General features: G+C 72.1%; 54 protein-coding genes and 1 riboswitch (1 of these 55 cut by a window edge). Of the genes, 26 read left to right on the top strand and 28 right to left on the bottom strand.

Annotation, left to right across the window (positions count from 1 at the left end):
- The 3 genes in view from ACLQ2R_RS05615 to ACLQ2R_RS05605 are tightly spaced (at most 2 nt apart) and all read right to left on the bottom strand, a layout consistent with a single transcriptional unit that may run on beyond the window.
- Window positions 1–439, bottom strand: the beginning of a protein-coding gene (locus tag ACLQ2R_RS05615) for an MMPL family transporter (RefSeq protein WP_425958229.1). It extends 1,973 nt beyond the left edge of the window; 439 of the gene's 2,412 nt are visible here — the first part of the coding sequence; the start codon lies at window positions 437–439; the stop codon falls past the left edge of the window.
- On the bottom strand, window positions 436–702 hold the full coding sequence (locus ACLQ2R_RS05610) for an acyl carrier protein (RefSeq protein WP_425958228.1): 267 nt from the start codon (window positions 700–702) through the stop codon (window positions 436–438). The genes ACLQ2R_RS05615 and ACLQ2R_RS05610 overlap by 4 nt, the downstream gene beginning before the upstream one ends.
- A gap of 2 nt (window positions 703–704) precedes the next feature.
- The gene (locus ACLQ2R_RS05605) at window positions 705–2,660 is read right to left on the bottom strand and encodes a fatty acyl-AMP ligase (RefSeq protein ID WP_425958227.1); all 1,956 of its coding nucleotides are present in this window, start codon (window positions 2,658–2,660) and stop codon (window positions 705–707) included.
- 353 nt (window positions 2,661–3,013) lie between these two features.
- Here ACLQ2R_RS05605 and ACLQ2R_RS05600 point away from each other — a divergent pair, with 353 nt between their 5' ends.
- Window positions 3,014–3,922: a cation diffusion facilitator family transporter gene (locus ACLQ2R_RS05600; protein ID WP_425958226.1), complete on the top strand. Its 909-nt coding sequence runs from the start codon at window positions 3,014–3,016 to the stop codon at window positions 3,920–3,922.
- A gap of 24 nt (window positions 3,923–3,946) precedes the next feature.
- Here the strand turns inward: ACLQ2R_RS05600 and ACLQ2R_RS05595 are convergent, their stop codons facing one another.
- A complete protein-coding gene (locus tag ACLQ2R_RS05595; protein WP_425958225.1) occupies window positions 3,947–4,522 on the bottom strand; it encodes a TetR family transcriptional regulator in 576 nt (191 codons plus the stop codon).
- A gap of 81 nt (window positions 4,523–4,603) precedes the next feature.
- Here ACLQ2R_RS05595 and ACLQ2R_RS05590 point away from each other — a divergent pair, with 81 nt between their 5' ends.
- Window positions 4,604–6,190, top strand: a complete 1,587-nt coding sequence (locus tag ACLQ2R_RS05590; RefSeq protein WP_425958224.1) for an MDR family MFS transporter — start codon at window positions 4,604–4,606, stop codon at window positions 6,188–6,190.
- Between the two features lie 99 nt (window positions 6,191–6,289).
- On the opposite strand, the gene ACLQ2R_RS05585 is transcribed toward ACLQ2R_RS05590, so the two are convergent.
- From ACLQ2R_RS05585 to ACLQ2R_RS05575, 3 genes are all read right to left on the bottom strand, one after another.
- Window positions 6,290–6,790, bottom strand: coding sequence for an RICIN domain-containing protein (locus tag ACLQ2R_RS05585; protein ID WP_425958223.1), 501 nt, complete (start codon window positions 6,788–6,790; stop codon window positions 6,290–6,292).
- A gap of 410 nt (window positions 6,791–7,200) precedes the next feature.
- Window positions 7,201–8,208: a bifunctional 5,10-methylenetetrahydrofolate dehydrogenase/5,10-methenyltetrahydrofolate cyclohydrolase gene (locus ACLQ2R_RS05580; protein ID WP_425958222.1), complete on the bottom strand. Its 1,008-nt coding sequence runs from the start codon at window positions 8,206–8,208 to the stop codon at window positions 7,201–7,203.
- Window positions 8,181–8,263, bottom strand: a riboswitch (ZMP/ZTP riboswitch). Its footprint overlaps the gene before it by 28 nt.
- 85 nt (window positions 8,264–8,348) lie before the next feature.
- Window positions 8,349–9,512 carry a pyridoxal phosphate-dependent aminotransferase gene (locus tag ACLQ2R_RS05575; RefSeq protein ID WP_425958221.1) on the bottom strand — a complete coding sequence of 388 codons (1,164 nt, stop codon included), beginning with the start codon at window positions 9,510–9,512 and terminating at the stop codon, window positions 8,349–8,351.
- A gap of 296 nt (window positions 9,513–9,808) precedes the next feature.
- On the opposite strand from ACLQ2R_RS05575, the gene ACLQ2R_RS05570 reads away from it, so the two are divergent.
- The 3 genes from ACLQ2R_RS05570 (at window position 9,809) to ACLQ2R_RS05560 (ending at window position 13,640) form a co-directional block, all read left to right on the top strand.
- Entirely contained in the window at window positions 9,809–10,048 is a 240-nt protein-coding gene (locus ACLQ2R_RS05570; RefSeq protein ID WP_425958220.1) for a hypothetical protein, read from the top strand.
- 251 nt (window positions 10,049–10,299) lie between these two features.
- Window positions 10,300–12,288 (top strand): VWA domain-containing protein, encoded by a 1,989-nt coding sequence (locus ACLQ2R_RS05565; protein ID WP_425958219.1) that lies wholly within the window; start codon window positions 10,300–10,302, stop codon window positions 12,286–12,288.
- Entirely contained in the window at window positions 12,285–13,640 is a 1,356-nt protein-coding gene (locus tag ACLQ2R_RS05560) for an extracellular solute-binding protein (RefSeq protein WP_425958218.1), read from the top strand. The genes ACLQ2R_RS05565 and ACLQ2R_RS05560 overlap by 4 nt, the downstream gene beginning before the upstream one ends.
- A 12-nt stretch (window positions 13,641–13,652) precedes the next feature.
- On the opposite strand, the gene ACLQ2R_RS05555 is transcribed toward ACLQ2R_RS05560, so the two are convergent.
- The gene (locus ACLQ2R_RS05555; RefSeq protein ID WP_425958217.1) at window positions 13,653–14,033 is read right to left on the bottom strand and encodes a type II toxin-antitoxin system death-on-curing family toxin; all 381 of its coding nucleotides are present in this window, start codon (window positions 14,031–14,033) and stop codon (window positions 13,653–13,655) included.
- Window positions 14,030–14,233 (bottom strand): FitA-like ribbon-helix-helix domain-containing protein, encoded by a 204-nt coding sequence (locus ACLQ2R_RS05550; RefSeq protein ID WP_425958216.1) that lies wholly within the window; start codon window positions 14,231–14,233, stop codon window positions 14,030–14,032. The genes ACLQ2R_RS05555 and ACLQ2R_RS05550 overlap by 4 nt, the downstream gene beginning before the upstream one ends.
- Window positions 14,234–14,430: 197 nt before the next feature.
- Here ACLQ2R_RS05550 and ACLQ2R_RS05545 point away from each other — a divergent pair, with 197 nt between their 5' ends.
- Window positions 14,431–15,693: an MFS transporter gene (locus tag ACLQ2R_RS05545; protein ID WP_425958215.1), complete on the top strand. Its 1,263-nt coding sequence runs from the start codon at window positions 14,431–14,433 to the stop codon at window positions 15,691–15,693.
- Complete coding sequence (locus ACLQ2R_RS05540; RefSeq protein ID WP_425958214.1) at window positions 15,683–16,447, top strand: MerR family transcriptional regulator; 765 nt, start codon at window positions 15,683–15,685, stop codon at window positions 16,445–16,447. The genes ACLQ2R_RS05545 and ACLQ2R_RS05540 overlap by 11 nt, the downstream gene beginning before the upstream one ends.
- On the opposite strand, the gene ACLQ2R_RS05535 is transcribed toward ACLQ2R_RS05540, so the two are convergent.
- Entirely contained in the window at window positions 16,413–17,807 is a 1,395-nt protein-coding gene (locus ACLQ2R_RS05535) for a GH1 family beta-glucosidase (RefSeq protein WP_425958213.1), read from the bottom strand. The genes ACLQ2R_RS05540 and ACLQ2R_RS05535 overlap by 35 nt on opposite strands.
- An 18-nt stretch (window positions 17,808–17,825) precedes the next feature.
- Between ACLQ2R_RS05535 and ACLQ2R_RS05530 the strand changes: the two genes are divergently transcribed.
- The 4 genes from ACLQ2R_RS05530 to ACLQ2R_RS05515 are packed head-to-tail and all read left to right on the top strand — an operon-like array spanning window position 17,826 to window position 20,671.
- Window positions 17,826–18,980, top strand: a complete 1,155-nt coding sequence (locus ACLQ2R_RS05530; protein WP_425958212.1) for a DUF418 domain-containing protein — start codon at window positions 17,826–17,828, stop codon at window positions 18,978–18,980.
- Window positions 18,977–19,771, top strand: a complete 795-nt coding sequence (locus ACLQ2R_RS05525) for a carbon-nitrogen hydrolase family protein (RefSeq protein WP_425958211.1) — start codon at window positions 18,977–18,979, stop codon at window positions 19,769–19,771. The genes ACLQ2R_RS05530 and ACLQ2R_RS05525 overlap by 4 nt, the downstream gene beginning before the upstream one ends.
- A gap of 40 nt (window positions 19,772–19,811) precedes the next feature.
- Window positions 19,812–20,243 (top strand): hypothetical protein, encoded by a 432-nt coding sequence (locus ACLQ2R_RS05520; protein ID WP_425958210.1) that lies wholly within the window; start codon window positions 19,812–19,814, stop codon window positions 20,241–20,243.
- Window positions 20,240–20,671 carry a hypothetical protein gene (locus tag ACLQ2R_RS05515; RefSeq protein WP_386244647.1) on the top strand — a complete coding sequence of 144 codons (432 nt, stop codon included), beginning with the start codon at window positions 20,240–20,242 and terminating at the stop codon, window positions 20,669–20,671. The genes ACLQ2R_RS05520 and ACLQ2R_RS05515 overlap by 4 nt, the downstream gene beginning before the upstream one ends.
- 60 nt (window positions 20,672–20,731) lie before the next feature.
- Here the strand turns inward: ACLQ2R_RS05515 and ACLQ2R_RS05510 are convergent, their stop codons facing one another.
- Window positions 20,732–21,124, bottom strand: a complete 393-nt coding sequence (locus ACLQ2R_RS05510; protein WP_425958209.1) for a nuclear transport factor 2 family protein — start codon at window positions 21,122–21,124, stop codon at window positions 20,732–20,734.
- 56 nt (window positions 21,125–21,180) lie between these two features.
- Here ACLQ2R_RS05510 and ACLQ2R_RS05505 point away from each other — a divergent pair, with 56 nt between their 5' ends.
- Window positions 21,181–21,777, top strand: coding sequence for a TetR/AcrR family transcriptional regulator (locus ACLQ2R_RS05505; RefSeq protein ID WP_425958208.1), 597 nt, complete (start codon window positions 21,181–21,183; stop codon window positions 21,775–21,777).
- A 29-nt stretch (window positions 21,778–21,806) separates the two neighbouring features.
- Here the strand turns inward: ACLQ2R_RS05505 and ACLQ2R_RS05500 are convergent, their stop codons facing one another.
- The 6 genes from ACLQ2R_RS05500 to ACLQ2R_RS05475 form a co-directional block, all read right to left on the bottom strand.
- Window positions 21,807–23,333 (bottom strand): carboxyl transferase domain-containing protein, encoded by a 1,527-nt coding sequence (locus ACLQ2R_RS05500; protein ID WP_425958660.1) that lies wholly within the window; start codon window positions 23,331–23,333, stop codon window positions 21,807–21,809.
- A 64-nt stretch (window positions 23,334–23,397) separates the two neighbouring features.
- Window positions 23,398–24,555, bottom strand: a complete 1,158-nt coding sequence (locus ACLQ2R_RS05495) for a CaiB/BaiF CoA transferase family protein (RefSeq protein ID WP_425958207.1) — start codon at window positions 24,553–24,555, stop codon at window positions 23,398–23,400.
- A gap of 369 nt (window positions 24,556–24,924) precedes the next feature.
- Window positions 24,925–25,128, bottom strand: coding sequence for a cold-shock protein (locus tag ACLQ2R_RS05490; RefSeq protein ID WP_049562746.1), 204 nt, complete (start codon window positions 25,126–25,128; stop codon window positions 24,925–24,927).
- A gap of 249 nt (window positions 25,129–25,377) precedes the next feature.
- Window positions 25,378–27,489 carry a hydantoinase B/oxoprolinase family protein gene (locus ACLQ2R_RS05485; protein WP_425958206.1) on the bottom strand — a complete coding sequence of 704 codons (2,112 nt, stop codon included), beginning with the start codon at window positions 27,487–27,489 and terminating at the stop codon, window positions 25,378–25,380.
- Window positions 27,479–29,773: a hydantoinase/oxoprolinase family protein gene (locus ACLQ2R_RS05480; protein ID WP_425958205.1), complete on the bottom strand. Its 2,295-nt coding sequence runs from the start codon at window positions 29,771–29,773 to the stop codon at window positions 27,479–27,481. Before ACLQ2R_RS05480 ends, ACLQ2R_RS05485 begins: the two co-directional genes overlap by 11 nt.
- 89 nt (window positions 29,774–29,862) lie before the next feature.
- A complete protein-coding gene (locus ACLQ2R_RS05475) occupies window positions 29,863–30,327 on the bottom strand; it encodes a hypothetical protein (protein WP_425958204.1) in 465 nt (154 codons plus the stop codon).
- Window positions 30,328–30,586: 259 nt separating this feature from the next.
- Between ACLQ2R_RS05475 and ACLQ2R_RS05470 the strand changes: the two genes are divergently transcribed.
- Entirely contained in the window at window positions 30,587–31,237 is a 651-nt protein-coding gene (locus tag ACLQ2R_RS05470; protein ID WP_425958203.1) for an SRPBCC family protein, read from the top strand.
- A gap of 49 nt (window positions 31,238–31,286) precedes the next feature.
- The gene (locus tag ACLQ2R_RS05465) at window positions 31,287–31,997 is read left to right on the top strand and encodes a thymidine kinase (protein WP_425958202.1); all 711 of its coding nucleotides are present in this window, start codon (window positions 31,287–31,289) and stop codon (window positions 31,995–31,997) included.
- 657 nt (window positions 31,998–32,654) lie between these two features.
- Here the strand turns inward: ACLQ2R_RS05465 and ACLQ2R_RS05460 are convergent.
- From ACLQ2R_RS05460 to ACLQ2R_RS05445, 4 genes are all read right to left on the bottom strand, one after another.
- Complete coding sequence (locus ACLQ2R_RS05460; RefSeq protein WP_425958200.1) at window positions 32,655–33,230, bottom strand: MarR family winged helix-turn-helix transcriptional regulator; 576 nt, start codon at window positions 33,228–33,230, stop codon at window positions 32,655–32,657.
- Window positions 33,231–33,399: 169 nt separating this feature from the next.
- A complete protein-coding gene (locus ACLQ2R_RS05455) occupies window positions 33,400–34,299 on the bottom strand; it encodes a hypothetical protein (RefSeq protein ID WP_425958199.1) in 900 nt (299 codons plus the stop codon).
- 25 nt (window positions 34,300–34,324) lie between these two features.
- Entirely contained in the window at window positions 34,325–35,119 is a 795-nt protein-coding gene (locus ACLQ2R_RS05450) for an SRPBCC family protein (RefSeq protein WP_425958198.1), read from the bottom strand.
- Window positions 35,120–35,211: 92 nt separating this feature from the next.
- Entirely contained in the window at window positions 35,212–36,282 is a 1,071-nt protein-coding gene (locus ACLQ2R_RS05445; RefSeq protein ID WP_425958196.1) for a fatty acid desaturase family protein, read from the bottom strand.
- Between the two features lie 261 nt (window positions 36,283–36,543).
- Here ACLQ2R_RS05445 and ACLQ2R_RS05440 point away from each other — a divergent pair, with 261 nt between their 5' ends.
- Window positions 36,544–37,467, top strand: a complete 924-nt coding sequence (locus ACLQ2R_RS05440; RefSeq protein ID WP_425958195.1) for a polysaccharide deacetylase family protein — start codon at window positions 36,544–36,546, stop codon at window positions 37,465–37,467.
- 45 nt (window positions 37,468–37,512) lie between these two features.
- On the opposite strand, the gene ACLQ2R_RS05435 is transcribed toward ACLQ2R_RS05440, so the two are convergent.
- Entirely contained in the window at window positions 37,513–38,034 is a 522-nt protein-coding gene (locus tag ACLQ2R_RS05435; RefSeq protein WP_425958194.1) for a hypothetical protein, read from the bottom strand.
- A gap of 655 nt (window positions 38,035–38,689) precedes the next feature.
- On the opposite strand from ACLQ2R_RS05435, the gene ACLQ2R_RS05430 reads away from it, so the two are divergent.
- Window positions 38,690–40,189, top strand: coding sequence for a cytochrome ubiquinol oxidase subunit I (locus tag ACLQ2R_RS05430; RefSeq protein WP_425958193.1), 1,500 nt, complete (start codon window positions 38,690–38,692; stop codon window positions 40,187–40,189).
- A gap of 40 nt (window positions 40,190–40,229) precedes the next feature.
- On the top strand, window positions 40,230–41,171 hold the full coding sequence (gene cydB, locus ACLQ2R_RS05425; RefSeq protein ID WP_425958192.1) for a cytochrome d ubiquinol oxidase subunit II: 942 nt from the start codon (window positions 40,230–40,232) through the stop codon (window positions 41,169–41,171).
- 135 nt (window positions 41,172–41,306) lie between these two features.
- Here the strand turns inward: cydB and ACLQ2R_RS05420 are convergent, their stop codons facing one another.
- Complete coding sequence (locus tag ACLQ2R_RS05420) at window positions 41,307–42,977, bottom strand: LLM class flavin-dependent oxidoreductase (RefSeq protein ID WP_425958191.1); 1,671 nt, start codon at window positions 42,975–42,977, stop codon at window positions 41,307–41,309.
- Window positions 42,978–43,101: 124 nt separating this feature from the next.
- Between ACLQ2R_RS05420 and ACLQ2R_RS05415 the strand changes: the two genes are divergently transcribed.
- The gene (locus ACLQ2R_RS05415) at window positions 43,102–43,719 is read left to right on the top strand and encodes a MarR family winged helix-turn-helix transcriptional regulator (protein ID WP_425958190.1); all 618 of its coding nucleotides are present in this window, start codon (window positions 43,102–43,104) and stop codon (window positions 43,717–43,719) included.
- 282 nt (window positions 43,720–44,001) lie between these two features.
- Window positions 44,002–44,721: a spermidine synthase gene (locus ACLQ2R_RS05410; protein WP_425958189.1), complete on the top strand. Its 720-nt coding sequence runs from the start codon at window positions 44,002–44,004 to the stop codon at window positions 44,719–44,721.
- 78 nt (window positions 44,722–44,799) lie between these two features.
- On the opposite strand, the gene ACLQ2R_RS05405 is transcribed toward ACLQ2R_RS05410, so the two are convergent.
- Complete coding sequence (locus tag ACLQ2R_RS05405) at window positions 44,800–46,095, bottom strand: DUF2079 domain-containing protein (protein WP_425958187.1); 1,296 nt, start codon at window positions 46,093–46,095, stop codon at window positions 44,800–44,802.
- 479 nt (window positions 46,096–46,574) lie between these two features.
- Between ACLQ2R_RS05405 and ACLQ2R_RS05400 the strand changes: the two genes are divergently transcribed.
- A complete protein-coding gene (locus tag ACLQ2R_RS05400; protein ID WP_425958186.1) occupies window positions 46,575–47,537 on the top strand; it encodes an RNA ligase family protein in 963 nt (320 codons plus the stop codon).
- Window positions 47,538–47,601: 64 nt separating this feature from the next.
- Here the strand turns inward: ACLQ2R_RS05400 and ACLQ2R_RS05395 are convergent, their stop codons facing one another.
- Window positions 47,602–48,456, bottom strand: coding sequence for an SAM-dependent methyltransferase (locus tag ACLQ2R_RS05395; RefSeq protein WP_425958184.1), 855 nt, complete (start codon window positions 48,454–48,456; stop codon window positions 47,602–47,604).
- Window positions 48,457–48,791: 335 nt separating this feature from the next.
- Window positions 48,792–49,211: a PPOX class F420-dependent oxidoreductase gene (locus tag ACLQ2R_RS05390; RefSeq protein ID WP_425958183.1), complete on the bottom strand. Its 420-nt coding sequence runs from the start codon at window positions 49,209–49,211 to the stop codon at window positions 48,792–48,794.
- Window positions 49,212–49,350: 139 nt separating this feature from the next.
- Between ACLQ2R_RS05390 and ACLQ2R_RS05385 the strand changes: the two genes are divergently transcribed.
- The 3 genes from ACLQ2R_RS05385 (at window position 49,351) to ACLQ2R_RS05375 (ending at window position 50,976) form a co-directional block, all read left to right on the top strand.
- Window positions 49,351–50,064, top strand: coding sequence for an HAD family hydrolase (locus ACLQ2R_RS05385; RefSeq protein ID WP_425958182.1), 714 nt, complete (start codon window positions 49,351–49,353; stop codon window positions 50,062–50,064).
- Between the two features lie 241 nt (window positions 50,065–50,305).
- Window positions 50,306–50,581, top strand: coding sequence for a ribbon-helix-helix domain-containing protein (locus ACLQ2R_RS05380; protein ID WP_425958181.1), 276 nt, complete (start codon window positions 50,306–50,308; stop codon window positions 50,579–50,581).
- Window positions 50,578–50,976: a hypothetical protein gene (locus ACLQ2R_RS05375; RefSeq protein WP_425958180.1), complete on the top strand. Its 399-nt coding sequence runs from the start codon at window positions 50,578–50,580 to the stop codon at window positions 50,974–50,976. The genes ACLQ2R_RS05380 and ACLQ2R_RS05375 overlap by 4 nt, the downstream gene beginning before the upstream one ends.
- 44 nt (window positions 50,977–51,020) lie before the next feature.
- Here ACLQ2R_RS05375 and ACLQ2R_RS05370 read toward each other — a convergent pair whose 3' ends face one another.
- Window positions 51,021–51,632, bottom strand: a complete 612-nt coding sequence (locus tag ACLQ2R_RS05370; RefSeq protein ID WP_425958179.1) for an ATP-binding protein — start codon at window positions 51,630–51,632, stop codon at window positions 51,021–51,023.
- A gap of 250 nt (window positions 51,633–51,882) precedes the next feature.
- Between ACLQ2R_RS05370 and ACLQ2R_RS05365 the strand changes: the two genes are divergently transcribed.
- The 3 genes from ACLQ2R_RS05365 to ACLQ2R_RS05355 all read left to right on the top strand — a co-directional run bounded on the left by ACLQ2R_RS05365 (window position 51,883) and on the right by ACLQ2R_RS05355 (window position 54,529).
- The gene (locus ACLQ2R_RS05365; protein WP_425958178.1) at window positions 51,883–53,259 is read left to right on the top strand and encodes a helix-turn-helix transcriptional regulator; all 1,377 of its coding nucleotides are present in this window, start codon (window positions 51,883–51,885) and stop codon (window positions 53,257–53,259) included.
- Window positions 53,260–53,445: 186 nt separating this feature from the next.
- A complete protein-coding gene (locus ACLQ2R_RS05360) occupies window positions 53,446–54,099 on the top strand; it encodes a DUF433 domain-containing protein (RefSeq protein WP_425958177.1) in 654 nt (217 codons plus the stop codon).
- Window positions 54,080–54,529 (top strand): hypothetical protein, encoded by a 450-nt coding sequence (locus ACLQ2R_RS05355; protein WP_425958176.1) that lies wholly within the window; start codon window positions 54,080–54,082, stop codon window positions 54,527–54,529. Before ACLQ2R_RS05360 ends, ACLQ2R_RS05355 begins: the two co-directional genes overlap by 20 nt.
- Before the next feature lie 189 nt (window positions 54,530–54,718).
- Here ACLQ2R_RS05355 and ACLQ2R_RS05350 read toward each other — a convergent pair whose 3' ends face one another.
- Window positions 54,719–55,255, bottom strand: coding sequence for a histidine phosphatase family protein (locus tag ACLQ2R_RS05350; RefSeq protein WP_425958175.1), 537 nt, complete (start codon window positions 55,253–55,255; stop codon window positions 54,719–54,721).
- Window positions 55,256–55,342 lie beyond the last annotated feature (87 nt).

Below are 55,342 nucleotides of genomic sequence, written 5' to 3'. Positions count from 1 at the left end.
GCTCCGGCAGCCGTCCCTCCGCGTCCCGGTAGGGGGCGAGCTCCCTCTCGAACTCCTCGCGGGAGAAGGTCCTGCCGCCGGTGGGGGTGGCCATCTCGGCCACCACGCCGGGCACCCCGGCGAGGGCCCTCACGTCCCTGGCGATCTCGGCGTCGTCGGCCGCGCCGAGGCCGCCGGGCCGCTCGTAGACGATCGTCGCCGGGGAGAGGTTCTCCCCCTGCATGCCCAGGACGCGCCTGACGGCCTGCGCGGAGTCGGCGCCGGCGGGCAGGTAGGCGGCGATGTCGTCCTTCTGCACCGACTCCAGCCGCCCGGCCAGGGGGCCGGCCAGCGCGACGACGCCCGCCCAGACGAGCAGCACCGCCCACTTCGTGCGCCGCCCGCAGACCAGCCCGGCCAGGACGGCCCCGGCCGCCGAGAACCTTTCCGCTCCCCTCACCGGCTCGCGCTCAGCCGTACCAGCAGGTGGCCGGCGATGGCGGCGACGGTCGGGTGCTCCCAGGTGAGGGTCGGCTCGACCTCCAGCCCGTACTCGGCCTCGATGTCGCCGCAGAGGCCGAGCGAGTAGACCGAGTCCATGCCGTAGCGGGCGATGGGCACCAGCGGGTCGATCTCCTCGGGCGGGCGCGCGACGTAGGAGGCGACCCTGGCCGTCAGCCAGCCGCGGACGGCCTCCGGGTCGGCGCCGGGGTCGGCGGACATGGTCAGGCTCCTTCGGACGAGACGCGGGCGTCGGCCCAGGAGGGCACGCGCGCGGCCGTTCCCAGCCGCACGCGCGCGGCGACGGCCGCGGTGAACTCGGCGTGCACGACGGGCAGCGCCCCGCCCAGCAGCAGGTCCCGGGTACGGGAACGCTGGATCTTGCCGCTGGTGGTCTTGCCGACCCCGCCGCGCTCGACCAGCGCCACGCTCATCGACGGCAGCCCGAAGGCACCGGCGAGCGTGCCCTGCACGCCACGGGCGAGCTCCCCGGCCGGGACGTCGAGCCCCCGCCCGCGGACCTCCTGGACGAGCACCACGTGCTCGTCCCCGGCCCGCACCCCGAAGGCCGCCGCGGCGCCCAGCGAGGGGTGCACCCGCCGGGCGGCCTCCTCCAGGTCCTGGGGGTAGAGGTTGCGGCCGTTGACGATGACCACGTCCTTGATGCGGCCGGTGACGTACAGCTCGCCGTCCAGCAGGAAGCCCAGGTCCCCGGTCCGCAGGAACGGCCCGTCGCCGGAGGCGGTGTGCCCGCCGAAGGCGTCGCGGGTGGCCTCCTCGCACCGCCAGTACCCCTGGGCGACGCTCTCGCCGCGCACCCAGAGCTCGCCGACCCGGCCGTCCGGCAGTTCGGCGCCGCTGCCGGGATCGACGACGCGGACCGACATGCTGATCGGCCGCCCGCAGCCGACCAGCTCCACCCCCCGGCCTCCGTGCGGCTCCGGATCGATCCCGGGGGCCTGCGGGGAAGCCACCCCGGAGCCGAGCCGGGGATCCGGCACGGAGTCCCCGCTGGGGACCGGCCCCGGATCCGTCACGGAGACCGGCTCGGGACCCGGTCCGGGACCCGGTTCCGGACCTGGTTCAGCACCTGGTTCAGCACCCGGTTCGGGACCCGTGACGGGGACCGCCTCGTGCCGTTCCAGGGCGGCGGCGTCGAAGCGGCGCACCAGCGGCCCGTGTCCCAGCGGGGTGGCGGTGATCACCAGGGTCGCCTCGGCCATGCCGTAGGCCGGGGCCCACGCCTTCTCGCTGAATCCTGCCGCCCCGAAACGACGCACCATCGCCCGCAGCGTGCCGGTACGCACCGGTTCGGCCCCGTTGAGCGCGAAGCGCAGGCCGGACAGGTCGAGCCCGGCCACCTGGGCGTCGGTGACGCGGGTCGCGCACCAGTCGTAGGCGAAATCGGGCGCGACGGTGTACTCGGCCCGGTAGCGGTCGATCATCTCCAGCCAGAGCGCGGGGCGCATCACGAAGGCGATCGGCGAGGCGAAGTAGAGGTCGCCCCCGGCGTAGACGGGCTGGAGCAGCATGCCGACCAGGCCCATGTCGTGGTAGTGCGGCAGCCAGCCCGCCCCGACGCCCTCCCGGGGGGAGCCGATCGCCCGCCAGATCTCCCGTTCGTTGTGCAGCAGGTTGGCGTGCGTGATCATGACACCCCGGGGCTCGCTGGTGGAGCCGGAGGTGTACTGCAGGTAGGCGAGGGTGCCCGGCCCGATCTCCGGCTGCCTCCAGTCGCCCGGGTCGGGCAGGTCGAGGGCGTCGGTGGCCACGCACTCGACCGTGCCGTCCAGGCCGGCCTCGCGCAGCCACGCGCCGAGCATGGCCAGGTCGGCCGAGCCGGTGAGCACCAGCCGTACCCCGGCGTCCCTGATGATCTTCTCGGCGCGTTCCAGCGCGCGGGGGTCGGTCCGCGGCAGCGGCGAGGGCACCGCGACCACCCGCGCGTACAGGCAGCCGAGGAAGGCGCCCAGGAACTCCAGCCCGGCCGGGTGGAGCAGCAGCGCCGTCCGGTCCGCCATCCCCCGGTCCGCCAGCCACGCGCCGATCGACCTGGCCCGCGCGTCCAGCTCGGCGAAGGTCAGGCGCCCGGACTCGACGAGCTCGCCCCTGCGGTCCGTGACGAACGTGTACGACCGCCCGTGCCCGTGCCGGTCCACCTGCGCACGAACCCTCTGCACGAAGGACATCGGATCATCTCCCGGGACGGCGAGAGACCCCAAGATAGGAGGAAAGACCAGGCAGGCACAGGTCCGGGCCGCACAAGCTCCCCCGCGCTTTTACGCCGAAAGTTAGTATCTTCCCGCCGCCCACCCCACGCCCGGCCATCACCCGGCCCGTGCCCGCCACCACCTCGCCACCACCCGGCCGACGCCCGACCACCACCCAGCCACCACCCGGCCGAGGCGCGACCGCCACCCCGCCCCCGTCCGGCCGATGCCCGGCCTCCGGGCGGGCACGTCCGGAAGGCCGGATCTTGTCGTGTTAGGCTGACCTTGCTTAACATATGAGCATCTGTTCAGGTATTGGCGAAATGGATCTTGCGATGGGTCACGGGCACGGGCACGGGCACGGCGCGAACACCGACCGCCGCCATCTCGCGGCGGCGCTCGTGCTGCTGCTCGCCTTCATGGCGGCCGAGGTGGTCATCGGCATCGCCGCCAACTCCATCGCGCTGATCTCCGACGCCGGGCACATGCTCACCGACGCCGCGGCGATCGCGCTCGCGCTGGTCGCGATGCGGATGGCCGCCCGCCCGGCCCGCGGCGCCTACACCTTCGGCTGGAAGCGCGCCGAGATCATCTCCGCGGCGGTCAACGGGCTGACCTTCGTGGCGCTCGTCGTCTACTTCGTCTACGAGGGCGTACGGCGCCTCGTCGAGCCCCCCGAGGTCCAGGGGGCGCTGGTCCTCTTCACCGCGCTGGCCGGGATCGCGGTCAACGCCGCCGCCGCCTGGCTCATCGCCAGGGCCGACCGGAGCAGCCTCAACGTGGAGGGCGCGTTCCAGCACATCCTCAACGACATGTACGCCTTCGTGGCCACCGCGATCTCGGGCGCGGTCGTCTGGCTGACCGGCTGGGGACGGGCCGACGCGATCGCCGCCCTGGTCGTCGCCGCCCTGATGGCCAAGGCCGCCTACAGCCTGCTGCGCGACTCCGGGCGCATCCTGTTCGAGGCCGCGCCCGAGGGGGTCAACCCGGCCGAGGTGAGCGCCGCGCTCAGCGCCCACCCGGCCGTGACGGGCGTGGAGGACCTGCACGTCTGGACGGTGACCAGTGGATTCCCCGCGCTGTCGGCGCACGTGACCGTCGTCGCGGGCGGCCACTGCCACCTGGTCCGCCGCGAGCTGGCCGCGCTGCTGCACGAACGCTTCAACATCGACCACACCACCTTGCAGGTCGACCACGTCCCCGGCACCACCTGCCGGCTCACCACCGGCTGACCCCCAGGCCACCGCCGCGAACCCTCAGGTCACCGGCGCCGGGACCGCCAGGCAGGCCTCGAAGACGACGGCGAGCCGGGCGATCACGGCCTGCCGGTCGGGGGTTCCCACGACGTCGGGGCCGTAGAGCTGGCGCATCGTGCCGGTCCCGGTGATCAGGGCGGTGGCGATCGTCGCCCGGAACACCGCGTCCGGCCCGGGGAGCAGCGCGGCCAGGGGCTGGAGGATCGCCGAGCCGACCCGGTCGCGGATGATCTCGTGGATCTCCGGGCAGCCGGACGACCGGATGAGCGCGGCCACCACCGGGCTCCCCTGGTCGGAGAAGAGCCGCTCGGCCACGTACTCGGCCAGGCGTCGGGGAAGCTCCTCCTGCGGGCCGTCCAGGATGCCGGGGAAGCGCCCCTGCATCGCGAGCACCTCGGCGAAGAGCTCCCGCTTGCTCCCGAAGTAGCGGTTGATCAGGGCGATGTTGGCGCCCGCCTCGGCGGAGATCAGCCGCATCGTCACCTGGTCGTAGCCCAGGTCGGCGAAGAGGCGGCGGGCGGCCTCCAGGATGCGGCGCCTGGTGCCCTCCCTGTCGCGTTGCCGTGTCTCGTCCACCTGACCGATCCTTCCAGATTTGACGAGTAAACAAGCGTCTACTAACTTCATGTGTACTGTACATGCATTGGGGGAAGGTTCATGCTGACCGAACAACAGATCCAGGCCGAGGCGGCACCACGCTTCACGCACAGGCAGGTGCTGGAGATCCTGGCCGGACTGATGCTCGCCATGCTGACGTCGATGATCTCGACGTCCGTGGTGGGAACCGCGCTGCCGACCATCGTCGGCACGCTCGGCGGTCAGGAGCAGCTGGCCTGGGTGGCCAGCGCGACCCTGCTGACCATGACGGCCTCCACGCCGATCTGGGGCAAGCTCTCCGACCTCTACGGCCGCAAGCTCATGTTCCAGGTCTCCCTGGTCGTCTTCGTGCTCTCCTCCATCGCGGCGGGCTTCTCCCAGGACATGGCCCAGCTCATCGCGGCCCGCGCGGTGCAGGGCATCGGCGCCGGCGGCCTGGCCGCGCTGCCGCAGATCATCCTCGGCGACGTGGTGGAACCCCGCGAGCGGGGCCGCTACTCCGGCTACATCGGCGCGGTCTTCGGCGTCTCGACCGTGGCCGGGCCGCTGCTCGGCGGCTTCATCGTGGACAACATGTCCTGGCGCTGGACGTTCTGGATCTGCGTGCCGCTGGCCGTGGTGGCGTTCGTCGTCATCCAGAAGGTGCTGAAGCTGCCGTTCACCCGTACCGACACGAAGGTCGACTGGTGGGGCGCGACCTTCATCACCGGCGGCACCACCGCGCTGATGCTCCTGCTCTCCCTGGGCGGCAAGGAGTTCGGCTGGAACTCCCCCTGGACCTACGCCCTGGGCGCGCTCAGCGTGGCGATGTTCGGTCTCGCGGTCGCCGCCGAGCGCAGGGCCGCCGACCCGATCCTGCCGCCGCACATGTTCCGCGACCGCACGTTCGTGCTCACCTCCGCCGCGTCCCTGCTGGTCGGCGCGTCGATGTTCGGCGCGCTGATGTTCCTGCCGCAGTACCTGCAGATCGTCAAGGGCATGAGCCCCACCGGCTCGGGCCTGATGACCCTGCCCCTGGTGCTCGGCCTGCTCGTCTCCTCGATCATGGTCGGACGGTTCGTCACCAGGACCGGCCGGTGGAAGATCTTCCCCGTCGTCGGCATGGTGCTGGTCGCGCTCGGCCTGTTCCTGCTCTCCCGGCTGCACGTCGACAGCTCGCTGGTGATGGTCGGCGTCGACAACGTGGTGCTGGGCGTCGGGCTCGGCGCCTCCATGCAGATCCTGATCCTGGCCGCGCAGAACGCCGCGAGCCGGGGCGACCTGGCCTCGACCACCTCCGGCGTGTCGTTCTTCCGCTCCCTGGGCGGCGCGGTGGGCGTCGCGGCGTTCGGCGCGATCCTGTCCAACCGGCTCACCGCCGAGCTGATCTCCCTCGCCAGGGAGGCGAAGCTGCCGCTGGCCGGCGGGGCCGTTCCCAGCCTCGGTTCCCCCGACGCCATCCACGCCCTCCCTGCCCCGGTCCTGGAGATCATCCTGGAGGCCTTCACCCGGGCCATGAGCGCGGTCTTCCTGGTCGGCGTGCCGATCGCCCTGCTCGCCGCGGTGGCCGCCCTGATGGTCAAGGAGATCCCGCTGCGCTCGGCCAGGACCGCCGCGCCGGCGCCGGGCACCGACCCGTCCGCCCCGGCGGTCCCCTCCGGCGTCTGACCACCGGGCGGCCCACCGTCCGCCCGGGGCCGGCCGCTCTCCGGCCGGCCCCGGGCCTTCTCACGCGCTCGCCCCCCGCCGGGCGCGGCGGCACGGCCGTCAGAGCGTCCATTTCTGGTTGGCCCAGCCGTTGCAGTTCCACAGCTGCACCTTGGTGCCGTTGGCGTTGACCGTCGTGAGATCCGCGTCCAGGCACTTGCCGTTGTGCATGCTGTAGATCGTGTGACTGACCGCGTCGTAGATCCACTTCTGGTTGGTCCAGCCGTTGCAGTCCCACAGCTGCACCTTGGTGCCGTTGGCGTTGACCGTCCCGAGATCCGCGTCCAGGCACCGGCCGTTCTCCCGGCTGTGGATCGTGTGGCTGGAGACGTCGTAGCTCCAGGACTGGTTGTCCCAGCCGTTGCAGCCCCACAGCTGCACCTTGGTGCCGTTCGGCCCGATGGTCCCCAGGTCGGCGTCCAGGCAGCGCCAGTTCTGGTGACTGCGAATCGGCCCCCAGGGCGCACCGGAGTCCACGGCGGGCGCCGAGCCGGAGACGAACGCCGCGCACCCCAGCACGATCGCCGCCACCACCCCCGCCACCTTCACTCTCCGTCGCATCGCCGCTGCTCCCCCTTCTTCGAGTACGGATCCCCGCGGGCTCCCGCGAACTCCTTCGCGGTACGAGGCGGAGAGCGGCGGGGGGGGGGGGGGGCCCCCCCCCCCCCCCCCCCCACGCCCGGCACCGCGCGTCCCGCTCACGCGGGCACGCGCGTCCGTCACTCTCCGGAGCAGAAGGTACACGCACCGGCATCGGTTCCGGGGCGACGACACGGGGCCGTGACACGCGGGTGACCCCGGAGCGGTCCCCGAGCATCCCCGAAGCATCCCCGAAGCAGCCCTGAGGCGTCCTCGGGACGCCCGGCGACCGGTCCGCCGAAGACCCCCGCCCGGTCTCGGCGGACCTGCGGACGGTGGGCCGGTGCGGCCCGCCACAGCCGTCGAACGGACGGCGGACGGCCGGCGGACGTCTAGCGGACGCCGCCCGGAGAACCCCCGGACAGGCCCGCGGCCCGCTCGGCCGCCGTGATCGCGTTGCGGAACAGCATCGCGACCGTGGTGGGACCGACCCCGCCGACCCTGGGGGTGATGGCCCCGGCGACCCGGGCGCAGGACTCGTCGACGTCCGGCAGCAGCCGCCTGCCCTCGTAGCGCACACCGCCGCCGACGACCACGGCTCCGGGCTTGACGTGCTCGGGCCGGACGATGCCGGGAACCCCGGCGGCGGCCACCAGGACGTCGGCCCGGAGCGTGTAGCGGGGCCAGTCGCTCACCCCGGTGTGCACGACGGTGACGGCCGCGTTCGCCGTCGGGCGCTTCTGCGCCAGGAGGATCGAGAGCGGACGGCCGAGCGTGGCACCGCGCCCGAGGACGACCACCTCCCTCCCGGCGACCGGCACGCAGTGGAAGTCCAGCAGCGCCTCGATCCCGGCGGGGGTGCACGGCAGCGGACCCGGCAGTTCCAGCGCCAGGCGCCCGATGTTGAGCGGGTGCATGCCGTCGACGTCCTTGTCCGGGTCCATCACCTGCAGTGCCCGGTCGTAGTCGAGGTGGCGGGGGACGGGGTGCTGCACGAGCAGGCCGTGCACCGCGGGATCGTCGTTGAAGGCGGCGATGACCGCGTGCAGGTCGGCCTGCGTGGCGTCGGCGGGCAGGTGCTCGTGCGGCGAGGCGAAGCCGAGTTCGGCGGCCTGCCGCTGCTTGATCCGGATGTACCCGGCGCTGGCGTCGTCGTCGCCGACCAGGACCGTGGCCAGGCTCGGGACGACGCCCGCGCCGGTCAGGGCGGCCACCCGCGCGGCCACGTCGGCGAGGATCCGCTCCGCGACCGGGCCGCCGGGAAGCAGCCGGGCCTGGTGCCCGCCCTGCCCGCCCTGCTCGGGGTGCTCGGCGGGCTCGCGGCTGGGCGTGGGAACGTTCGATGCGGACTGGGACATGCGTGTCCTCTCGGCGTGGGCGCCCAGGCGGTCGACTCCCACGACGAGCTCCCCGATGGTTGATGCCATCCTCTTGCCGCCAGTCGCGTCCCTCCCAGGATGCCCGATCGGCGTTCCCCGGGTCGAACCCTCCCCCGGCACCGGCGGCGCCGAGCCTGCCGAGCCGAGCCTGCCGAGCCTGGTCAGCCGAGCCTGGCCAGGCGGCTCACCGCCTCGTCGATGACCTCGTCCTTCTTGCAGAAGGCGAACCGCACGAAGTGGCTGCCGCGCTCGGGGCGGGCGTAGAAGACCTGGGTCGGGATGGCGACCACCCCGGCCAGGGACGGCAGCTCCCTGGTCAGGGCGAGACCGTCGGTGAAGCCGAGGGGGCGGATGTCGGTCTGCACGAAGTAGGTCCCCGCCGGGCGGTACACCTCGAAGCCCGCGGCCGACAGCCCGGCGGTCAGCCGGTCGCGCTTGGACTCCAGGTCGGCCCGGAGCGAGGCGACCCACCCGAGCTCGTGGCGCAGGGCGTGGGCCGCGGCGAGCTGCCAGGGCGCGGCGGCGGTGAAGGTGAGGAACTGCTTGACCGTCTGCACGGCCCGGACGAGCTCGGCCGGGCCGCAGATCCAGCCGGTCTTCCAGCCGGTGACCGAGAACGTCTTGCCCGCGGAGGAGATCATCACGGTGCGCTCGCGCATGCCCGGCAGGGTGGCCGGCGGGATGTGCTCGACGCCGTCGAAGGTGAGGTGCTCGTAGACCTCGTCGGTGACGGCCGTCAGGTCGTGCTCGCGGCACAGCGCCGCGATCTCCTCCAGCTCGGCGCGGGTGAAGACCGTCCCGGTGGGGTTGTGCGGGGAGTTGATCAGGACGAGCCGGGTACGCGGCCCCACGGCGGCCCGCAGCTCGGCCGGGTCGAAGGTGAAGCGGCCCCGCACCGGGCGCAGGGTGACCGGCCGGAGCACCGCCCCGGCGAGGGCGACGGAGGCGGCGTAGGAGTCGTAGTACGGCTCGAAGGCGATCACCTCGTCGCCGGGCTCGCAGAGCGCCAGGATCGTCGCGGCGACGGCCTCGGTGGCGCCGACCGTGACGAGGATCTCCCCGTCGGGGTCGTAGCCGAGGCCGTAGTGGTCCTTGCGGTGCTCGGAGACGGCCTGGCGCAGCTCGGGGACGCCCGGCCCCGGAGGGTACTGGTTGGCGCCCTCGCGGATCGCCGACACCGCGCGCTCCAGCATGGAGGCCGGTCCGTCGGTGTCGGGGAACCCCTGTCCCAGGTTGATCGATCCCGTCCGCGCGGCCAGTGCCGACATCTCGGCGAAGATGGTCGTGCCGAACCCGCGCATCCGCGTCACCAGAGGGTCATTCACGCGCTCCAGCGTAGCCCCCGCCCCGGCCCGCCCTCGAGTCTCGGGCGGGGAGGATTCCCACCCGGGCGGGAAGGGCTCACGACCCGGCGGGGGTCACGAGAAGGTCGCATCGAGGCGGCCGAGACCACCCCTCCCCGGGGGCGGGAATCTCGGGACGAGATTCCCCGGCGTCCGCGGGACACGGCGTCTCCCGCGGGCAGGCACCGGTGGACACGGAGAGGAGAAAGGCCATGCGAACACGTGGTGAGCCTTCGGTCGCGGCTTCGGGCGAGTGGAGGGACGAGGAGGGTACGCGGATGCCGGCGGGCGATGCCCACGCCTGGCGGCCGGGAACGAACCAGACACTGTGCGGCCTGGCACTGAGCCGGTCCCGGCTGCTGCGCTTCCACCACGTCCCGTGGCCGGACGTGTTCCCGGAGTCGGGAGGCGCCGCCGAGGAGATACGGCGAGTCTGCCCGAAGTGCCGGGCGGCGGCCGGAGGCCGTTCCGAGCGCGGCTGGAGCAAGGGCTGGCATCGGGACTCCCCACGGCCCTGACGTACGCCGTCCTGCCGCCGGAGACGGAGGGCCGTCCGGTGAATAGCCGATTCTTCGGACGGCCTCCGAGTATCCGCCGAATATCCGGTCCGATACGCCCGCGTTTCCGCGTCCGCGAATACGGCCGGCCGGAAATTACCGGCGAGAGCCGTCTCTTTTCGTAGATCACAGGAATTCGGTCGTCGCGGTGATGAAGCGACATAGGGTGAACGCGAAGGAACGGGGAGACCACCTGCGGAGACGACACAGAGATGGCGCAGAGCGAGAGGACGACGGAGTCCCGCCCTCCGGCGGACGGCACCGGGCCGACGGAGCGCGCCTGGCAATTGGTGACGGCCTTCTCCAACGCCCTCGTCCAGACGCTTCTCGTGCTTCTCGCCCTTTCCGTCTCCACCTCCTCGAAGCTGGCTCTCGTCGGCGCGATCCTCGGATTGACGGCACTGACCATTTTCCCCGGCCTGCTGCTGAGGAACGCCGTCTGGTTGCGGCGCGCCTTTCCCGGATGGATCGGCGGTCTGCTGGAGTCCCTCTTCCGCGGCGCGCAGAGGAACGTCTGGCGGCTTCTCGCCACCGGTGTCCTGGTCACCGTCCTCGTCGTGCTGGCCGTGGTCCCCAAGGACGAGCCGTGGCGGACCTGCCAGATCCCCGACGAGATCACCCTGCTGGCCTCCGGCGAGACCGCCCCGGTCATCCGGCGGGCGGCCGGGGAGTTCATGGCGAGGAAGGTCGACTGGTGGGGGTGCCGCCAGGTGAACCTCACCGTCAGCGGCCTGCGGGCCGGTGACGCACGGGAACGGCTCAGGGACTGGACCTTCCCCGTCCAGCCGTCGGCGGGACGGACCTCGGGTGAGGCTCCGGGCGCCCGGCCCGACGGGTGGATCTCCGACTTCGTCGAGGAGATCGACTACGTGCGCAGGGGCGAGAGCCCCGCCCAGGGGCGGACGTTCGGCGAGCGGACGGTCGTGGCGACCTCCCCGCTGGTCGTCGCCGCCTCCCCCTCCCTCGCCGACGACCTCACCCAGGGCGACTGGCGTCCGGGCGTGCGCGCGTGGGCCTCGCTGCTGCGCGGGAAGAGCGGCAGCCGCCTGCAGGTGCTGCGCACCCACCCCCGCGCCTCCAACGTGGGCCTGATGGCCGCCGCCGCCGCGCCCCTCCCCGAGGAGGACCTGTCCGCGAAGGTGCGGCTGAGCGACGACGCCCGCGACGTGATGTGCCGGTACGCCGGGTCCCGCGAGGCGTCCCCGATGCTGCTGACCGAGCAGCAGCTCCACGAGCTCAACCTCGGCCTGTCGGGCGCGGGACCGGCGCCGGGAGGCTGCGCGGCCCCCGCCGTGCCCGGCGGGCCGCCGTCGCCGGTCACCTGGCGGGCGTCCGTGCCGGACGAACCCCCGCTGACGGCCGTCTACCCCGCGGGCGGCCACGCCATGCGGTACGCCTGCGTCTCCAAGAGGTGGCTCGACCTGAGACGGCCCGCCGTGATCAAGCGGACCGTCGAGGAGTTCTGCGACGCGCTGCGGGAGATCCTGCCCCGCTACGGCTTCCGGGACGAGCGTGGCCGCCTGGCCCTCGACAGGTTGCCCAAGCGGACGTCATGGCTGAGGCCCGAGGCGCCGGTGGCGGACTGGAGGCCGGACGTGCTGGCGCTGCTGCACGGGCTGGGGGCCCCGCTCGGCGAGCGCGTGCTCGTCGTGGTCGACGTCTCGGGCTCGATGGCGCGCACCAAGGTGAACGACGGCCGCTCGCGGCTGGAGGCCGCGATCCAGCTGGCCCAGCTCGTCGTCACGTCCCGGGGCGGCGACCGGACCACCGGGATCGCGACGTTCTTCCCCGGCGACGGCCACGACGTCGGTCTCGCCCCGGTCCGCGACGGCGGGAAGGCCCTCGCCGGCAAGCTCGGCGCGATCCTGGAGGACTACCGCTCCGGTTCGCGTCCCGACCCCGCGATGCGTCCCGTCCTCAGGCAGGCCCTCACCCGGATGAAGAGGACCGGCGACCCGCAGGAGCGGCGGATCGTCCTCGTGCTCACCGACGGCGGCAACCCCGGCGGGCTGACCGCGGACGACCTCAAGGGGAACGACGGCGTCCGGCTGGTGATGCTCTCCTTCGACCTGCACGGCTGCGACACGCCCCCGCTGCCGCGACTGCGCGACAGGGAGCTGATGTCCTGCCACGACGTGAGCACCGATCCCGAGCAGACGCTGGACGACGCCTTCAACGAGCTCCGGGCGGCCACCGGATGAGCCGCCTGCTGGTCCTGGTCGCGTGCCTGCTCTGCCTGGTGGCGAGCGGCGCGCCCGTGCCGCCTCCCGGCCCCTCGGCGGGCGGCTGCGTGCTGCGCATCGCCACCGGCGCCGACGTCTCGGGCGGCGTCCGCGAACGGGCCCTGAACGCCGTGTGGAACGGCGTCCCCGGCAGGCCCCTCGCGTGTTTCGTGGCGATCTCCTCGGTCGCCGACGAGCAGCGCAGCGCGATGATCTCGGCCGCCCAGGCCAGGGCGGGTCACTACGACGTGTTCAACCTCGACATCCAGTGGATCCCGGAGTTCGCCGACGCCGGGTACCTGCGCCCGATCGACACCGGCGCGCACGGCGAGACCAACGACTTCCTGTCCCAGGTCTGGTCCGCGGGCACCTGGGACGGCGTCCGGTACGCGGTGCCGTTCAACACCGACGCCGGCCTGCTCTACCGCCGCTCCGACGTGCGCAGGCCGACGAGCTGGCAGGACATGACCATCCTCGTCAGGGCCCGGCAGTTCGGCTCCTCCGGTGCCGGTCTCGGCCTGGCCGGGCAGTTCGCCTCCTACGAGGGCCTGACGGTCAACGCGCTGGAGGCGATCTGGGCGGGCGGCGGGGAGGTGGTCGACGCCGCCGGGCGGGTCGTGATCGCCGACAGGGCGGGGGTGGCGGCCGTCGACGGGCTCATCAAGGCGGTCACCACCGGCGTGATCTCCGGCGCGGCCCTGGACGGCAAGGAGGCGGAGACGCTGAACACCTTCCGCGAGGGGCGCGCGCTGTTCCTGCGGCACTGGCCGTCGGCCCACGAGGTGCTGTCCGGGGAGCGGGGCTCCGGCGGGATCGGCTTCGAGGCGAGCCCGCTGCCCTGGCAGAGCGTGCTGGGCGGGCAGTACCTCGCCGTCTCCCGGCACTCCCCCCGGCGCGCGCTCGCCCAGCACCTGGTGGCGGCGCTCACCGGCCGCGAGGCGGCCGTGCTGCTCTACCAGTGCGGCGGGTTCGCCCCGGCCAGGGTGTCGGCGCTGTACGAGGAGACGAAGGCCGGCTGCGACGGCCGGACACCCACGACCGCGTCCGTCTCCCGGTCCCCGTCCCCGTCCCCGTCTCCGCCCGGGACCGGACCCGAGGCCACCCCCGAGCCCGAGGCCGAGGGCGTGCCGCCCGACACGCTGCTGCGCGCCCTGACACGGGCCAGGCCCCGGCCGCCCTCCCCGTACTACAGCCAGTTCAGCCGGGTCTTCCGCACCGAGGTCCACGAACTGCTGAGCTGCTGGGCACTGGGCCGCAAGGGATGCCAGGACGCGAGGACGTTCACGGCCGCCCTCGCCCCCAAACTGAGAAAGGCACTCGCCGGAGGCTGACCCGCCCCCGCCTCAGGTGAGCAGGGCGAAACTCCGGAGCACGTCGGCGATCTCGTCGATCTCGGTGAGTTTGCCCGACGCGACGGCGATGACGAAGTCGTACGCCCTGTCGTCGCCGGTGTCGATCGTCGTCCCGTTCCATGACAGGAAGACGATCGTCACCACCCACGCCACACGCTTGTTCCCGTCCACGAACGGGTGATTGGTGGCCATCGAATGAAGCAGGGCCGCGGCCTTGGTGAACAGGTCCGGATACGCCTCCTGCCCGAACATCGAGGCCCGAGGCCTGTGCACAGCGGAGTCGAGTAACCCCAGGTCACGTAGTTCCGGTGTGGCCCCGACGGCGAGTTCCGCGAGATCGAGAACCTGCTCCAGCGTGAGATGGCGGATCATTCGGCGAGCCGATCGAGAACGGGCTTCCACCGGCGCACGGCTTCCAGCCCGAGTCGGTGGACCTCCTCATCATCGGAATGACGTGTCAGGTACTCGTCCACGGCGGACAGCACCACCTGCTGCATGCTTCGCCCTTCTCTCTCCGCGCGTCGCCTGAGGGCATCGGTCTGCTCGTCGGAAAGCCGCAACGTCATAGCCATACCTCCGATCGTATGCCGAAGCTGGTATCACCGCGATACCACAGCCAAGAGTACACGTACCATCACTCAGAGTTGCCTTTTTCTTGCCGTCTGCCCCACAAGGAGAAGAAGGGGCCGCGCCGACGATCCGCGTGGGTGCCGGTCGTCCCGGTCACGGGGTTTGCCCCGGACGTAAGGTCATGGTTTTCACTGGGCGCATGAGACGCGTCCCCCTGATCTACCTGGCCTCGTACGTCCTGTCGTTGCTGGGGAACTCGGTCGCCGCGGTGGCGCTGCCCCTGATCGTGCTGCAGACGACGGGAAGCGTCCTGTCCGCCGGGGTCCTCTCGGCCGCCACCGCGCTGCCGGCGTTCGTCGCGGGCCTGGTCATGGGGGTGGTGATCGACCGGATCAACCGGCGCACGTCGTCGGTGATCACCGACCTGGTCTCCGCCGCGTCGCTCGCCGCCCTGCCCGTCGTCGATCTCGTGACCGGGCTGAACCTGGGCTGGTTCATCCTCTTCGGGGTGATCGGCGCACTCGGCGACGTGCCGGGGATGACGGCCCGCGAGGCGATCCTGCCCGCGATCGTGCGCGGCGGCGGCCTCTCCGCGGAACGGCTCCTCGGGATCAGGGAGAGCCTGGGCGCGCTGGTCATGGTGATCGGCCCGGCCGCGGCCGGGAGCCTGCTGGTCCTGTTCGACGGGTCCATGGTGCTGTGGATCACGGCCGGCACCTCGTCCGCCGCGGCGATGCTCACCCTGCTGATCCCCCGGGACGTGGGCGCGATCCCCGCGGGGACCGGCTCGGCGTCCTCCTCGGGCCGGGAGCAGCTGCGGGAGGGCTGGCGGGTGCTGTTCCGGGGCGACCGGTTCCTGCTCGCGGTCACGATGCTCAACCTCGTGCTGGTCACCGTGATCGTCGCCCTTCAGGGGATCGTCCTGCCGGCGCACTTCACGCTGATCGACCGGCCGGAGATGCTCGGTTTCGTGCTCACCGCGCTGGCCGCGGGGACCCTGGTGGGCGGCGGCCTCTACGCCGGCCTGGGGACGCGGGGGTCGCGCCGGACCTGGTTCACGACCGGGATGCTGGGCACCGCCGCGGGCGTCGGCGTGATCGCGGCCCTTCCCCCGATGGGGGTCGTCTTCGCCGGGGCGTTCACGCTGGGGCTCTCCTCGGGACTGTTCGGCAGCCTGCTCGGGGTCCTCATGATCGAGAGAATCCCCGAGGGGGTGCTCGGCCGCGTCATGGGGACGCAGAACTCCCTGATGATGATCACGGGTCCGGCGGGGATCCTCGCCGCCGCGCTCATCGGCCAGTTCGGCGGCCTGGCCGCGGCGGGGGCGACCATGGGCGTCGTCTGGGCCGTCGCCGTGCTGGTGGCGCTGCGCGCGCCCGCGCTGCGTAACCTTGACACGCGGGACACACGGGACACACGGGACACGGGGACCACGCGGGAGGTGGCCGGGCATGCGCAGTAGCGACCTGGCGTCGCTCGCGGACGTGACGGTCCGCACCCTGCGCCACTACCACCGGATCGGCATCCTGCCCGAGCCCGAACGCGACCCGAGCGGATACCGGCGGTACACGATCCACGACCTGATCCGGTTGCTGCGCATCAAGCGGCTGGCCGCGCTCGGGCTCCCCCTCGACCGGGTGGCGGGCGTCCTGGACGCGGAGGAGGGCGACCACGACGACCTGCTGGGCGGCCTGGAGCGCGAGCTCGACGACCGGATCGCCCGGCTCACCCGGCAGAGGACCCTCCTGAGGGTGATCCGCGAGCACCGCACCGCCCCCGACGTGCCCCCGGAACTCGCGCGGTTCTTCGCGGCCTTCGCCCTCGCGGGCACCTCACCGGCCATGAACAGGATCGACCGGGACCAGTCCGTCCTGCTCGCGCACCTCCTCGGCGAGGAGGGCGTCTCGTACCTGACCGTGTTCTACGAGCGCGTCGCCGCGCCCGGGACCGTCGAGGTGGTGACGGAACTCGCCCGGCGCTTCGACCGGCTGGAGGCGGACGCGGACCCGGCCGTCGTCGGCCGTCTCGCCGACGACTTCGCCGAGCGGATGGGAGCGCTCGTCGCCGGGCTCACCTGGCCGGAGGGAAGCGCCGACCTCCTGGACAGGAAGGTGCACGAACTCTTCGACCAGTACATGCGCGATGCCCTGAACCCCGCGCAGAAGATCGTGATCGCCCGCGTCACGGAGCGGCTGGAGGCGCCTCCCGCCCGGTGACGACGTCCCGGTACCAGCCGTAGCTCGCCTTCAGGGTGCGCACCTGGGTGGCGTAGTCGACGTGCACCAGGCCGAAGCGGGCTGCGTACCCCCGGGCCCACTCGTAGTTGTCCAGCAGCGACCAGCAGAAGTAGCCGCGCACGTCCACTCCCTCGGCGACGGCCTCGGCGACGGCGGACAGGTGCTCGGCCAGGTAGGCGATGCGGCCGGTGTCCTCCAGGTCGCCGGCGTCGCCGTAGCCGTTCTCGGTGACCAGGATCGGCGGCAGCCCGGGGAAGCGCGCGGCGAGCCCGGTCAGGGTGTCGCGCAGGCCGCGCGGCTCGATCCGCCAGCCGAGCCCGCTGGTGCGCGGCCCGTCGGGCATGACCGTGCGCACGCCGATGTCGTAGGCCGAGCGCAGCGCCGGGTCGGGCTGGGCGTACGGGGCGGCGGCGGCGTGGATCGGGTAGTAGTAGTTCACCCCGAGGAAGTCCAGCGGCGCCGAGACGAGCTCCAGGTCGCCGTCGCGGCGGAACGAGAAGTCGGTGATCTCCCCGTAGACCTCGGCCATGTCGGCGGGGTAGGCGCCGCCGAGCAGCGGCTCGGTGAACTGCCGGTTGACCATCAGGTCCATCCGGCGGGCCGCGGCGGCGTCCTCGGGCGACGGGCTCGCGGGCACGCCCGGCGACATGTTGAGGGTGACGCCGACCCGCTCGCCCGGCCGGGCGTTCCCGCGCAGGCGCGCGACGGCCAGGCCGTGCCCGACGAGCAGGTGGTGCGCCGCGGCCAGGGCGCCGTGCCCCTCGCGCGCGCCGGGCGCGTGGCGGCCCTCGGCGTACCCGGTGATCGAGGAGCAGTACGGCTCGTTCAGCGTGGTCCAGTACGGCACGCCGTCGAGGGCCTCGTGCACGGTCGCGGCGTAGTCGGCGAAACGCTCCGCGGTGTCACGGACCCGCCAGCCGCCGCGGTCCTCCAGCGCCTGGGGCAGGTCCCAGTGGTAGAGGGTGACGAACGGCACGATGTCGCGCTCGAGCAGCGCGTCCACCAGGCGGCGGTAGAAGTCCAGCCCGCGGCGCTCGGCCCGGCCGCCGCCCTCGGGGAAGATCCGCGGCCAGGCCACCGAGAAGCGGTAGGCGCCCACGCCGAGATCGGCCAGCAGCGCCACGTCCTCGGGCCAGCGGCGGTGGTGGTCGCAGGCCTCCTCGCCCGACTCCCCCGCCACGACCGCGCCGGGGACGCGGGCGAAGGTGTCCCAGATCGACGGGCCCCGGCCGTCGGCGTCGACGGCCCCCTCGATCTGGTAGGCGGAGGTGGCCACCCCCCACAGGAAACCGGGCGGGAAGGAGCCGGCCGCCGGGACACGGACCTCGGACGCGGTCATACCTTGATCATCTCTGCCATGATGCATCAGATGATATGCCCGCCGGACGACACGCCCGCGAGCGCCTCCGGCGTCCGGGGAGCCACGGAGACCGCGGCGGCCCCGGGGGCCGCGAGGACCGCGCGGGCCATGGTGGCCGCGGAGATCGCGGAGCCGGGACGGAACGCCCGCGGGGCCGCCGGGGCCCTATGCACGCTCGACCCCGGAGTGGTACGCCTGTCTGTCGTGACCCGAAGACTCCCCGAACTCGACGTGCTCCGCGGCTTCGCGGTGTGCGGGATCATGCTGGTCAACACCTGGCAGCACACCCGCGACCACCTGGACAACCCCGGGCGCGAGGCGGTCGACTGGGGGGTGGAGAACCTGCTGCAGGGCAGGTTCTACACGATCTTCTCGTTCCTGTTCGGACTGAGCTTCGTGCTGTTCCTGAGGTCGGCGGCCGAGCGGACCGAGTATCCCCGTCTCGTGCTGCTGCGCAGGCTGGCGGTGCTCGCCGCCATCGGCGTGCTCCACCAGCTCGTCAACTCCGGCGAGGTGCTGCTGCCGTACGCGATCTTCGGTGTGCTGGTGCTGCTGCCGGCCTCGTTCCTGCCGCGGATCGCGGTGGCGCTGCTGGGGGTTGTCCTGACCGCGTGGGCCGTGCACCAGGGGGGCGGGGTGATCCTCATTCCCGGGGTGTTCGCGCTGGGCATGGCCGTGATGGAGAGACCGCCCTCGCGGCGGTGGCTGCTGCCGGTCTTCGTGGTCTCGGCGGTGCTGGGCGCGGCGCTCACCTGGCTGTGGGTGCTCGCCTCCCAGGACTACTCGCTGTACTACCCGGGGATCTACCCGGCCGCCGGGCTGGCCGCCGCCACGGCCTACTGCACCGGGCTGCTGCTCCTGCTGCGGACCCGGGCGGGCGGGGCGCTGACGGCGGCGCTGGCCCCGCTGGGCCGGATGGCGCTGACCAACTACGTGGTGAGCACCCCGGTCATCCTGCTGTCCCTGCCGCTGCTCACCGCCGACCCGACCCGGGTCACCGGCCTGGTGTTCGCCCTGGCGGTCCTGGTGCTCCAGATTCTGTTCAGCCGCGCGTGGCTGGCCCGGTTCCGGTACGGGCCCCTGGAATGGGTATGGCGGAGGCTCACGTGGATGGAACGCGTACCGAACCGACGGATAGGGTCACACCCGTGACACGCATCGCCCTGTGCCAGATCCCCGTCTCGGAGGATCCCGACGTCAACCTGAGCCGTGCCCGCGACGCCCTCGGCGAGGCCGCCGCGGGCGGTGCCGAACTCGCCCTCCTGCCGGAGGCGACGCTCACCCGGTACGGCAGGCGGATCACCGACCTCGCCCAGCCGCTGGACGGGCCGTTCGTCACCGGGCTGGCCGCGTCGGCCCGCGAGCACGGCCTGTCGGTGATCGCGGGGGTGTTCGAACCCGGCGGGGACCGGGTCCACAACACCGCGGTCGCCATCGGCCCCTCGGGGTCGATCGAGGCGGCCTACCGGAAGATCCACCTGTTCGACTCCTTCGGCGCCCGCGAGTCCGACCTGGTCGCGCCGGGCGACACACCGGTCGTGGTGGAGCTGGCCGGGCTGCGCGTCGGCCTGGTCACCTGCTACGACATCCGCTTCCCCGAGCTGACGCGGGCCCTGGTCGACGCCGGGGCCGAGGTGTTCGCGGTGATCGCCGCCTGGGGTTCGGGGCCGATGAAGGAGGAGCACTGGACCACCCTGGTCAGGGCGCGGGCCCTGGAGAACACCGTCTGGGTGGCGGCCGCAGGTCAGGCGCCGAACCCGGAGGCGCGCGACGGTTTCGGGATCGGGCGGAGCATGCTGGTCGATCCGATGGGTGTGGTGCGTGTCGACCTGGGGTCCTCACCCGGCGTTCAGACGTGCGAAATCGACTCCCAGATCACGATTGCCACCCGGAATGCCCTACCGTGCCTGGAACACCGGCGGCTCCAGGTCGGCGGATCGTAAAATGCCGACCGTGAGTGAGCCACCTGGGCGTAGAACGCAGATGCAGAAGGTCATGCCGCCTCGGCTGCTCGTGCCCTATCTGGCCGGCAGACGCACCGTGATCTCGGGGTACGTGTACCGGGTTCAGGACTGCGCGCGGCTGACCACCCCCGCGCAGCTCTTCGCCGGTCTCGACCTGGGGTTCGAGGGCTCGGAGCTGACCGCCTCGGTCCCGGAGATCTATCTGATGCGCTGGTTCGCCCGTGACATGGACGCCTACATCGTCCCCTACGGCCCGCACATGGGGGGTGACTGGAACGATTCACCGCCTTTCGCGGGGAACGGTTTCACCACCTCGCGCGAGCACGTGGTGCCGCAGTTCCACACCACCCCGATGCCGATCCCCGCGGGAGCCGAGATCATCCACGTGACGCCCGGCGAGGAGCGCCTGTTCGGCGTGTACGACGGCCTGAGCTGGCGGCCGGCCTCATGAGCACCGAGATCGAGCCGGTGGCCTCGGGGTTCGCGGCCCGCCACCGGGGCCGGACGTACGCGGCGGCCCTCGGCCCGGGGAGTTCCGAGGTGGTGCTGTTCAGCGAGGAGGCCCAGGCCGGTTTCGAGGCGGCCTCGGGCTACTGGCGGCTGACGGTGGCCCGCGAGGACCTGGAGTGGCTGGTGCTGGTCCGCACGGTCGGCGCGTTCGGCGGCGAGCCCTGCCTGGTCCTGGACGTCTCCGAGGAGAACGGCGAGGAGAACCTGCACATCGCCTACACCGGGCACAGCGGGATGAAGGCCGAGGCCCTGGGGTACTGGATGGTCGACCACGGCGCGTACGAGGTCGTCGTCCCCCGGGACGAGGTCTTCTCCGTCCGGATCGAGCGCCTGCCGGTCCCCCTGACCCCGGCCGACCCGGAGCCGTGACCCTTCCACGGGTCCCCGCTCCCGGGGAGCGGTCCGCCGGCCCCCGGGCCTGACGGTCGCTCAGAGCGGGAGCAGGGCCTCGTGCCATCTGGCGGTGTCGGTGTACTGGCGCAGGGAGAGAAGCCTGCCGTCGCCGACCCGCCACAGGTGGGCGAACTCGGCCTCGTAGGGGCGGCCGGTGGCGACGGCCGTCCCCCGGTAGTGACCGGTGACCAGGACGTCGCCGCCGGCGGTCTCCCGGTAGGTCTCGTCGCAGGGGGCGGTGTCGTAGGCGCGGGCCACCTCCCCCCACACGTCGAGGATCATCGACCGGGCGCCGTGGTGCGTGCCGCCCACGCCGCACGGCATGCCCGGGGCGACGTGGCCCTCGAAGTCCGGGTGCAGCAGGCGGGTGAGGGCGTCGACGTCGCGCTCCCGCAGGGCGCGATAGAGGTCCTTGACCGGTGTGGACATGACATCTCCGTTTTAGTGGATGTATTCTAGAACGCGTTCACTAATATCATGGGAGGGTGGTCGTGGGAAGACCGGCCAGATTCACCGAGGAGCGGATCCTCGACGCCGCGCTGGAGACCGTGGCGCACGAGGGGGTCGCGGGGGCCACGGTGGCGGCGATCGCGGCGCGCCTGGAGGCGCCGGTCGGCTCGATCTACCACCGGTTCCCCTCCCGCGACCTGCTGCTGGCCCGGCTCTGGATCCGCTGCGTCCGCCGCTTCCAGGAGGGGTTCCTCGACGCCCTGGCCGCGGGGGACCTGGAGCGCGCGGCGGTCCACACGCCCCGCTGGTGCCGCGAGCACCTCGCCGAGGCCCGTGTGCTCCTGCTCCACCGCCCGGCGGACCTGGTGGCGCGCTGGCCCGCCGAACTGGGGGAGGAACTGGCCGCCCTCGACGCGAGAACGGCCGGCGCGCTGACGGCCGCCGCCGCCGATCCCGCCGCCCACGCCGATGCCGCCGACGCCGCCGACGCCTCCGGGCGGGAGCGGCTGCTGTTCGCCCTGGTCGACGTCCCCCACGGTGCCGTACGCCGCCACCTCGCCGCCGGGGAGGCGCCGCCTCCTGGGGTCGACGCCCTCGTCCTGCGGACCTGCCGCGCCGTCCTGACCCCCTGAGCCTTCCGGACGGCACGAAGCGGTGCTTCCTATCCGGCCAGGCCGAGGGCCCGGTAGCGGGCCAGCCGGGCGGCGAGGCGGTCCGCGGGCTCCTGGGCGAGCAGCCCGGCGATCTCGTACTCCAGGGCCCGTGACAGGCGGCGGCAGAACGCCTCGGGCTCGTAGGCGGCGTCCGGCCGCTCCGGGACGATCCGATCGACGAGGCCGTCCCGGCGCAGGTCGGTGGAGATCACCCCCTGGGCCGCGGCGATCTCCGGGGCGAAGTCGACGCTGCGGTACAGCAGCGCCGAGGCGGCCTCCGGGGAGAGCGGCGACAGCCAGCCGTGCTGGGCGCAGAGCACCCGGTCGGCGGCCAGCAGCGCGAGGGCGGCGCCACCGGCGCCCTCCCCCAGCAGCAGGCACACGGTCGGCGCGTCGAGCATCACCAGGTCGGCCACGGAACGGGCGATCTCGGCGGCCAGGCCGCCCTCCTCGGCCGCCCTGGAGAGCGCGGCCCCGGCGGTGTCGATCACGGTGACCAGCGGCAGTCCCAGCTCGGAGGCCAGGCGCATGCCCCTTCTCGCGACCCGGAGCCCGGCCGGGCCGAGCGGGGCGTCGATCCGCCGGCTCCTGCGGTCCTGGCCGAGCACGATCGCCGGGGCCCGGCCGAACGTGGCCAGCGCGAGGATCAGCCCGGGGTCGTTCTCACCCTCGCCCGTGCCGTTGAGCGGGGTCACCTCGTGGGCGCCGAGCCTGAGCAGCGCCCGCACGCCGGGGCGGTCGTCGCGGCGGGAACGGCCGATCGCGTCCCACGCCTGGATCGGCGGGACCCGCTCGCCGGGTTCGGGCCCGGGGTCCAGCCCCCGGCGGGGGGCGCAGAGCACGGCGAGCGCCCGTACGGCGATCCGCCGGGCGTCCTCGGCGGACACGACCGCGTCGACCAGCCCGTGCGCGAAGAGGTTCTCGGAGACCTGGACGCCCTCGGGGAACGGGTGGCCGTGCAGCGACTCGAACACCCTCGGGCCGAGGAAGCCGATCAGCGCGCCCGGCTCGGCCGCGGTGACGTGCCCGAGCGAGCCCCAGGAGGCGAAGACGCCGCCGGTGGTCGGGTGGCGCAGGTAGACCACGTACGGCAGGCCCGCGGCGCGGTGCGCGGCCACCGCGGCGGTGATCTTCACCATCTGCACGAAGGCCATCGCCCCCTCCTGCATCCGGGTGCCGCCGGAGGCGGGGGCGGCCAGCAGCGGGAGCCGTTCGGCGGTGGCCCGCTCGATCGCGGCGGTGAGCCGCTCGGCCGCGGCCACCCCGATCGAACCGGCCAGGAAGGAGAACTCGCACGCGATCACCGCCACCCGGCGCCCGTCGAGCAGCCCCTCCCCCGAGACCACCGACTCGTCGTAGCCCGTCCTGGCCCGGGTCGCGGCCAGCTCCCCGGCGTAGTCCGAGCCCGGGGGCGCCGGGTCGGCGGGCGCGGTGTCCCACGACGTCCACGTCCCCGGGTCGAGGAAGGTGGCGATCAGCGTGCGCGCGTCGGGCCGCGCCGGGGTCACGCCCGCGCTCCCCGGGTGCCCGCGCAGGGCCGCGCCGGGGGGCGCGGGCGCGACGGCTTCCGGGGACGCCGCCCCGGGGTCCGCGCTCGCCTCATCGCTCACGCTCCTCCAGCCAGGCGAGGACCTCGTCGTCGTGCTCGCCGAGCGCGGGCGGGGCGGTGTGGCGCACGGGCGGGTCACCGTCGAAGCGCAGCGGCGGCCCGGGCAGCTCGATGACGCCCAGCACGGGGTGGTCCACCTCGACGACGAGCCCCTGGGAGCGGGTCTGCTCCCAGGCGTAGACCTCGTCGATGGACCTGATGGCCCCGGCGGGCACTCCGGCCTGGCCGAGCGCGGCCAGCCAGTGGGCCCTGTCCCGTGTGGCGAGCACCTTCTCCATGTCGGTGATCAGCTCGTCCCGATGCGCGAATCTTTCCCTGTTGCTCGCATATTTCGGGATATTGGGGTCGATGTCCAGTAGTGCGGCGACCCTGCGCCACTGCGCGTCGTTGGCCACCGCGATCTGGATCATGCCGTCCGCGCAGCGGAAGGCCCCGTACGGGGCGATGGAGGCGTGGTGGTTGCCGCCAGCCCCGGGCACCTTGCCGCCGACCGTCCAGGCCGTCCCGTGGTAGGAGTGCACCCCGGTCACCGCGGCCAGCAGCGAGGTCCGCACCACCTTGCCCCGCCCGGTCCGCTCCCGCTCGTAGAGCGCGGCGACCACCCCGTACGCGCCGTGGATGCCGCCGAGCAGGTCCGCGATCGAGGCTCCCACCCGGTACGGCTCGTCGGGCGAGGGGCCGGTGAGGCTCATCAGCCCGGCCTCGCCCTGCGCGATCTGGTCGTAGCCGGGCCTGCCGCCCTCGGGGCCGTCGTGGCCGAAGCCGGTGATCGACAGGATGACCAGGCGGGGGTTGAGCTCGTGCAGCCGCTCCACGGGGAAGCCCAGCCGGTCCAGGACGCCGGTGCGGAAGTTCTCCACCAGGACGTCGCTCTGCCGTACCAGGCGCTCGATCAGCGTCCTGCCCCCGGCGGACTTGAGATCGACGGCGATCGACCGCTTGTTGCGGTTGGCCGCCAGGAAGTAGGTGGAGATGTCGCCGTCGGGGCCCACGAACGGCGGCCCCCAGCCGCGCGACTCGTCCCCTCCCCCGGGGTGCTCCACCTTGATCACCCGGGCTCCCAGATCACCGAGCATCTGCGCGGCGTGCGGGCCCGCGAGCGCGCGGGAGAGGTCGAGGACGACGATGTCGCCGAGTGCTCCCTGCAAGATCAACCTCCGGTACGTGGCGTCCGGCCCCGGGAAGGGGCTCGTCGTTCCCCGGTGGCCTGTGGTGGGGCCGACGGGGACGGCACCCGGGCGCGGGAACCCCATGATCTCCCATGAGGCCGTCCGGCGGGCGGCCGGGGGGGGAGAGCGGAACTCCGTGAGGACCGGACCGGAGCGAACAGGAGGCAGGGGCGGGGAGGCGGGCCCGGGTGGACGCGAACGGGAGGCGAACCCGGGATGAGCACTGGGTGAGCACTGGAGGACCGATCCGGAGCGGCACGGGCCGGAGGGCGAACCCGGGGCGGACGCGAAACAGGCCGGGGCCCGCACCTCGAAAGGTGCGGGCCCCGGCCCGTGGTGCGCGCTACGTCAGGCGGGAACGATGTTCTCGGCCTGCGGGCCCTTCTGGCCCTGCGTGACGTCGAAGGAGACCTTCTGGCCTTCCTGGAGCTCACGGTAGCCCTGCGCCGCGATGTTGGAGTAGTGAGCGAAGACGTCGGCGCCGCCGCCGTCCTGCTCGATGAAGCCGAAGCCCTTTTCAGCGTTGAACCACTTCACAGTTCCCGTTGCCATCTCGATCTCCTTCGATAGGTGGCAGAATCGGAATTCGCACCTCGCGAATCCCGGGTCGCCGCGATGAGCCCATCCGGAGATGACCGGGAAAACAAAATGCACCCGAAGGGTTATCCGTCAGGTGCACACAAAGTTTCATGGGTACCACAACCGCAACTGAGTTCAGCGTAGCACCTCCTCGGACCACTCACACACCGACACCGCATCGGCCCCGTCCTCACGTGCTCCCGCCCTGTTCCCACACCGGCCTCAGAGGTGGTCCACCCCGGCGTACGGCAGGCCTCCCGACAGGGAGGGAAAGCCGGGCCCCCGGTCGAAGAAGGGCCGGTCCTTCCCGGCGAGGGCGCGCAGCTCGGCGCGGCGTTCCTCGGTGGCCTCGGCGTCCACCCGGAGATCGTCCACCCGGAGACCGGCCGCCCGGGGATCGTCCGTTCGAGGGTCGTCCGTTCGAGGGTCGTCCGTTCGAAGGTCGTCCGCCGGGAGACCGGTCGCCCGGAGATCCTTCGCCCGGGAGTCGTCCACCTGAGGACCGGCCGTCCGGGAGTCGGTCGGCTCGGAGTCGGCCGGATGAGGGCGGGCCTGACGGGAGCCGGTCGGCCGGGGGGCTTCGGCGGGCCCGGTCAGGACGACGCCGTAGTCGTCGCGGGCGCCCTCGATCGAGACCTTGCCGTCGCGGACGTCGGCCGCCACCAGGCCGGGGTCCCGGTCCAGCGGGGACCCCCAGCCGCCACCGCCCGTGGTGCGCACCCGGATGACCTCTCCCGCGCGGACCGGCGAGTCGTCCACCAGGCCCTCCATGGGCCTGCCCTCGATCTCCACCAGGAACGGGCTTCCGGCCCGGCCGCCGTTGACGCCCCAGCAGGACAGGATCGAGCGGTCCGCGATGGACATGAACGAGGCGTCGCGGAGCATCCGCAGGTGCTTGTCGTAGCCCAGGCCGCCCCGGTAGAGGCCCGGCCCCCCGGAGTCACGCGCCAGGCCGAGCCGCTCCACCCGGAACGGCCAGCGGGACTCGGCGAACTCCACCGGGATGTTGCGCGAGTCGGGCACCACGTGGATGGTGTCCTCCCCGTCGGCGTACCACCGGCCGCCGGAGCCGCCGCCGAGCACCTCGCGCATCAGGTACGGGGCGTCGTCGAGGCCGTCGCCGTACACGCCGGTGTAGCGGATGGTCTCCTGGTCGGCGGGCATCCGCCCGCCGGTCGCCTTGGCCAGCACCCCGGCCAGCACGCCCAGCAGGCGCAGGATCACGAACGTGCGGGCGTTGGTGGGGGCCGGGAAGACCGGGGTGAGCAGGGTGCCCTTGCCGGGGAAGCGCATCTCGATGAGCGGCACGACCCCCTCGTTGACGTCCAGCTCGGCCATCCGCTCGGGGGTGTCGGCCAGGTTCCGCAGGATCGGGGCCAGCCACTTCTTCAGGAACACCCCGTCGGCGTAGTCGCCCGCGTGGTTGATCGGCCCCTTGGCCTGCGGCGAGGTGCCGGTGAAGTCGATCACCAGCGGCGCGGGGGCCGAGTGGTCGACGACGAGGGTCATCCGCTGGGTGTGCAGGCGGGGCGGGTCGACGCCGTCGTGCTCGGCGTAGTCCTCCCACACGTGCGTGCCCTCGGGGATCTTGGCGAGCAGTTCCCTGCGGAAGGTCTCGGTGGTGCTGGAGATGATCGCGTCGAAGCACGCCTCGACCGCCTCGCGCCCGTACCGGTCGAACAGCTCGGCCAGGCGGCGCGCGCCCATCAGGCAGGCCGAGCACTCGGCGTCCAGGTCCCCGGCGAGCGAGTCGGGCATCCGGGAGTTCCTGGTCATGATCGTCAGGGCCGCCCGGTTGGGCACCCCCCGGTCCCAGAGTTTGATCGGCGGGACCATCAGCCCCTCCTCGAACACGCTGCGCGCGTTGCTCGGCATGGAGCCGGGCACGGCGCCGCCGATGTCGTCGTGGTGGCCGAACGCCTGCACGAACGCGACGACCTCGCCGTCGTGGAAGACCGGCACGGTCACGCAGAGGTCGGGCAGGTGCCCGATGCCGCCCTCGGACAGGTAGACGTCGTTGTGGAAGAACACGTCCCCGGGGTTCATCTCGCCGATCGGGAAGTCCCTGACGATCGGCTGGACCAGCGCCGAGTAGGATCTGCCGGTCAGCTTGCGCAGCCGCACGTCGTGGATGCCCGCGCGGAAGTCGTGCGCGTCGCGGATCATGGGCGAGCGGGCGGTACGGGCGATCGCCGTCTCCACCTCCATCTCCACCGACGCGAGCGTCCCCTCGACGATCTCCACCAGCACGGGATCGGCCGCGCCCCTCGCACCACTCGCGCCGTTCATGCCCGTCACGTCCCCCATGTCCTTGGTTCCCCTCTCATCGGGCACGGCGCACCTCCAGGTTCCCGAAGGCGTCGACGGTCGCGGTGAACCCGGGGTGCAGCGGAAGCGTGGACCCGTACTCCTCGACGACCGCCGGTCCCGCGATCTCCGCTCCGGCGGGCAGGCCGGAGCGGCGATGCACCGGGGCCGGGCCCCACTCGTCGTAGAAGACCTCCCGGGAGGTCGCCGGCTCGGGACGCCCCGTTCCGGCCGGCCTGCGGCCGAGGACGGGCCGGGTGATCGGGCCGATGCCCGAGACGCGAAGGTTGACCCATTCCACCCCGTGACGGGGGTCGTCGCGGTAGCCGTACCCGTAGAGCTTGCGGTGCTCGGTGTGGAAGCGTTCCAGCACCTCGGCCCGCCACGCCTCGTCCAGCGGACCGGCCGGGGCGGGCACCCTGACCTCGTAGGCCTGGCCGTAGTAGCGCAGGTCGGCGCTGCGGGCGTGGACGTGCTGCGCGGCGGGGAAGCCCTCGCGGTCCAGGGCGGAGGCGGCCCGGCCCTCCAGCTCCCCGAAGATCTCCGCGGCCCTCTCCAGGGAGAGGTCACGGGTGACGAAGGTGCGCACGTAGTCGTTCTTGACGTCCACGGTGAGCAGCCCGAACGCCGAGACGTTGCCCGGATCGGGCGGGACGATCACCGACGGCAGGCCGAGGATGTCGATGAGCCTGCAGACCAGCAGCGGCCCCGAGCCCCCGAAGGCGACCATGGGGAAGTCGCGCACGTCCAGGCCCCGCTTGACGGTGATCTGGCGGATGGCGTTCGACTGGTTGAACGCGCTGATCTCCAGGACACCCGCGGCGGCCCGTTCGGGGGTCAGCCCGACCCTCCCGGCGAGCTCCTCGATCCCCTTGCGGGCGGCGTCCGCGTCGAGCGGGATCTCCCCGCCGAGCAGGTGCGGCGGGACGCGGCCGAGGAAGACGTGCGCGTCGGTGACGGTGACCTCGGTGCCGCCGCGGCCGTAGCAGAGCGGGCCGGGGTCGGCCCCCGCCGACCTGGGGCCCACCTTCAGGGTGCCCTCGGGGGAGATCCACGCGACGGAGCCTCCCCCGGCGCCGACCGTGACGATGTCGATCATCGGGATCTTGCAGGGGTAGCGGCCGACGTTGCCCTCGGTGGTCAGCGAGGGTTCCCCGTCCACGACCACGGCGACGTCGGTGGAGGTGCCGCCGCCGTCCAGGGTGATCACCGAGGGGTGCCCGGCGGTGCCGGCGATCAGCGCGGCGCCGAGCGCGCCCGCCGCCGGGCCGGACAGCACGGTGGTGATCGGCTGGTGGACGACCTCGGCGGCGGACAGCACGCCGCCGTTGCTCTTCATGATGGAGAAGGGCAGGCCGCCGGGTCCGCGCGCACGACCGTCCGCGAGACCGCTCCCACCCTCGTTCCCGCTCCCGGTCCCGTTCTCTCCGCCGCTTCCGTTTTCGCTCCCGTTCCCGGTCGTCCGCCGGGAGCGGCTCGCCTCCTCCAGGCGTTCGGCCAGGTTGGCGATGTAGCGGCGCATGGTCGGCTTGACCGCGGCGTCGACCAGCGTGGTGACCGACCGCTCGTACTCACGGTACTCGCGCAGCACGTCGGAGGAGATCGAGACCACCGCGTCCGGGTGCTCCCTTTCGAGGACCTCCCGCATGCGCCGCTCGTGCGAGGGATCGGCGTAGGAGTGCAGGAAGCAGACCCCGATCGCGGTGATGCCCCGGTCGCGGAACCACCGGGCCGTCTCGGCGGCCTGCTCCTCGTCGAACGGCCGCACCTCGGCCCCGGTGTGGTCCAGGCGCCCGCCGACGGTCCTGACCCGGTGCACCGGGACGATGCGGGGAGGTTTCACCCAGAAGTAGGAGTTGCCGTAGCCGTCCGGCACGCTCTGGCGGGCGATCTCCAGGATGAACTCGAAGCCCTCGGTGGTGACGAAGCCCAGGTCGGCGATGCGGTCCTCGAGGAGCTGGTTCGTGGCGACCGTGGTGCCGTGCACGACGGCCGACACGCCCGTCAGGTCCGGCCCGGCCGCACCCGCGCCCGTCTCCGCGTCCGGCCCCGTCCCCGTCCTCGTGCCCGTCCCGGCGCCGGTCTCCGAGCCGGTCTCCGTGCCCGCGCCCGTCTCCGAGCCGGTCTTCGTGTCGTGCCCGGCTCCGGCCGCCTTCAGCAGGACCTTCCGGACCCCCTCCATGAACCCGTCGGCCGGGTTGGCGGGGGTGGACGGGGTCTTGGTCGTGGTGATCTCACCGGTCTGCTCGTCCACCGCGACCACGTCGGTGAACGTGCCTCCGGTGTCGACCCCGATACGGACGCTGCGCATCCCCCGTGTCTACCCAGTCCGGGCCGCCCGGCAAATCGGCGGACCCTGCCGAAGCTGCGACCGGTCCTTGGGCAGTGTTGGCGCGGGCCCTATCGGCGGCGGGGGCCCATCGTGGTGTTGATCACCGCGTCGGCGTCGTGCGCGTGGACCTTGGCGGCCAGGCGGATGGCCATCTCGTTCGTACGGCGCAGCTCGGCCTCGACCCGGTCCTTGCCGGACTGGCCGACCTGGACGCCGAAGTAGGCGCCGATGATCGCTCCGGAGACGCCGACCAGGCCGGCGAACGGCGCGGCCGTGTCCCCGTTGCGCAGCGCAATCACCACGAAGCCGGCCAGGATGACCACGAGTCCCATGACGACGACGTAGAACCCGTACCGCCAGCGTGCGGCCTCGGCCCGGGCGGCGACGGCCTCGTCCTCGGTCATCATCACCGCGAGCGCGGCGGGTATCCCCGCGCTCTCCGCACCGGAGGAGGCCGACGAACCCGCGGTGCCGGGGATCACGGTGGCAGGGGTCTTGCCGACGGGCGGGGCGGAGTTGTTGGTCGTCGTCACAGGTTCTCCCACTGTTCGATAGGCCAAAAGGAATCTCCCACGCTTTTCACCACCAAGCCAAGTCGGGCGTACCGGCCCGGGAGCGCCCCCGGGCAGGGCGTCCGTCCCTGCCCGGGGCCCGTACGGTCCACCGGGAGAGACCCGGCGGCAACGGGGGACACAAGGAAACATCGTGATCACAATCCGCGCCCGCGGTACCGGATCGCGGCCGGGCGGGATAGAAGACATCTGATCACTTCCGCCGTCCTCGGGAGCTTCCATGGCAAAGCCCCTCCGACTCCTCCGGCTTCTCGTGGCGCCGCTGTCGGCCGCCCTGCTCGTTCTCCTGACCGTCCTGCCGGCACCGGCCCAGGCCGCGACCGACCCGCTGGTCGCCGCGCGCTGGCAGGCCGCGTGGAACACCTACCGGTTCTACGAGTTCCTGACCGCCCCGCTGCCGATCACCGGGCGGAGCCGGGTCGAACGCGACATCTCCATCGAGATCAACGCCCCGGTGGAGCACGTCTTCGACGCCTACTCCGACTTCGAGAACCACCTCGGCATCCACCCGTTCCTGCGGCAGGTCATCACCCACCGGGACCGGACCGAGAACGGCGTCCGCCTCGTCGACCTCACGGCCGTCGAGGACGTCCCGATCGCCGGCCTGCCCGTCTCCTCCGAGACCCACGCGCAGCAGCGCCTCCACCGCGACGAGCTCTTCTACGAGACCGACAGCTGGACCCTGCCGAACGTCGTCACGCACCAGAGGATCTCCTTCGAGGACCTGGGCCAGGGGCGCACCCGGGTCACCGAGCACCTCGTCTTCGAGGCGAGCATCCTGCTCATCGACTTCACGGTGACGAACGGCGTCTCCTCCCACCAGCAGACGCAGGCCGGGCTGAAGGAGGCGATCGAGAGCGGCGAGCTCTGACCGCCCGCCGGGGGCGAGGGCGGGGGCCGGGGCACTAGGCTGGCGCCCCGTGATCGAACCGTCTGCCCTCTCCCCCGTCCCCGCCGGTTCACGGGACGGGGTGCTGCGCTTCTACTTCGGCCCGATGGACTGCGGCAAGTCCACGCTGGCCCTGCAGATGAACTACAACCACGGGCGGCAGGGCAGGCGCGGCCTGGTGCTGACCAAGCACGACCGCTCGGGCGGCCCCCAGATCACCAGCCGGATCGGCCTGGGGAGCGACGCCGTCGAGGTCGTCGACGACCTCGACCTGGTGGCCCTGGTCCGGGCGCACGAGCCCGTCGACTACGTGATCTGCGACGAGGCGTGCTTCTACACGGTCGAGCAGATCGAGCAGCTCGCCGACCTCACCGATCACCATGGCGTGGACGTGTACGCCTTCGGGCTGGCGTCCGACTTCCGCTCGCGGATGTTCCCCGCCGCCCAGCGGCTGTTCGAGCTGGCCGACGAGATCAACCGTCTCCAGGTCGAGGTCCTGTGCTGGTGCGGGCGTCCCGGCCACCTGAACGCCCGGGTGGTGGGGGGAACGATGGCCCGTACCGGCGAGCAGGTCGTCATCGGCGACACCGGGGCGGACCAGATCCGCTACCAGGTCCTGTGCCGGCGCCACCACCGCTCCGGCGACCTGGGCCTGCGGGCCGGCGTCCTCCCCCCGGACGGTCGCTCCCAGGAGGCTCCCTCCTCGCGGGAGGCGCTTCCCGGGGCCCGCCAGGGCGGGTAGGGCGGCTTCGCGTCCCGGGGGTCCTCCGGGGAACGGCGGCGTTCCTGGGATCACCGGAGCGTCGTGCGCCCCGACGGCATGCTGGAGGGGATCGTCATCCGCTTCACCAGCGCGCATGGCCGACGTGTCCCGGGCCCGGCGACCGGCGTGACCCGGCTCAGTAGGGCAGCAGCCGCCCCGACGGGGTCCGCAGATCCAGCGCGACCCGGGCGGGGCGCCGCGAGCGCTTGCGGATTCGGATCTGGCGCATCGTGAGGAACTCCTGTCGCGTGCTCGTACGGGCCGGGTCCGCCGGCTCCCGCCGAGTGCCGCCTTTCGGCCGGTACCGCCGTATGTACGGCCGGCACCGTCGTTCAGGAGAGACCTTCCCCTCATGGAGCGAATTACCAGGAAGGGGACGAGAGGTTCGAGAGCGACAGCTCCAGAGGTGCCAGAAATCATCGAAAACGACGGAATCCACGCACGTCGGGCCAAAAGAAGATCTTTCCTGGCCTAGCCCGGCCCGGCCCGGCTCGGCTCGGCTCGGCTCGGCGACGGAGATGCCGAACCGGCCGAGGCGGAGAAGGCGGAATGAGCAGGGGCGAAAACGCCGGGATCGGCGGGACTCAGTAAGCGGGACAGGCCGGAGGTGGGAACGCCGAGACAGACGGGGCTCGCTCAGCGGCGGGGCGCGGTGGCGTCCGCGACGAAACGGACGAGGAGCCTGGCGAAGACCTCCCTGTCCTCGGCGGACCAGGTCGCGGTGAAGACGTCGAACCGCTCGTTCTGCCAGCGGCGGGCGGCGGCCAGAAGCTCACGGCCGGACGCGGTCAGCACGAGATCGGCGTGACGGGCGTCCCCCTCCAGCGTGCCGCGCCTGACCAGACCGGCGGCCACCGCGTCGGCGACCATGCGGCTGGCCACGGAGCGGTCCACCCCGAGCGCCTCGGCGACGTCCCGCACCCCGACGCGCGCGATCCGATCGGCCCGGCCCTCTCCGTCGGCCCTGCCGACCTCCCCGGCGCCGTCCGCTCCCCCGGCGCCGACGTCCCCGCCGATGTCACCGGTGTCACCGGCGCCGCCGACGATGTCGACGACCACGACGCGCGAGACGTGCCCGCTCTCGGCGCCGTTGCCGGCGATCTGCTGGGGCCAGCGCCGCGACCAGTGGCGGACCAGCGCGAACAGCGCGGGCCCCGCCTGTTCGGGGGCAGGACTCCCGGACCGCGCCCGCCGATCATGAAGGTTCCGCATGGGCAACAGCATCACACCCGCGCCTGACAGGTGCAAACGACACACGTGCCGTGTCGTCGGACGTCACGCCCTCGAAGGAACCGGGGGCGTCGCGGCCCCGGACGGACCGGAGGCGTCACTCCGGGACGGGCGACGGGTCAAGGGGCGCCGCTCTGGGACGGGCGACGGGTCAGGGGGCGTCGGCGATCTCGGCGAGGCGGGCGGTCAGCTGCTCGGGTTCACCGTCGATCAGCGCGGAGACCCCCCGCCACCAGGCGAACCACTCGCCGCTGCGCCACATCCAGTCGATCCGCTCGATGGCGGCGATGACGTCGCCCCTGGTCCGCCACGTCGTGCCGGTCTGCTCGGCGGAGGCGCCGTGCCGCAGGGCCCAGGCGTGCAGGGTCTCGGCGGCCTCGCCGTCGACGGACTGCTCGTAGGGGTCGGGACGCTCGTCCAGCCGGTGCGGCCCCAGCCCTGCCGCGACCCCCCAGCTCCACTGGGCCTCGGCCGGCCGGGAGTAGCGCAGGGAGTCGAAGTCGAGATCGGAGCCCATGGCGCCGTCCGGACGGCGCACGACCACCGCGTCGAGCCTGCCTCCCGCGTCGAAGGAGACCAGGATCCGCGTACCGGAGCGCGTGTCGGCGGGCAGCTCGACCCGGTCCTCGGCCTGCCAGGAGTTGAGGTCGGTGACGGCGGCCGCGCGCCCCCACGCCTGGTCGGCGGCGTCGTCGGCGATCCAGGCGGCGAGCATCTCCAGGACGGTCAGGTCGGTCCACGGGTCGACGGCGGTGGAGGTCTGGAGCACCTCGTCGGGGGCGGGCAGCTTGCCGCCGCGCTCGCGCCGCCACCACACCTCGCCCAGCTCGCGTGTGCCGACCACGAGTGCCGCCACCGCGGCGAGCTCGGTGGACCTGCGGGTGAGGGGGGCGCCCCGGGCGAGCTCGACCGCGCGCGCGACGCGGTCGGCGCCCAAGACCTCCTCCGCCTGGCGCAGCAGCAGGGCCGCCTCCGGTCGCTCCTCGCCCAGCAGGTCCCGGATCAGGCGCCTGGCCTCGATCCTTGCGTCCTCCGCACGTCCCTCACGCATACCGACACCGTACGCCGGGAGATCCTCAGGTGCGAGCGCCACCGCGCGAGCGGCCGAGCAACCAGCCGATCACCGCGCTGCCGAGCGCGACACCCGCGCCCATGCCGAACGCGGCCAGGAGCGACCAGGCGGGCACGCCCGGCCTTGGCCGGTCCGCCGGGCGCTCGAAGACGTGCGCGCCGGGGGTGGCGGAGCCGGTGGGCGGGGCCGCCGGCCTCCCTGCCGCACCGTCCGCGCCCGGCTCGCCCGGGAGGCCGGAGACCCCGGGCGCGGTGCCGTTCGCCACGGCCCGGCCGGGCCCGACGAGGGCGGGCACGGGGACGGCGGACGCGGGGACACCGGGAACATCGGGGACACCGGGGACACCGGGGACGGGGACCTGCGCGGCGATCAGATGCTTCTCGACGGCCGAGAAGAAGTCTCCCGCGGTCCTCTTCGCGACGGAGCCGAGCATGCGCTGCCCGACACCGCCGATCATGCCTCCGATCACGGCCTCGGCGTCGTAGTCGATCCGGGTGCCGCCCTCGACCTCGCTGAGGCGGACCTCCACCGTGGCCTCCACCGTGCCGGGAGCACCCTGGCCCCGGGCCCTGAGCACGAACCGCTCGGGGGGCCGGGGCTCGGAGAGCGCCACCTCGCCCTGGTAGACGCCCTTGATGGAGGCCACTCCCGCGGTGACGGTCATCCGGTAGGTGTCCGGCGCCGTCTCCTCCAGGCGCTCGCAGCCGGGGATCGTGCGGACGAGCACGGCCGGGTTCTGGAGCGCTGACCACACGCGGTCTCTGTCGATGCCGAGCACGGCACTGCCTGCGAGCTTCACACCAAGCACCCTAGGCAATCGGCGGGCGCCCGGATAACAGCAACATCTGCCCGCCGGGCCGGCCCGCCGTTGTCAGTGCCTCCGCCGGCGGATCAGCCGGACGCCGAGGCGGAGCGCGCCCGCAGTGACGTGCCCACGTCGTGCAGGTGGCGCAGCGCCTGCGCGTACGAGCTGATCACCCCGGTCTCCAGGTAGTCCACGCCCAGCTCCTCGCAGTACTCCCGGACGATCGGCTGCGCGCGGCGCAGGTTGGGCATGGGCATGCTGGGGAACAGGTGGTGCTCGATCTGGTAGTTGAGCCCGCCGAGCACGACGTCGAGGACGTGGCCGCCGCGCACGTTGCGCGAGGTGAGCACCTGGCGCCGCAGGAAGTCGAGCTTCTCCTCACCCCTGAGCATCGGCATCCCCTTGTGGTTGGGCGCGAAGGTGCAGCCCAGGTAGACACCGAAGACCGCCTGGTGCAGCAGCAGGAAGACGACGGCCTTGACCGGCGAGAGCACCGCGAACAGCGCGCCCAGGTACAGGACGGCGTGCAGGGCCAGGAGCGAGGCCTCCACCGCACGGTGCTTGGTCTCCGGGCGCAGCAGGGCGCGGACGCTGGAGACGTGCAGGTTGAATCCCTCGAGCGTGAGCAGCGGGAAGAACAGGAACGCCTGCCAGCGGCCCAGGACGCTGGGCAGCCCCTTGCTCTCGGCGGCCTGCTCGTGCGACCAGATCAGGAAGTCGGGGGCGACGTCGGGGTCGTGGTCCTCGTGGTTGGGGTTGGCGTGGTGGCGGGTGTGCTTCTCCATCCACCAGCCGTAGCTCATGCCGATGGCGACGTTCCCGGCCACCAGGCCGGCGATCTCGCTGGAGCGGCGCGAGCGGAAGACCTGGCGGTGGGCCAGGTCGTGGGCGACGAGCCCGATCTGGGCGAACACCACGGCGAGGAAGACGGCGACGAGCAACTGGTACCAGGAGTCGCCGACGGCGAAGAAGGCGGCCCAGCCTGCGGCGAAGGCCGCCGTCACCAGGGCCAGCCGTGCGGCGTAGTAGCCGGGACGCCGGTCCAGCAGCCCCGCCTGGGCGATCCGGCGCGACAGGCGGGCGAAATCGCTGCCTCGTTCACCGGTTCCGGGGACGGCGGGAAGGTCCGCGTCATCGATCGCGGTTGAGTGGGTCACGCTTCTCCTCAGATGTGCCGCATGGATCGACATGATCGGATCGGCCGGCAGCGCCACGGATCAGCGTCAGCCGAGCAGGACGACCCTTCCAGGATCTCGTGGTCGTCCTGCCGGCGGACCCCCGCTCTCACCCCGGCTCATGGTAGTGCTGACCCTACCCCGGTGACCGCCGCGATCAAGGGGGCACCGGCGGACGGCCGCGCCGAGTCCCGTTCGGCGTACGGCCGACAGGACCGCCGGTCGCTGGCAGGATGGTCGCCCATGACATCGGGGATGTACCGGACGATCGGGATGGCGGTGGTGATCGCGGCTCTGGTGGTGGGCGCCGGGTGCGCGACCGGGACGGGCGGCGGGCACCGTGCCGGTGGCACCGGTGGCACCGGCGACGCCGACGATGCCGCGGGTCCTGCGCCGGACTCGTCCCGGGGCGCCTCGGCGTCTCCCCGGGAGACGGCGGCCGGGACCGGGCCGTCCGGGCCGTCCGGGCCTCCTGGGGTGATGCCCGGGCCGGGCGAGGTGGGCAGGATCTCCCGTCCCGGCGACGGCCTGCCCCCGGTGATCAGCTCCATCCCCACCCGGCGCAAGGTCGTCTTCCTGACCATCGACGACGGGTGGGAGCAGGACCCCGGCTTCGTGGCGCAGGTCCGCGACCGGCGGATCCCGGTGGCGGCCTTCGTCACCCGCGACGCCGTCGAGGGCAGGGGCGCGGCCGACCCGACCGCCCAGGGCGGCAGGTTCCCGAGTTCGGGCACCTGGCGGTACGTGCGCGACCTGCGCGACGCCGGGGTGACGATCGAGAACCACACGCTGACCCACCCGAACCTGCCGGCGCTCGGCTACCGGGGGCAGAGGGCCGAGATCTGCGGCGCCTCCCGGCTGATCCGCAGGCACGCCGGCACCACGCCCACCCTGTTCCGCCCGCCGTTCGGCAACCACGACGGCCTGACCCGGCGGGCCGCCAAATCCTGCGGCATCGACGCGCTCCTGCTCTGGACCGCGACGGTGCAGCCGGGCGGGAAGATCGCGTACCAGGTGCCCGACAAGAGGCTCCGGCCCGGTGACGTGCTGCTGTTGCACTTCAGGCCGAACCTCGCGCGCGACTTCGCGACCCTGGTCGCCAAGATCGAGCGCCGGGGTTTCGAGCTCGGCAACCTGCACGCCTACCTGCGGGCCGCGCTCCGCTAGAACGGCCCGCCCCCTGTGCGGGGCGGGCCGTCCGGGCACATGCGATCACTCGCTCTCGGCGGTGTAGAGGTACTCCCAGTCACCGCACCGGGTGGCGTGGGAGGAGTGCTGGCCGATCTGGCAGACCTTGACGCGGACGCTGTCGACCTTGTGCTTGCTGAAGGCGAAGTGCTTGGCGCCACCGGCGCCGCAGTAGCGGTAGGACTTGCCGTCGTACCACTGGTAGCCCTTGTCCCCGAAGTGGTGGGCCTCGAACTTCACGTAGGCGCACTTGCCGCCCTGCTTGTACGTGCGGTGGTCGAGGTCGTACAGCTTGCCCTTGACGTCGACCCGGTTCCGCTTCTGCTGGTCGTCCCAGTCGACGCCGATCCAGCCACGGCTCTTGGCGCGGTGGTTGGACGAGTAGTAGTGGCCCCAGTTCTCGCTGTAGTCGTAGCCGTACCCGGACTGGGCGGCCACGGGCGCGGCCGCGGCCGCGGTGGCGGCGTTCGCGGTGGCCGGCGTGGCGAGCGCGACGGCACCGAGAGCGGCGGTGGCCAGCAGAACGGTGGCCATCTTCTTGATCATGATTTCTCCTCGTGCCTCCCCGGACCGGCTTCTGCCGATCTCCCCCTGGAGTGACTCATTTCTACGGGCGAGTCCTTGCAAGTCGGCATATCAGCGCTTACAGCCCCTTACGGAATGCTTGCGAGGTGTTCACACGGCCACCGCGGACGTGCGCGCCACGACGAGTGCGGGGGACGGGACGCGGAGGGCTTCGGAGGGCTTCGGAGGGCTTCGGGGAGGGCGTCAGAGAGTGGGACGCGAAGGGCCTCGAAGGACTCCGGGAAGTGGGACGCGGAGACCTTCGGAGGGCGGGGCGCGCCCGCGGGTCCGCCGACCGGCGTACCCGTGGATCCCCCGGGAGAGGGACGTCCGCGCGGGACCGTCTGCCGCACCATGGAGTCGCCCCGCCCGGGGAGGGCGGCGGGGGGCGCTCCGCACGACGGGGGGCACCCTCCCGCCGGGGGCGCGCCGACGGGAACCCCCGGCCGGCAAGGGGATGACCGGCGCCGCGGGCAACGAGGCGATCGTGGTCCGTTCGAGAAGTGCGGTCTCGGATCGGGCCGTGTGACGAAGATCGCAGCAGCTCGCGGCGCCACCCCGCGCCGTTGCTCTACAAGTCGTAGTACTACTAGAAGTAGAACTACTGGTTGTAGAGCTTCAGACCCGCGAGGGGAAGATGGACGCACTAGACCTGGCGCGGTGGCAGTTCGGGGTGACCACCGTGTACCACTTTCTGTTCGTACCCCTGACGATCGGTCTCGGCGTCTTCGTGGCCGGGTTGCAGACCGCCTGGTACCGCACGGGCAAGGAGCACTACCTGCGGCTCACCAGGTTCTTCGGGAAGCTCTTCCTGATCAACTTCGCGATGGGCGTGGTGACCGGCATCGTGCAGGAGTTCCAGTTCGGCATGAACTGGAGCGAGTACTCGATCTTCGTCGGCGACGTGTTCGGCGCGCCGCTGGCGCTGGAGGCCCTGCTCGCGTTCTTCCTGGAGTCGACCTTCCTCGGCCTGTGGATCTTCGGCTGGGACAAACTGCCCCGGGGCCTTCACCTGGCCACCATCTGGGCCGCGGTCATCGGGTCCAACCTGTCGGCGTACTTCATCCTCGCGGCCAACGCCTGGATGAAGCACCCGGTCGGCTACGAGGTGGTCGACGGCAGGGCCAGGATGACGGACCTGTGGGCGGTGCTCACCAACTCCACCGCGCTCGCCCAGGTGCCGCACGTGATCGCGGCGGCCTTCGTGGTCGCCGGCGGCTTCGTCCTGGCGATCTGCGGCCACCACCTGCTCCGCGAGAGACGCGCCACCGGCCCGCGCCGCGCGCCCGGGAACGGCACCGGCGCAGGAGGCGGATCAGCGGCCGGAGGCGGTGCCGGGAGCGGGACGAGCATCTGGCGGACCCCGATGCGGGCCGCCCTGGTGATGACCGCGATCGCCGGCGCCCTGGTCGCCGGGAGCGGGGACATGTCGGCCAAACTGCTGTACGAGCAGCAGCCGATGAAGCTCGCCGCCGCGGAAGGGCTCCGGCACGACACCTCCGGCGCGCCGTTCTCCATCGTCCCCGGGGTCGAGGTGCCCCAGCTGCTCAGCCTCCTGTCCACCAACGACCCGTCCGCCGTGGTCCAGGGCACCGAGGACCTCCAGGCCAGGTTCGAGGAGCGGTTCGGCCCCGCCGACTACCGCCCCGACCTGCCGGTGATCTTCTGGTCCTTCCGCGTGATGATCGTCTTCGGCCTGTCCACAGTGGGCCTGTCGGTCCTCGGCCTCTGGCTGACCCGCGGCCGCCGTCGCGATCCCCGCCCGCCCCGCCCGGTCCCCGCCTGGTTCGCCCGCGTCTGCGTGCTCGCGCTGCCGCTGCCCACCATCGCGATGATCTCCGGATGGCTGCTCAGCGAGATCGGCCGGCAGCCCTGGACCGTCCAGGGCGAGCTGCTCACCGCCGCGAGCGTCTCACCGGGGGTGAGCGTGACCGAGGTGGCGATCTCGCTGGCGGTCTTCACCGCCCTGTACGGCGCGCTGGCGCTGGCCGAGGCCGTCCTGCTCGTCCGGCACGTCAAGGCGGGCCCCGAGCCCGCGGCCCCGGCGGACGCCCCCTCCCCCGCGTCGGCGCCACCGCCCGGCGGCGGCGATGACGTGCCCGAGGACGCACGGCTCCAGCCGACCCTCATGTACTGAAACCGACGACGGCCAGCGACAGCAGACGGCAGGTAACGACGTGGAACTCACCACCCTCTGGTTCGCGCTCATCGCGTTCCTGTGGACCGGCTACTTCGTGCTGGAGGGCTTCGACTTCGGCGTGGGCATGCTCGTGCCGGTCCTGGCCGGGGACGAGGCCGAACGCAAGCAGGTCCTGGGCACGATCGGCCCGGTCTGGGACGGCAACGAGGTCTGGCTGATCACCGCGGTCGGCGCCATGTTCGCTGCCTTCCCGGCCTGGTACGCCGGGATGCTCAGCACGTTCTACCTGCCGATCCTGCTGATCCTGGCCGGGCTGATCGTGCGCGGCGTCGGCCTGGAGTGGCGTGCCAAGGTCCACCACGCCTCCGACCGCGCCTGGTGCGACCTGGGGGTACTGGTCGGCAGCGCGCTCCCGGCCTTCCTGTGGGGCGCCGTCTTCGCCGACCTGCTGCGGGGCAGCGCGACGGCCGCCCTGGTGGGCGGGGCGTTCTCGCTGTCGCTCTGCGTGCTGCACGGCGCGGTGTTCGTCGCGCTCAAGACCTCGGGGCCGGTCCGCTCCCGCGCCCGGCGCGCCGCCGTGGTCGCCGCCGCGGCGGCCCTGCCCGCCGCGGTGGTCGCGCTGTCGAACATCCCCGTCGCGGGTACGGAGGGCACCGCGCCGTCGGCCGCACCCTGGCTCTGGGGCACCGCGCTCGCCGCGATGGCGGCGCTGGCCGCCGGGGTCGCGCTGACCTGGCGCGGCCGGGACGGCTGGGCGTTCACCGCCACCGCCTCCTCGATCGCGCTGGGCTCGGCCGCCCTGTTCGGCGCCCTGTGGCCGGCCCCGCTGCCCGGGCTCACCGTCGCCGAGGCCGCCTCGGGCCCGTACACGCTGGGCATGCTGACCTGGATCGGGCTGATCGCGCTGCCGTTCGTGCTGGGCTACCAGGCGTGGTCGTACTGGGTCTTCCGCAGGCGGCTGACCGCCGACGTGTCCTGACGGCCACATTCCCCGGTCGGCCACGTCCCCCTGCTCTCCCGGCCCCCCTGACCGGCCACGTCCCCAGGCCGACCCTGTTCACCGGCCGGACCGGCCTCCGGGCCGGCCCGGTCACCCGCCCCGGTCGTCCCGGGCTCAAAGGATGCCGAGCCTGGCCAGCGGCTCGACGAGCTCCCGCTCCTCGTACGACAGGTGGGACAGGAGTGTGTCGGTCAGCAGGTCCACGGCCGAGCGCAGGGCGGCCCCGCCGTCCGGGCCGGAGACGAAGGCGACCAGCGCCCGGTCGACGCCCTCCAGGACCTCGTGGATGGCGTGGTGCTCCTGCTCCAGGCGGTCGATGACGGGCACCAGCCTGCCGTCCGCGCGGCGCAGGCCGGGGAAGAGGCTCTGGTCCTCGATGGTGTGGTGGGTGGTGACGACGCGGCAGTAGGACTCGCAGTAGGTGCCGACCGTCCAGTTGTTCTGCCGCATCGTCATGGTGTTGATGTGCGAGCGCGCGGCGCCGGCGTCCATGACGCCGCCGGTGACCTGCTCGACGAGCCGCCGCACCTCGGCGAGTTCCTGCCGCAGGTGGTCGTGGACGTCGACGAGATGACGCCCGGACGCCTGCTCGCGGGGGGTGTAGGTGCGATCCGGGTCGGGGGCGGGGCCGGTCGGGCGGGTGGTCTCGTCCCAGACCTGGACGCCGGCGAGGCGGACGCCGTCGTCCGGGGTCGGCGTGACCCCCAGCGCGGGGACCGCACTTCCCCGCTTCTCCCCGTTCCCGGCACTCCCCGCGGTCCCGGCGCGGCCGGACGGGGCGGCGCCGACGGCGGCACGAGCGGACGGGCCGGCGCCGCCGGCGACCGTGGGGCGGTCCGCGACGGCCGTCCCGGCCGGAACCGCGACGGACGACGGAACCGCGGCGGACGAGCCCCGAAGCTCCCGCTCGGCCTCCACGAGCTCGCGTACGCCGGGAACGACCTCGGCGGCGAAGCGCCGGATGTCGTCGGGGTCGTCGCTCGCCAGGATGTAGGCGCTCATCCCCTCCTCCAGGGTGAGCTCGGCGAGCTGCTCGACCCAGACGTGCGCGGGCCCCTGAAGGAACGCGCCGCCGGAACCGGTGAAGGAACCGGAGACGTTGTACAGCCGCCGCACGTCGGCGGGTGAGCGTCCCGCGGCGAGCGCGGCCTCGTCGACGGTCGCGTTCATGGCGGTGAGGACGTCCGGGGCGGCGTAGGCGCTGCTGGGCAGCCAGCCGTCCGCGAGCCTGCCGGTGAGGCCGAGCATCCGCCGCTTGTAGGCGCCCAGCCAGATCCCGACGTCGTGGGCGGGCGCCGGGCCGGGGTGGGCTCCGTGCACGCGGTGGTGACTGCCGTCGATCTTCACCGACGCTCCCCCCTCCGCCCAGAGGGCCCGGATGATCCCGATGCCCTCCTCCAGCGCGTCGACCCCCTCGGCGGCGGTCAGCCGGGGGCCGCCCAGGGCGGCGATGCCGTCCCAGAACGCCCCGGCGCCGAGCCCGAGCTCGACGCGCCCGCCGCTGAGGAGGTCCAGGGTCGCGACGCTCCGGGCCAGCACCGCGGGCGGGCGCAGGGGGAGGTTCGCCACGTTCGGCGACACCCGCACCGTGGAGGTGCGCGCGGCGATGACCGACAGCAGCGTCCAGGTGTCGAGGAACCGCGCCTGGTACGGGTGGTCCTGCATGGTCACCAGGTCCAGACCGGCCTGCTCGGTGAGCAGGGCGAGCGCGACGACCCTGTCGGCCCGCGCGGCCACCGGCGTCAGGAAGGTCCCGAACAGCAGCTCGTGCCCGTGGTCGGCCATGTGTCTCCTGGTACGTCGTCCCGGGTGCGCCGATCGCGACACCTTGCCCGACAGATCGTATGTAAAACAGATCGATTGTCAAACAGAAGGTCTTTGGAACCGCAGGTCCTGCTAGCCTGGCCGTATGCCCGCAGCGCCTGCCACGTCCGGCCCGCCCGGCCCGCCCGCGACACCGCGTCCCGGCACGGAGACCGCCGACGCCCTGGAGGGCGACCTGGGCTGGACGCTCGGGGTGGTCTTCCGCTCCTACGTCAGGACGGTGAACGCGCTGGTCGAGCACCTCCCCGGCGGTCCCCGCGGCTACCAGGTGCTCGCCGCGGCGACCCAGGGGCTGCCCGGCGGACAGGGAGCACTGGCCCAGCGCCTCGGCGTCGACAAGACCGTCATGACGTACCTGCTCGACGACCTGGAGAAGGCCGGCCTGGTCGAGCGCCGCCCCGACCCCGCCGACCGGCGCAACAAGCGCGTCGTCGCCACCGAGCGGGGCAGGTCGACCTGGGCCGACGCGCAGACCAGGCTGGAGCACGCCGAGGAGCACGTCCTGTCCCCGCTGGATCCGGCCGACCGCCCGGTGTTCCGGGAGCTGCTGCGCAGGCTGGCCGCCGGGGCCGACGCCCTGGACCCGGCGAACGGCCCCTGCCGGATCGTCCAGGAACTGACCCCCGCCGACGTCCCGGGCGACACCCCCTCCGGCGTTCCGGACGCCGTCCCCGCCAGGCCGCGCCGCTCCCCACGGCGCTGAGCCGTCCCGTCCGGGCCGTCGGGATCGCCCTCGAGGGCGATCGGCGCGAGCAGTGCGACCTCCCGGCCGAGACCCGCGCCCTCCTGAACCGATCCCGAGCCGGGCGCCGGGACCGCTGAAGTGCGGGATGCTCTACGGCAGGCCCCGTACAGGGGATACGTGGAGGAGCGACCGCGCCTCCCCTACCGGACGGGCACATCGAGCGGGAGCGTCGGGCGGGCACGGAGCCCGGCCGCCACCCGATACCCACCGGATCGACCACGACGGAAACGGACGGATGCGATGAGCGCGCGTTTCGAGGAGCTCGACTGGCGGCCGACGCCGATCGGCGACATCAGCCTGCGGCGCAGGCGCGAGCCCTCGCTGGGCGTCGACGTCTACGAGATCAAGCTGAACGACGAGTTCCTCATGTCGAGCCTGTTCACGGTGGCCGAGATCGAGCTCGCCCGGCTCGGACTGGCCGCGCTGCCGGGCACGGACCTCGACGTCGCGGTGGGCGGGCTCGGGCTCGGGTACACCGCCCAGGCCGCTCTGGAGGACCCCCGGGTGCGCTCGCTCGTCGTGGTGGACACGCTCGGCGAGGTGATCGAGTGGCACCGGCGGGAGCTGCTGCCGGTCGGCGCCCACCTGATGGCCGACCCCCGCTGCCGCCTGGTCCAGGGCGACTTCTTCGCGATGGTCCCCACCGAGACCGGCCTCGACCCCGAGTCCCCGGGCCGGCGCTTCCACGCCGTCCTGGTGGACATCGACCACACCCCGCGCCACGTGCTGCACCCCAGCCACGCCGCCCTCTACACCCCGGCGGGCCTGCGCGGGCTCGCCGGGCACCTCCGTCCGGGCGGCGTCTTCGCCCTGTGGTCGGACGACGCGCCGGACGCGGAGTTCGAGGCCCTGCTCACCGAGGTCTTCGCGACCTCCCGGGCGCACGTCGTCACCTTCCCCAACCACCTGACGGGCGGCACGTCGTCCAACACCGTCTACGTCGCGACGACCGCCACCTGACGGCCTCCCGGAGGGCCTGGGGCCGTCACCGGCGCGTCCCCGGCGGCGGATCCCGGACCGGTCGCACCCCTTCGCCGGTCAGGCGCACCTCGCGTCCGCCGACGGATCACACAGAACGACATGGCCCTGCCGCGAGAAGACCTCGCGGTAGCCACGCCGCAGCAGCCGGTCGACGTCCGCGGCCTGGTCCTGGATCGACGCGAAGTGCGGTTGCCGTGCTTCGAGGTCGGCCAGGACCCACGGGGCGCGTTCGGGGCGTACGGCGGTCTTCGACGCCCAGGCCACGACCCTGGTCCGCGCCGACACGCTGGGCCCCAGCGCGTTGGCCGCCTCCACGAGGACACCGTCCGGAACGCGGAGCACGGCCTGCGCAGCCGCCCCGGAGCGGGGATCGCCTCCGTACCAGCTCGGTGAGAACAGATCGCCGAGCGCGAAGAACGGCACGGTCGCCACCGCCGCCACCGCCACCGCCGACGCCCAGCAGGAGACGAGCCGACGAACCGCCGGGCCCTTCGACATCCGCCGAAGCCGCGCCGCGCCGTCCACGGCGGCGCAGAACAACGCCATGACGACCGCGGCGTTGTAGTGGTAGCGGGTCCCCCACCATCCGGCGGCTCCGGCGTCCGTCGCGAGCATGCGTTCGGCCAGCAGTGCCACCGGCGCCATCACGCAGGGTGACGGTAACGGCAGGAAGAGCAGAGGGGCGAGGAGCAGCAGGACGGTCCATACCTTCGTGTCCGGGGTGGACAGGACTCCCAGGACCTCATGAGGACGGGTCAGAATGCGCACGAGCGCCTCTCCGGGATCTTCACCCCACCCGCTGTAGTACCAGTAACGGCGCGGATCTCCGCCGAACGCCGGAATGATCACACTGGTGGCCGCCCACAGGAACCCGCCCCCCCCCCCGACGATCATCACCGCTCCCGTGCGGCGCCACTTCCGGACGAGAAGGAGACCGCACCCGAGACCGGCGACGAAGATCGAGAGATCTTCCTTCACCAGCAGCAGCACGGCCGACACCGCCAGGACGTGCCATCGGCGCCCCGCCCCCATCCTCTCGAACAGCAGGGCGGTGAGCGGCGGCACGAAGGCGTACTCGTGGAAATGGAAGTTCACCGTCTCGGCCACGGGCCAGGAGAGGGTGTAGGCGGTACTCAGGAAATACGCCGCCCGCGCGCCGAGAGCCCGCCGCGCGTAGACCCAGAACGGCGGAACCGCCAGGGACAGCAACCCGGCCTGCGCCACGATGAGCGTCTCCGGCCCGTCGTGAATCCAGTACAGCGGCGCCAGCAGGGCGAGGACCGGCGAGAAATGATCCCCCAGTAGGGAGAACGCCGTCCCGAACGCGTTCCAGTTTCCCTTGACGAACGACAAGGGCAGGCCGAGGTTCGCATAACCCCGGACACCCTGGTCGAAATGACCAGATCATAGATCCCGGTACGGAAGGTGTGAAACTTCACCAACCCCAGCAGGGAGTACGCCAGGAACGCCGTCACGGTGACGGCTCCCACGACATACCGATGAGGGACGCCCATGAGACGCGGGCACGAAGGAACAAGGAACGGCATGCCACGATTCCCGCACTCGGGCGGCATTCGCCGGGAACGAAAAAGCCAGCCCAGAGTATTACCAGCGGGAATACGTGATTCGCAAAATCACCGAGAGTGGCGGCATGAACTCCGGAGTTCTACCTTTATTGTGACGACGAGTATCGGGAAATGTTTCCTCCGTCATTTTCCCGCGTACGCTCTGACACGTACCGGCACCCTGGCGAGGCGATCGCCGAGGCCCCCGGGCACAGGGCCCAAGAAATCGAGCTGCCCTCTTCCGCTTCCCCGGCCATACTTCGTCGGATGCGACACCTGGCCTACCCCAAGATTCCCGCCGTCGAGCAGCCGGGCCGGACGGCCGCCGGCGGCCCCTGGGTGGCGACCGAGAAGATCCACGGCGCTCAGATGGTGATCGCCTGCGACGGCCGGACCGTGTCCGTGGGCAAGCGCAAGGCGTGGCTGCGCGACGACGAGCCGTTCTTCGGCTGGCAGTTGCTGCGCGGCGGCTTCGAGAGGGCCGCGAGAGCCGCCCTGGCCGGCGGTGGCGCGGCGGTGCGCGTCTACGGCGAGCTGTACGGCGGCCACTACCCCCACCCCGGCGTCCCACCGGTGCCGGGCGCCATCCCGGTTCAGACGGGGATCTGGTACAGCCCGGAGATCCGCTTCGCCCTCTTCGACGTCCTGCGCCACGAGGATGCGGGCGACCCCGACGATCCCGGCGTCTTCCTGACGTACGCGGACGTCGCCTCGGTCGCCGGCGAGGCCGGTCTCGACGTCGTGCCGCTCCTCGCCAGGGGGACCCGCTCCGACCTCGACGCCCTGCCGGTCCGGTTCCCCAGCCGGGTACCGCGGGCGCTCGGCCTTCCCGCCCTCGCGGACAACGTGGCCGAGGGGATCGTCCTGCGGCCCGACGCCCCTTCGGCTCCCGGACGCCGCCCGATCGTCAAGCTCAAGATCGAGGAGTTCGACGAGCGGCGTTTCGGCCGGAGCCGCCCCTGGGACCCGTACGCGGCACTCGACCTCGGGGAGCTGATCCGGATCGCCCGGGCCATGGTCAACGAGCCGCGGCTGGCCAGTGCCCGGTCCAAGGTGGGGCCGCAGGTGTCCGGCGAGCTCCTGGACGAGGTGGTCCTCGACGTCATGGTGGACCTGTCCATGGCCTTCCCCGCGGCCGTGGCGGCCCTCGGGGACGAGGAAGAGGCCGGACTACAGGCCGCCGTCCGCGAGGCCGCGACAGCGGAGGCCGGCGGTCCCCGCCGGGAGTGAGGGGCGGGTTCACGACACGCGCCCCGGGGACAGGGTCACGACACGCGTGACGCCGGGGACGGGCTCAGGGGATTCGCCCGACGGCTCCGAGGATGCCCGGCGCCCCCTCGTCGATCTCCGTGTCCATCCGCCAGGCCGGGTCGTCCACCCGCGACCGGGGACGCCAGGACTCGACCCGGACGATGCCGGGCTCCAGCACCTTCATGCCCTCGAACCAGGACGCGATGTGCGCGCGGCCGCGCCCCACCACGGCCCCGGTGTTGGTGCCGGAGTAGATGGCGGCGGCCTCCTCGACGTACTCGGGGGGATCGTCACCGGGGAACAACTGGGTGACCACCAGATAGCTGCCGGAGGGCACCGCCCGGCGCACGTAGCCGACGAGGGCGTCGGCCTGCTCGTCGGACAGGAAGTGCGTCAGGGCGACCAGCAACACCGCGACCGGTCGTTTCAGGTCGATGTACGCCCTCAACTCAGGGTTCTCGAAGATGCCCGCCGGATGCCGCGCGTCACCCTCGACGACGATCGCCTCGTCCTCCGCCGTCAGAAGCGCTCGCGCGTGGACCAGAACGGCGGGATCGAAGTCGACGTAAACGGTACGGACGGCGGGATCGACCCTCCGGGCGATCTGGTGCACGTTCTCCTGGGTGGGCAGACCGGCGCCGATGTCGATGAACTGCCGCACGCCCTCCGTGGCCAGGGTGTGCACGACCCGTCCCAGGAAGGCGCGATTGTTTCTCGCGGCCACCGGCGCCTCAGGAACGAGACGTATCATCTCCTCCGCTTTCGCACGGTCGCAGGGGAAGTTCTCCTTGCCTCCGAGGTAGTAGTCGTAGATGCGGGCGACGCTGGGAATGTCCGGGTCGATGCCCAGCGCGACCGGGTCACGAGGGGCAGCGGAGGGCGCTTTCCGATCGTCCACGCAATCTCACGTCCTTTGCGGAGGAAAAAGGAGAAAAGTGTCCGGTACGGAGCCCCGGACAATTCTTCCATGATCGCGAGAGATCACCGGGCTGTCAACGAAGGCCCGAAATCCCCTTTCACCGCTTCCGAAATCCCCGCGCGCTTCGTTTCCGTTCCTTGAGGAATTGCCCCCGACGCGTTTCATACCAGTCGGATCCCGAATGACCGAGAAGGAGCAGACCCCGGATTCAAGCCGGGCACATCCGGTCGAACGACACCGCTCCCTTTACAATGTAGATTCGTTTCTCTCCCGATACCGGCCCGCCCCGGTCCGGCCTGCCCGGTGAACGGGCGTCAGCCGGGCTGGTCGTTGTCCTTGAGGCCGCCCCAGCCGTGCCAGCGGTCGATCTCGATCCAGGCGCTGACCCGGGCGCGGTCCCGCCGCGGGTACTCCTTCCCCTGGTAGTGCCGGGACAGCCGGTCGATGTCGGTCAGCTCCTCGTCGTCACGCGTCTCGGCGACGTGGCCGATGATGCTGATGTGCGTGTACCAGTCGCGCTCGTCGAGCACGGTCAGGGTGACCCGGGGGTCGTCGCGGATGTGGCCCAGCCGCTTGCGGGCCGCGTCCATGTTGACCAGGATCCGGCCGTTGTCCCACAGGTACCAGGTGGCCGTGGACACGGGCTGGCCGTCCGACCGCAACGTCGCGATGACGGCGTGGTTCGGCTTTTTCATCATGGCGACTGCTTCCTCGGGAAGCGGCGGCTTCGACATGGCCTCTCCTCCTCTGCGCGGCACCCTCGCGGCAAGGAGGGCACGGGCGTCTCACGAGACGTACCTTCACCGTGTCACATCACGCACGGTAACGACCCGCGACCCTCCGAAACCGCTTCTTTCGTGATGTAGTCCTCTCATGACCACGAGGGGCGGGACACGGCGTTCCTATCGCGCTCTGTCGTTCGACGGCGACGGCACGCTGTGGGACTTCGACTCCGCGATGCGGCAGGCCCTCGATGACGCGGCCCGCCTCCTCCGCGAGGCGGGCGCCTCCCGGCCCGGCGGGCCGGTGACCGCCGGCTGGCTCCGCGAGGTCCGCGATCACGTCGCCGGGCGTGAGGAGTACCGGGGACGGACCATGGAGAGCATCCGCCTCGCCTCCTTCGAGCGGGCGGTCGCCGAGTGCGGGATCTCCGGCGCCGGTCTCGCCCGGGAGGTGTACGAGACGTACATGGAAGCGCGCTGGAGACGGCTGCGGACCTACGAGGACGTGCCGGACGCGCTCACCGCGCTGGGCTCCCGCTACCGGCTCGCGCTCGTCACCAACGGGAACACCCGTCCCCACCGGGTCGGTCTCGACGGCGTCTTCGACACGGTCGTCGTCTCCGCGGAGTGCGGCCTGTACAAGCCCGACCCGGGGATATACCTCCACGCCCTGCGCCGGATGGGGCTCGGGCCCGCCGAGGTGCTGCACGTCGGCGATGATCCCGTCGAGGACGTGGACGCCGCCCGGCGGGCCGGCCTGGACACCGCCTGGGTGAACCGCCACGACGCCCGCCGGGCGTACGCCGATCCTCCCGGCCTGACCGTCGGCGATCTGGGCGAACTGACACCCCTCCTCCTGGAGTGAGATCGGTCGTTGAATCGTCCGTGGAAGCGTTTCTTCGGCAACCGGTCCCTGATGAGTCGTGGAAACCGTTTCGACGGGTCGTCCCGCCCCCCTCCCCCCGGCCGCAAGGCGGCGGCCGACGGCGCGTGGACGATCGGATGGTCCTGGCCGCGATCGCGTACGCGGTCACCGCACGGGCTCGCCACCGTCGCCGTGCTCGGTCGTGAGGACGTCGCCTGGGAATACCGGGTAGGGTGCCGGTATGGCGCAGAAAATCTCGATCAGCATTCCTGACGAGCTTCATGCGGAGTTGACGGCGTGGGCCGAGCAGACCGGCGGTACCGTATCCGGCTTCTTCGCCGAACTGGCCCGGCAGCGCCTGGACGCCGACCGGGCTTCCCACGAACGGCTGGCCGCCCTCACCGCCAAGGATCGGGCCGCCGGCCCCGACTCCTACGACCGTCGCCGGAGCGAGCTTCATCAACGCATGATCGCCGCCAAAGCCGCTGCCGTGCGCAAGAAGGCCAACCTCGCGTGATCTCCGGATACATCGCCGATCTCACCGCCACCCTGCGGCTCCTGTCCGAGGATGAGCGGGCCGCCGAGATCCGCACCGCCCTGGACCTGCTCACCCACGACGGCGACACCCTTCTCCTGCCCGTCACCACGCTGGCCCAGGCGACGATCATCGGTGACCCCGATCCGGAGACGCTCATGTGGTTGTTCGGGTTCAGAGCCTGCAAAGTCGCGAACCTGGGCAACCAGGAGATCTTCCGCGTCACCCGGCAGGCCAGGCATGCGCCCCTGCCGCACGAGGTCCCGCTCCATCACGCCCATACCGCCTACCTCGCGATGGAGCGAGGCTGGCCCATCCTGACCGGTGACCCCGCGGGCTGGGCCGGATACGACCACCTGGAGCTCGTCCAGGTCTGACGAACCGAACCCGTACAGGAGTTCCCAAGCGCTCCCGAGTCGTCTCATCCGGTCAGGCGATCCCCCGAGAGGGTGGGCAGGGCGAAGGCGACCGCCTTGCCGGGGATTCCCGTGGTCAGGCCGACGGCCGGGTAGGCCCGGCAGTGGCCGTCCGAGAGCCGGTGCGCGAGGAACAGGCCACGGCCGTTCTCGGCCAGCAGCGGGAGGCCGATCTCGTCCACCGAGCGCAGCAGGCCGAGGACGAGGCGGACCTCGCGCGGGTCGGGGTCGCCGTCGACCATCTCGCACCAGGCGGGAACACCGTCCAGGCTGAAGATCCGCAGTTCGTACGGGGGGCGGGCGTGCCTCTCGGCGTTGGCGGCGAGTTCGGCGACGACGAGTTCGGCGGTGTCGACGTCGTCACCGGGCAGGCCGGCCTGCCCGAGCACCTCCCGCACGACGGCGCGGGCCCGGCGTGCGACGGACCCGGGCCGCAGCACCCTCACCAGCACGCGGACGTCACCTCGCCCCGTCGCGCGGGCCTCTCCTTCTGCCGTCCAGGCGTCACACGCCTCCGCGACGGCGTCCCGCCCGGTCGCGTCGAGGTGGTTCCAGCCCTGCTCCGGCAGGGGCGCCGCATCTTCGGCACGTCGGGGGATGTCGTCCGCTGCCCGCATGAGCACGCTCCGTTCGCTGTGGGGGTTCGTGCACAGCAGGAAACTCCGACATGGGCGAAGGAGAAACGTCGGCGCCCACCCGTTGATCACCGGCCGCCGGGGGCCGTTCCGCACGGGGAGGACAACCAGGCGCCGGATGGGCGCAGGCGAACGACGGCAGGCGTTAATCGAGCGTTTTCCCGCAGGGTGGCAGCCGACGGCCTGCGGCCATCACAATGAGTTGCCGTTCGATTACCGACAAGGAGTGGTCGTGGGAAAGCCATACGAGGGCAAAGGACGCCCGGACCTGGCCAGGGCTCGTACGCAACGGGGAATGACCCAGGAGGAGGCGGCGGCAGCGGTCGGGGTGACCCCGGGAACCTGGGGCCGGTGGGAGCGGGGAGAGCAGGGCATCCGTGCCTACAGCCGCAAACGGATCGCGGCCGTGTTCGAGATGGGGGCCGCCGAGGTCGAGCAGTGGATAGAGGGGTGGCCCCACGGGGAGACATCTTCGTGGCCCGGCACGGAGTACGGCGACACATCGACGGCGACTACCGTGAAATCGGCCGCGCTGTTGTGGAGGTATGAGATGGACGAGTCCCGCCGCCACGTGCTGGCCACGCTGCCGTTCGTGCCCTCGCTGCTGGGCGGGTGGCTGTCGTCGTGGAACTACACCCCTCCCCCGCGGTCGGTCGCGCAGCAGGGGAACAGGCACACGGTGGGCATGGCCGACGTCGACCGGACGAACGAGGCCCGCACGGTGTTCGGCCAGTTGGACGACCAGTTCGGCGCCGGACTGGTCCGCCCGACGGTGATGCGGTATCTCGACAACACGGTGGCCCCGTTGTTGCGGGGTCGCTACGACGACCGGGTAGGAGCGGCACTGATGTCGGCCGCTGCGGGAATGGCCTGGCTCGCGGGCTGGACGGCCTTCGACCTGAACCGGCACGGCCAGGCCCAGCAGCACTTCGGCCAGGCACTGCGACTGGCGAAGACGGGTGACGACCCGCTGACCGGCGCCTGGGTGCTGACGACGATGACCTTGCAGTCGATGCATCTGAACCAGGCCACCATGGCGATATGGCTGGCCAGAGCCGGGACCGACACCGCGCGCCGCGCGCAGGCACCTCCGCGCGTCATGGCGTTGATGCTGGCCAGGGAGGCGTGGGCGACGGCACTGCAAACCAACCCGGCCGATACTCACGACAGGCACGGCGCCAAGCACGCCGAGCGACTGCTCATCGAGGCCGAGCGCGCGTATGCCCAGGGAACCACCGACCGCGACCCGGCGTGGATCGCCAGGTACGACGAGGCGGAGTTCAAAGCGCAGACGGGTCGCTGCTGGAGCATGCTCGGCGAGCACAGACGGGCCGCGGACTGCGCGAGCGCCGCCGTGGCGGAGTTCGGCAACCGCTTCCCCCGATCCGCCCAGCGCAACAGGCTGCACACGGCAGAGGCCTACCTGGGAATGGGTGAGCTGGAACAGGCTCTCGATGCTGCCCGAGCAGCGATCCCCGCGACAAAGGCGCTGACCTCCGCCCGCTCGGTCGACCTGATCCGGCAGTTCGCCGGTCGGCTTGAGCCGTACAGGAGCAGTGTGATGGTCCGCGAGTTCCGCGACCACCTCAACCACGAACTCGCCGCCTGACCTTCGCCCACCGGGCAGCCGGTGGCATCGAAGCCTCGCGCGACGGGGCGAGGGTGGCGACGTCCCTCGTTCGGCCGAAGGTATCGAGACCGCTGAGGGCACCGCATGATGCCTGATCGCCGTGCGTGGATTTGCGATGATGACCGGGCAGGAGTTCGGTTCTCGGAGCGTGAAAGGGGTGGGGTGATGACGTATGCCCCGAAGCTGGCCGCCGCCTTGTCGGGCGCCACGCTCCGCCGGCTCGCGCACTGGCGCAGAACCGGCGCCGGCCGGGGCGCGGTGCTGATACCGGAGATCTCCGGCACGCGTCCCGTCCTCTACTCCTTCCGCGATGTGGTGGCGCTGCGAACCTGTGTCAAGCTGCGCAACGACACCTCGTTGCAGAAGATCCGGCGGGCACTCGACACGCTTCGCGACGACCTGCAGGAGCGCGACCACCTCTCGTCGTACACGCTGGTCGCCGACGGCAGCAGCGTCTACCTGGCCGAACCCGACCAGGCGGTCGACCTGGTACGGAGAAAGGCCAACGTGGTCATCCACGAGATGGTCGACGTCCTGCAGCCGTTCTACCGCGACGGCAGGCACATCCCACCGCTGCTGCGGCCCCGCGCACACGTGACGGTGGATCCGGCGGTCCGCGGCGGGATGCCCGTGATCGAGGGCACCCGCGTCCCCTACGACGAGGTCGCCGCGCTGCTCAGGGACAGGGTCGCCCCTGAGCGGATCTCCGAGTACTACCCGAGCGTCACCGCCCCGGCGGCCCTGGACGCCGCCGATTTCGCCGCCTACGTCGACAGTTACGATCCCCCCAAGGAGCCGCGTGAGGCTGCTGCTGGATGAGAACGTCTCCCGGCCGCTCCACCAGGCGATCGCCGCCTTCGTCCTGGAGCAGGAGATCGTCCACCTGCTGGATCTCGATCGCTGGTCGGGAACCCGGGACGAGACCCTTTACCCTCGGGTCGCGTCCGAGGGATTCCACGTCGTCCTGACCAATGACGCACGGCAGATGCAACGTCCCCGGGAGGTCGAGGCCATCGCCGTATCCGGGTTGCACCGGATCGAATACCCGCACAAGCACCCCGGCCTGATCGGAATCGGTCTCGCGATCGCCACGGTCGCCGCCGGACTACCCGCCGCGCTCGCTCTTCTCACCGAGGCGGACGGGCAACGTCTGGTGACCCTGCGAGGCATCGATCCGGCTCCGGCCAGCCGCCTGCGCGTCATAGCCCCGGCCATGACTCCACCGAAGTTCTGGCCATCCCTGACGTAGATTCCCCTGCCGCAAGAGCTGCCGATCCAGGACGAACGTCACACAGCACCATTGTTGCGCACTTCATCACAACATGATCTTCTCGCTGCCGGCCGTGATGGGCCTACCGGTGAAGTCATCTGTGTGCGGGTCTGAGAGGCATCGCGTGATGCCCGGCCGACGTGGAGGGATCCGCGGTTCGGTCACCCGTCAGGCCAACCGGTACTCCCACCCTTCACGCCATCCGAAGTCGGCATCGACCAATTCCTCCAAGGACACACCGTCGATGAGGTGATCCAACGCCCACCGTGTCGCGACGTGACCGACTACGAGGACCCGCGTATCGGACCAGCGCAGGGACAGGTCATCGAGGAAGCGGCCCACACGATGCACCGCCTGCCGCCAGCTCTCTCCCCCCGGATAGGGCTTGTCGAGGTGCGCGGACCGGCTCCGGTGCAGCTGAGTCGCGAGCATGCCGTTGTTGTCACCGTAGTCGCATTCCCGAAGCCGCCAGTCATGCAGGACCGGAACACCGGTGCCGGCGAAGGCCAGGGAAGCGGTCTCCACCGCCCGGGTGAGATCGGAGGTGAAGACGGCGGCCAGGCCGTCTTCTCGCCGTCGCTCGCCCAGTTCTGCGGCCAGGTGCCGCCCTCGCTCGGACAAACGCCCGGGCAGCCATCCTGTGGCGATCCCCCGGTCGTTGTCCTGGCTCCACGAGTGCGTCTCAAAAACAATCTCTATCGGCATGACGCCACGCTAGGAACTGTTCGAGGTTCGGATCATGTGGTTGAGGTGAGGAGTTTCAGCCACATGATCGAGCCCCGGAGGTGGAGT

Origin of the sequence: Streptosporangium sp. DT93, from assembly GCF_049844535.1 — a bacterium.
Lineage (GTDB): Bacteria > Actinomycetota > Actinomycetes > Streptosporangiales > Streptosporangiaceae > Streptosporangium.
This window is presented reverse-complemented; position numbering and strand designations above follow the sequence as displayed.

Bases quoted from the DNA above. Each gene is read 5' to 3' on its own strand.
- ACLQ2R_RS05440 (WP_425958195.1), top strand. From the start codon at position 36,544: ATGACATCGGGGATGTACCGGACGATCGGGATGGCGGTGGTGATCGCG.
- ACLQ2R_RS05570 (WP_425958220.1), top strand. From the start codon at position 9,809: ATGCCGGCGGGCGATGCCCACGCCTGGCGGCCGGGAACGAACCAGACA.
- ACLQ2R_RS05420 (WP_425958191.1), bottom strand. From the start codon at position 42,977: ATGGCCGACCACGGGCACGAGCTGCTGTTCGGGACCTTCCTGACGCCG.
- ACLQ2R_RS05565 (WP_425958219.1), top strand. From the start codon at position 10,300: ATGGCGCAGAGCGAGAGGACGACGGAGTCCCGCCCTCCGGCGGACGGC.
- ACLQ2R_RS05490 (WP_049562746.1), bottom strand. From the start codon at position 25,128: ATGGCAACGGGAACTGTGAAGTGGTTCAACGCTGAAAAGGGCTTCGGC.
- ACLQ2R_RS05390 (WP_425958183.1), bottom strand. From the start codon at position 49,211: ATGTCGAAGCCGCCGCTTCCCGAGGAAGCAGTCGCCATGATGAAAAAG.
- ACLQ2R_RS05515 (WP_386244647.1), top strand. From the start codon at position 20,240: ATGAGCACCGAGATCGAGCCGGTGGCCTCGGGGTTCGCGGCCCGCCAC.
- ACLQ2R_RS05430 (WP_425958193.1), top strand. From the start codon at position 38,690: ATGGACGCACTAGACCTGGCGCGGTGGCAGTTCGGGGTGACCACCGTG.
- ACLQ2R_RS05560 (WP_425958218.1), top strand. From the start codon at position 12,285: ATGAGCCGCCTGCTGGTCCTGGTCGCGTGCCTGCTCTGCCTGGTGGCG.
- ACLQ2R_RS05520 (WP_425958210.1), top strand. From the start codon at position 19,812: ATGCAGAAGGTCATGCCGCCTCGGCTGCTCGTGCCCTATCTGGCCGGC.
- ACLQ2R_RS05555 (WP_425958217.1), bottom strand. From the start codon at position 14,033: ATGATCCGCCATCTCACGCTGGAGCAGGTTCTCGATCTCGCGGAACTC.
- ACLQ2R_RS05540 (WP_425958214.1), top strand. From the start codon at position 15,683: ATGCGCAGTAGCGACCTGGCGTCGCTCGCGGACGTGACGGTCCGCACC.
- ACLQ2R_RS05510 (WP_425958209.1), bottom strand. From the start codon at position 21,124: ATGTCCACACCGGTCAAGGACCTCTATCGCGCCCTGCGGGAGCGCGAC.
- ACLQ2R_RS05410 (WP_425958189.1), top strand. From the start codon at position 44,002: ATGAGCGCGCGTTTCGAGGAGCTCGACTGGCGGCCGACGCCGATCGGC.
- ACLQ2R_RS05545 (WP_425958215.1), top strand. From the start codon at position 14,431: ATGAGACGCGTCCCCCTGATCTACCTGGCCTCGTACGTCCTGTCGTTG.
- ACLQ2R_RS05350 (WP_425958175.1), bottom strand. From the start codon at position 55,255: ATGCCGATAGAGATTGTTTTTGAGACGCACTCGTGGAGCCAGGACAAC.
- ACLQ2R_RS05585 (WP_425958223.1), bottom strand. From the start codon at position 6,790: ATGCGACGGAGAGTGAAGGTGGCGGGGGTGGTGGCGGCGATCGTGCTG.
- ACLQ2R_RS05415 (WP_425958190.1), top strand. From the start codon at position 43,102: ATGCCCGCAGCGCCTGCCACGTCCGGCCCGCCCGGCCCGCCCGCGACA.
- ACLQ2R_RS05590 (WP_425958224.1), top strand. From the start codon at position 4,604: ATGCTGACCGAACAACAGATCCAGGCCGAGGCGGCACCACGCTTCACG.
- ACLQ2R_RS05400 (WP_425958186.1), top strand. From the start codon at position 46,575: ATGCGACACCTGGCCTACCCCAAGATTCCCGCCGTCGAGCAGCCGGGC.
- ACLQ2R_RS05370 (WP_425958179.1), bottom strand. From the start codon at position 51,632: ATGCGGGCAGCGGACGACATCCCCCGACGTGCCGAAGATGCGGCGCCC.
- ACLQ2R_RS05480 (WP_425958205.1), bottom strand. From the start codon at position 29,773: ATGCGCAGCGTCCGTATCGGGGTCGACACCGGAGGCACGTTCACCGAC.
- ACLQ2R_RS05470 (WP_425958203.1), top strand. From the start codon at position 30,587: ATGGCAAAGCCCCTCCGACTCCTCCGGCTTCTCGTGGCGCCGCTGTCG.
- ACLQ2R_RS05360 (WP_425958177.1), top strand. From the start codon at position 53,446: ATGACGTATGCCCCGAAGCTGGCCGCCGCCTTGTCGGGCGCCACGCTC.
- ACLQ2R_RS05600 (WP_425958226.1), top strand. From the start codon at position 3,014: ATGGATCTTGCGATGGGTCACGGGCACGGGCACGGGCACGGCGCGAAC.
- ACLQ2R_RS05610 (WP_425958228.1), bottom strand. From the start codon at position 702: ATGTCCGCCGACCCCGGCGCCGACCCGGAGGCCGTCCGCGGCTGGCTG.
- ACLQ2R_RS05385 (WP_425958182.1), top strand. From the start codon at position 49,351: ATGACCACGAGGGGCGGGACACGGCGTTCCTATCGCGCTCTGTCGTTC.
- ACLQ2R_RS05460 (WP_425958200.1), bottom strand. From the start codon at position 33,230: ATGCGGAACCTTCATGATCGGCGGGCGCGGTCCGGGAGTCCTGCCCCC.
- ACLQ2R_RS05550 (WP_425958216.1), bottom strand. From the start codon at position 14,233: ATGGCTATGACGTTGCGGCTTTCCGACGAGCAGACCGATGCCCTCAGG.
- ACLQ2R_RS05535 (WP_425958213.1), bottom strand. From the start codon at position 17,807: ATGACCGCGTCCGAGGTCCGTGTCCCGGCGGCCGGCTCCTTCCCGCCC.
- ACLQ2R_RS05380 (WP_425958181.1), top strand. From the start codon at position 50,306: ATGGCGCAGAAAATCTCGATCAGCATTCCTGACGAGCTTCATGCGGAG.
- ACLQ2R_RS05435 (WP_425958194.1), bottom strand. From the start codon at position 38,034: ATGATCAAGAAGATGGCCACCGTTCTGCTGGCCACCGCCGCTCTCGGT.
- ACLQ2R_RS05455 (WP_425958199.1), bottom strand. From the start codon at position 34,299: ATGCGTGAGGGACGTGCGGAGGACGCAAGGATCGAGGCCAGGCGCCTG.
- ACLQ2R_RS05530 (WP_425958212.1), top strand. From the start codon at position 17,826: ATGATGCATCAGATGATATGCCCGCCGGACGACACGCCCGCGAGCGCC.